The sequence below is a fragment of the Candidatus Nanopelagicales bacterium genome, assembly GCA_041393815.1.
Taxonomy (GTDB): Bacteria; Actinomycetota; Actinomycetes; order S36-B12; family JAWKJK01; genus JAWKJK01.
Genome location: JAWKJK010000003.1, coordinates 456,295 through 513,187, shown reverse-complemented (window position 1 = coordinate 513,187; position 56,893 = coordinate 456,295). Strand labels below are relative to the sequence as shown.

General features: G+C 73.8%; 56 protein-coding genes and 4 tRNA genes (1 of these 60 cut by a window edge). 46 read left to right on the top strand and 14 right to left on the bottom strand.

Annotated features, from left to right (window positions below; all coding sequences use genetic code 11):
• Nucleotides 1-3 precede the first annotated feature (3 nt).
• The 3 genes from R2737_12030 to R2737_12020 form a co-directional block, all read right to left on the bottom strand.
• The gene (locus R2737_12030; GenBank protein ID MEZ5116983.1) at nt 4-267 is read right to left on the bottom strand and encodes a hypothetical protein; all 264 of its coding nucleotides are present in this window, start codon (nt 265-267) and stop codon (nt 4-6) included.
• A 449-nt stretch (nt 268-716) separates the two neighbouring features.
• Nucleotides 717-2,390: an acyl-CoA dehydrogenase family protein gene (locus R2737_12025; protein ID MEZ5116982.1), complete on the bottom strand. Its 1,674-nt coding sequence runs from the start codon at nt 2,388-2,390 to the stop codon at nt 717-719.
• 26 nt (nt 2,391-2,416) lie between these two features.
• Nucleotides 2,417-4,102, bottom strand: coding sequence for a hypothetical protein (locus tag R2737_12020; GenBank protein ID MEZ5116981.1), 1,686 nt, complete (start codon nt 4,100-4,102; stop codon nt 2,417-2,419).
• Nucleotides 4,103-4,249: 147 nt separating this feature from the next.
• Here R2737_12020 and R2737_12015 point away from each other — a divergent pair, with 147 nt between their 5' ends.
• Complete coding sequence (locus R2737_12015) at nt 4,250-5,089, top strand: DUF6159 family protein (protein ID MEZ5116980.1); 840 nt, start codon at nt 4,250-4,252, stop codon at nt 5,087-5,089.
• Between the two features lie 57 nt (nt 5,090-5,146).
• Here the strand turns inward: R2737_12015 and R2737_12010 are convergent, their stop codons facing one another.
• Nucleotides 5,147-6,592, bottom strand: coding sequence for an amidase family protein (locus R2737_12010; protein MEZ5116979.1), 1,446 nt, complete (start codon nt 6,590-6,592; stop codon nt 5,147-5,149).
• An 81-nt stretch (nt 6,593-6,673) separates the two neighbouring features.
• Between R2737_12010 and R2737_12005 the strand changes: the two genes are divergently transcribed.
• The 4 genes from R2737_12005 (at nt 6,674) to R2737_11990 (ending at nt 10,705) form a co-directional block, all read left to right on the top strand.
• Nucleotides 6,674-7,750: a C45 family peptidase gene (locus tag R2737_12005; GenBank protein MEZ5116978.1), complete on the top strand. Its 1,077-nt coding sequence runs from the start codon at nt 6,674-6,676 to the stop codon at nt 7,748-7,750.
• A gap of 93 nt (nt 7,751-7,843) precedes the next feature.
• Nucleotides 7,844-9,373, top strand: coding sequence for a biotin carboxylase (locus tag R2737_12000; GenBank protein MEZ5116977.1), 1,530 nt, complete (start codon nt 7,844-7,846; stop codon nt 9,371-9,373).
• A gap of 49 nt (nt 9,374-9,422) precedes the next feature.
• Nucleotides 9,423-10,007, top strand: a complete 585-nt coding sequence (locus R2737_11995) for a hypothetical protein (protein ID MEZ5116976.1) — start codon at nt 9,423-9,425, stop codon at nt 10,005-10,007.
• 152 nt (nt 10,008-10,159) lie between these two features.
• Nucleotides 10,160-10,705: a hypothetical protein gene (locus R2737_11990; GenBank protein MEZ5116975.1), complete on the top strand. Its 546-nt coding sequence runs from the start codon at nt 10,160-10,162 to the stop codon at nt 10,703-10,705.
• 59 nt (nt 10,706-10,764) lie between these two features.
• Here R2737_11990 and R2737_11985 read toward each other — a convergent pair.
• The 3 genes from R2737_11985 to R2737_11975 form a co-directional block, all read right to left on the bottom strand.
• Nucleotides 10,765-10,840, bottom strand: a tRNA-Val gene (locus R2737_11985).
• A 44-nt stretch (nt 10,841-10,884) separates the two neighbouring features.
• A tRNA-Cys gene (locus R2737_11980) sits at nt 10,885-10,955 on the bottom strand.
• Nucleotides 10,956-10,982: 27 nt separating this feature from the next.
• Nucleotides 10,983-11,055, bottom strand: a tRNA-Gly gene (locus tag R2737_11975).
• Between the two features lie 106 nt (nt 11,056-11,161).
• Between R2737_11975 and R2737_11970 the strand changes: the two genes are divergently transcribed.
• From R2737_11970 to R2737_11955, 4 genes are read left to right on the top strand one after another with little or no spacing between them, the layout of a single operon-like run.
• Entirely contained in the window at nt 11,162-12,133 is a 972-nt protein-coding gene (locus tag R2737_11970; GenBank protein ID MEZ5116974.1) for an arginase family protein, read from the top strand.
• A gap of 2 nt (nt 12,134-12,135) precedes the next feature.
• Complete coding sequence (locus R2737_11965) at nt 12,136-13,185, top strand: chorismate-binding protein (protein ID MEZ5116973.1); 1,050 nt, start codon at nt 12,136-12,138, stop codon at nt 13,183-13,185.
• Nucleotides 13,182-14,018 carry an aminotransferase class IV gene (locus R2737_11960; protein ID MEZ5116972.1) on the top strand — a complete coding sequence of 279 codons (837 nt, stop codon included), beginning with the start codon at nt 13,182-13,184 and terminating at the stop codon, nt 14,016-14,018. Before R2737_11965 ends, R2737_11960 begins: the two co-directional genes overlap by 4 nt.
• Nucleotides 14,015-14,512 carry a GNAT family N-acetyltransferase gene (locus R2737_11955; protein ID MEZ5116971.1) on the top strand — a complete coding sequence of 166 codons (498 nt, stop codon included), beginning with the start codon at nt 14,015-14,017 and terminating at the stop codon, nt 14,510-14,512. Before R2737_11960 ends, R2737_11955 begins: the two co-directional genes overlap by 4 nt.
• A 366-nt stretch (nt 14,513-14,878) precedes the next feature.
• Here the strand turns inward: R2737_11955 and R2737_11950 are convergent, their stop codons facing one another.
• Nucleotides 14,879-16,030 (bottom strand): alpha-hydroxy acid oxidase, encoded by a 1,152-nt coding sequence (locus R2737_11950; GenBank protein MEZ5116970.1) that lies wholly within the window; start codon nt 16,028-16,030, stop codon nt 14,879-14,881.
• Between the two features lie 24 nt (nt 16,031-16,054).
• Here R2737_11950 and hutI point away from each other — a divergent pair, with 24 nt between their 5' ends.
• A complete protein-coding gene (gene hutI, locus R2737_11945; GenBank protein ID MEZ5116969.1) occupies nt 16,055-17,236 on the top strand; it encodes an imidazolonepropionase in 1,182 nt (393 codons plus the stop codon).
• A gap of 15 nt (nt 17,237-17,251) precedes the next feature.
• On the opposite strand, the gene R2737_11940 is transcribed toward hutI, so the two are convergent.
• A complete protein-coding gene (locus R2737_11940; GenBank protein ID MEZ5116968.1) occupies nt 17,252-17,689 on the bottom strand; it encodes an SsgA family sporulation/cell division regulator in 438 nt (145 codons plus the stop codon).
• A gap of 66 nt (nt 17,690-17,755) precedes the next feature.
• Between R2737_11940 and R2737_11935 the strand changes: the two genes are divergently transcribed.
• The 12 genes from R2737_11935 to R2737_11880 all read left to right on the top strand — a co-directional run bounded on the left by R2737_11935 (nt 17,756) and on the right by R2737_11880 (nt 25,492).
• The gene (locus tag R2737_11935; GenBank protein ID MEZ5116967.1) at nt 17,756-18,217 is read left to right on the top strand and encodes a PGPGW domain-containing protein; all 462 of its coding nucleotides are present in this window, start codon (nt 17,756-17,758) and stop codon (nt 18,215-18,217) included.
• Nucleotides 18,218-18,287: 70 nt separating this feature from the next.
• Nucleotides 18,288-18,360, top strand: a tRNA-Val gene (locus R2737_11930).
• Nucleotides 18,361-18,480: 120 nt separating this feature from the next.
• Nucleotides 18,481-18,882, top strand: a complete 402-nt coding sequence (locus R2737_11925; protein ID MEZ5116966.1) for a hypothetical protein — start codon at nt 18,481-18,483, stop codon at nt 18,880-18,882.
• Nucleotides 18,883-18,965: 83 nt separating this feature from the next.
• Entirely contained in the window at nt 18,966-19,157 is a 192-nt protein-coding gene (locus R2737_11920; GenBank protein MEZ5116965.1) for a helix-turn-helix domain-containing protein, read from the top strand.
• A complete protein-coding gene (locus R2737_11915) occupies nt 19,154-19,396 on the top strand; it encodes a hypothetical protein (protein ID MEZ5116964.1) in 243 nt (80 codons plus the stop codon). Before R2737_11920 ends, R2737_11915 begins: the two co-directional genes overlap by 4 nt.
• Nucleotides 19,393-19,719 carry a hypothetical protein gene (locus R2737_11910; GenBank protein ID MEZ5116963.1) on the top strand — a complete coding sequence of 109 codons (327 nt, stop codon included), beginning with the start codon at nt 19,393-19,395 and terminating at the stop codon, nt 19,717-19,719. Before R2737_11915 ends, R2737_11910 begins: the two co-directional genes overlap by 4 nt.
• Nucleotides 19,716-22,217: a bifunctional DNA primase/polymerase gene (locus R2737_11905; GenBank protein ID MEZ5116962.1), complete on the top strand. Its 2,502-nt coding sequence runs from the start codon at nt 19,716-19,718 to the stop codon at nt 22,215-22,217. The genes R2737_11910 and R2737_11905 overlap by 4 nt, the downstream gene beginning before the upstream one ends.
• Nucleotides 22,214-22,417: a hypothetical protein gene (locus R2737_11900; GenBank protein ID MEZ5116961.1), complete on the top strand. Its 204-nt coding sequence runs from the start codon at nt 22,214-22,216 to the stop codon at nt 22,415-22,417. The genes R2737_11905 and R2737_11900 overlap by 4 nt, the downstream gene beginning before the upstream one ends.
• Nucleotides 22,418-22,497: 80 nt before the next feature.
• Nucleotides 22,498-22,671 carry a hypothetical protein gene (locus R2737_11895; protein ID MEZ5116960.1) on the top strand — a complete coding sequence of 58 codons (174 nt, stop codon included), beginning with the start codon at nt 22,498-22,500 and terminating at the stop codon, nt 22,669-22,671.
• Between the two features lie 70 nt (nt 22,672-22,741).
• Nucleotides 22,742-23,005 carry a hypothetical protein gene (locus tag R2737_11890; protein ID MEZ5116959.1) on the top strand — a complete coding sequence of 88 codons (264 nt, stop codon included), beginning with the start codon at nt 22,742-22,744 and terminating at the stop codon, nt 23,003-23,005.
• Nucleotides 23,006-23,213: 208 nt separating this feature from the next.
• Nucleotides 23,214-24,347, top strand: coding sequence for a phage major capsid protein (locus R2737_11885; protein MEZ5116958.1), 1,134 nt, complete (start codon nt 23,214-23,216; stop codon nt 24,345-24,347).
• Nucleotides 24,348-25,048: 701 nt separating this feature from the next.
• Complete coding sequence (locus R2737_11880) at nt 25,049-25,492, top strand: DUF2510 domain-containing protein (protein ID MEZ5116957.1); 444 nt, start codon at nt 25,049-25,051, stop codon at nt 25,490-25,492.
• Nucleotides 25,493-25,527: 35 nt separating this feature from the next.
• Here the strand turns inward: R2737_11880 and R2737_11875 are convergent, their stop codons facing one another.
• Nucleotides 25,528-25,788 carry a hypothetical protein gene (locus R2737_11875; GenBank protein MEZ5116956.1) on the bottom strand — a complete coding sequence of 87 codons (261 nt, stop codon included), beginning with the start codon at nt 25,786-25,788 and terminating at the stop codon, nt 25,528-25,530.
• A 1-nt stretch (nt 25,789) separates the two neighbouring features.
• Nucleotides 25,790-26,953, bottom strand: a complete 1,164-nt coding sequence (locus R2737_11870) for a site-specific integrase (GenBank protein ID MEZ5116955.1) — start codon at nt 26,951-26,953, stop codon at nt 25,790-25,792.
• 248 nt (nt 26,954-27,201) lie between these two features.
• Here R2737_11870 and R2737_11865 point away from each other — a divergent pair, with 248 nt between their 5' ends.
• The 3 genes from R2737_11865 (at nt 27,202) to R2737_11855 (ending at nt 31,412) form a co-directional block, all read left to right on the top strand.
• The gene (locus tag R2737_11865; protein MEZ5116954.1) at nt 27,202-28,080 is read left to right on the top strand and encodes a neutral zinc metallopeptidase; all 879 of its coding nucleotides are present in this window, start codon (nt 27,202-27,204) and stop codon (nt 28,078-28,080) included.
• 179 nt (nt 28,081-28,259) lie between these two features.
• Nucleotides 28,260-30,533: an Ig-like domain-containing protein gene (locus R2737_11860; GenBank protein MEZ5116953.1), complete on the top strand. Its 2,274-nt coding sequence runs from the start codon at nt 28,260-28,262 to the stop codon at nt 30,531-30,533.
• A gap of 81 nt (nt 30,534-30,614) precedes the next feature.
• Complete coding sequence (locus R2737_11855; protein MEZ5116952.1) at nt 30,615-31,412, top strand: DUF2127 domain-containing protein; 798 nt, start codon at nt 30,615-30,617, stop codon at nt 31,410-31,412.
• A 73-nt stretch (nt 31,413-31,485) separates the two neighbouring features.
• Here R2737_11855 and R2737_11850 read toward each other — a convergent pair whose 3' ends face one another.
• Both R2737_11850 and R2737_11845 read right to left on the bottom strand, forming a co-directional pair.
• Complete coding sequence (locus tag R2737_11850; protein ID MEZ5116951.1) at nt 31,486-32,628, bottom strand: PQQ-dependent sugar dehydrogenase; 1,143 nt, start codon at nt 32,626-32,628, stop codon at nt 31,486-31,488.
• A gap of 199 nt (nt 32,629-32,827) precedes the next feature.
• Nucleotides 32,828-33,649, bottom strand: coding sequence for an META domain-containing protein (locus R2737_11845; GenBank protein MEZ5116950.1), 822 nt, complete (start codon nt 33,647-33,649; stop codon nt 32,828-32,830).
• Between the two features lie 93 nt (nt 33,650-33,742).
• Between R2737_11845 and thrS the strand changes: the two genes are divergently transcribed.
• The 5 genes from thrS (at nt 33,743) to R2737_11820 (ending at nt 39,864) form a co-directional block, all read left to right on the top strand.
• Entirely contained in the window at nt 33,743-35,743 is a 2,001-nt protein-coding gene (gene thrS, locus R2737_11840) for a threonine--tRNA ligase (GenBank protein MEZ5116949.1), read from the top strand.
• Nucleotides 35,744-35,754: 11 nt separating this feature from the next.
• Entirely contained in the window at nt 35,755-36,372 is a 618-nt protein-coding gene (locus R2737_11835) for an HIT domain-containing protein (GenBank protein MEZ5116948.1), read from the top strand.
• A gap of 98 nt (nt 36,373-36,470) precedes the next feature.
• On the top strand, nt 36,471-38,294 hold the full coding sequence (locus R2737_11830; protein MEZ5116947.1) for a substrate-binding and VWA domain-containing protein: 1,824 nt from the start codon (nt 36,471-36,473) through the stop codon (nt 38,292-38,294).
• Between the two features lie 143 nt (nt 38,295-38,437).
• Nucleotides 38,438-39,295, top strand: a complete 858-nt coding sequence (locus R2737_11825; protein MEZ5116946.1) for a hypothetical protein — start codon at nt 38,438-38,440, stop codon at nt 39,293-39,295.
• A 56-nt stretch (nt 39,296-39,351) separates the two neighbouring features.
• On the top strand, nt 39,352-39,864 hold the full coding sequence (locus tag R2737_11820; protein MEZ5116945.1) for a hypothetical protein: 513 nt from the start codon (nt 39,352-39,354) through the stop codon (nt 39,862-39,864).
• 107 nt (nt 39,865-39,971) lie between these two features.
• Here the strand turns inward: R2737_11820 and R2737_11815 are convergent, their stop codons facing one another.
• Nucleotides 39,972-42,128, bottom strand: a complete 2,157-nt coding sequence (locus tag R2737_11815) for an elongation factor G-like protein EF-G2 (protein MEZ5116944.1) — start codon at nt 42,126-42,128, stop codon at nt 39,972-39,974.
• A 313-nt stretch (nt 42,129-42,441) separates the two neighbouring features.
• Between R2737_11815 and R2737_11810 the strand changes: the two genes are divergently transcribed.
• The 16 genes from R2737_11810 to secF form a co-directional block, all read left to right on the top strand.
• Nucleotides 42,442-43,080: a CDP-alcohol phosphatidyltransferase family protein gene (locus tag R2737_11810; protein ID MEZ5116943.1), complete on the top strand. Its 639-nt coding sequence runs from the start codon at nt 42,442-42,444 to the stop codon at nt 43,078-43,080.
• Entirely contained in the window at nt 43,077-43,979 is a 903-nt protein-coding gene (locus tag R2737_11805) for a phosphatidylinositol mannoside acyltransferase (GenBank protein ID MEZ5116942.1), read from the top strand. The genes R2737_11810 and R2737_11805 overlap by 4 nt, the downstream gene beginning before the upstream one ends.
• Nucleotides 43,976-45,151, top strand: a complete 1,176-nt coding sequence (locus R2737_11800; protein MEZ5116941.1) for a glycosyltransferase family 4 protein — start codon at nt 43,976-43,978, stop codon at nt 45,149-45,151. Before R2737_11805 ends, R2737_11800 begins: the two co-directional genes overlap by 4 nt.
• The gene (locus R2737_11795; GenBank protein ID MEZ5116940.1) at nt 45,151-45,699 is read left to right on the top strand and encodes a hypothetical protein; all 549 of its coding nucleotides are present in this window, start codon (nt 45,151-45,153) and stop codon (nt 45,697-45,699) included. Before R2737_11800 ends, R2737_11795 begins: the two co-directional genes overlap by 1 nt.
• Nucleotides 45,700-45,724: 25 nt before the next feature.
• Nucleotides 45,725-46,813, top strand: a complete 1,089-nt coding sequence (locus R2737_11790) for a DUF3048 domain-containing protein (GenBank protein ID MEZ5116939.1) — start codon at nt 45,725-45,727, stop codon at nt 46,811-46,813.
• A gap of 172 nt (nt 46,814-46,985) precedes the next feature.
• Nucleotides 46,986-47,909 carry a pyridoxal 5'-phosphate synthase lyase subunit PdxS gene (gene pdxS, locus R2737_11785; protein ID MEZ5116938.1) on the top strand — a complete coding sequence of 308 codons (924 nt, stop codon included), beginning with the start codon at nt 46,986-46,988 and terminating at the stop codon, nt 47,907-47,909.
• Nucleotides 47,906-48,514: a pyridoxal 5'-phosphate synthase glutaminase subunit PdxT gene (gene pdxT, locus R2737_11780; protein MEZ5116937.1), complete on the top strand. Its 609-nt coding sequence runs from the start codon at nt 47,906-47,908 to the stop codon at nt 48,512-48,514. The genes pdxS and pdxT overlap by 4 nt, the downstream gene beginning before the upstream one ends.
• On the top strand, nt 48,511-49,263 hold the full coding sequence (locus R2737_11775; GenBank protein ID MEZ5116936.1) for a YebC/PmpR family DNA-binding transcriptional regulator: 753 nt from the start codon (nt 48,511-48,513) through the stop codon (nt 49,261-49,263). Before pdxT ends, R2737_11775 begins: the two co-directional genes overlap by 4 nt.
• Before the next feature lie 89 nt (nt 49,264-49,352).
• Nucleotides 49,353-50,861, top strand: a complete 1,509-nt coding sequence (locus R2737_11770; protein ID MEZ5116935.1) for a wax ester/triacylglycerol synthase family O-acyltransferase — start codon at nt 49,353-49,355, stop codon at nt 50,859-50,861.
• A gap of 223 nt (nt 50,862-51,084) precedes the next feature.
• A complete protein-coding gene (gene ruvC, locus R2737_11765) occupies nt 51,085-51,660 on the top strand; it encodes a crossover junction endodeoxyribonuclease RuvC (GenBank protein MEZ5116934.1) in 576 nt (191 codons plus the stop codon).
• Nucleotides 51,657-52,334, top strand: a complete 678-nt coding sequence (gene ruvA / locus R2737_11760; protein ID MEZ5116933.1) for a Holliday junction branch migration protein RuvA — start codon at nt 51,657-51,659, stop codon at nt 52,332-52,334. The genes ruvC and ruvA overlap by 4 nt, the downstream gene beginning before the upstream one ends.
• Nucleotides 52,331-53,482, top strand: a complete 1,152-nt coding sequence (gene ruvB / locus R2737_11755) for a Holliday junction branch migration DNA helicase RuvB (protein ID MEZ5116932.1) — start codon at nt 52,331-52,333, stop codon at nt 53,480-53,482. The genes ruvA and ruvB overlap by 4 nt, the downstream gene beginning before the upstream one ends.
• A gap of 117 nt (nt 53,483-53,599) precedes the next feature.
• On the top strand, nt 53,600-54,145 hold the full coding sequence (locus tag R2737_11750; GenBank protein ID MEZ5116931.1) for a hypothetical protein: 546 nt from the start codon (nt 53,600-53,602) through the stop codon (nt 54,143-54,145).
• Nucleotides 54,146-54,307: 162 nt separating this feature from the next.
• Nucleotides 54,308-54,670: a preprotein translocase subunit YajC gene (yajC, locus tag R2737_11745; protein ID MEZ5116930.1), complete on the top strand. Its 363-nt coding sequence runs from the start codon at nt 54,308-54,310 to the stop codon at nt 54,668-54,670.
• 144 nt (nt 54,671-54,814) lie between these two features.
• Nucleotides 54,815-56,557, top strand: coding sequence for a protein translocase subunit SecD (gene secD / locus R2737_11740; protein MEZ5116929.1), 1,743 nt, complete (start codon nt 54,815-54,817; stop codon nt 56,555-56,557).
• A protein-coding gene (gene secF / locus R2737_11735) for a protein translocase subunit SecF (GenBank protein ID MEZ5116928.1) crosses the window boundary here: on the top strand, nt 56,557-56,893 show its 5' end (the start). The gene runs 875 nt beyond the window's last position; 337 of the gene's 1,212 nt are visible here — the first part of the coding sequence; its start codon is at nt 56,557-56,559; its stop codon lies beyond the right edge, outside the window. The genes secD and secF overlap by 1 nt, the downstream gene beginning before the upstream one ends.

Genomic DNA, 56,893 nt, shown 5'->3' with positions numbered 1-56,893 from the left:
GCGTCAGACCTCGGTGCGTCTGCCGGTGGCCGCGATGAAGATGCCGATGATCACGGCCGACAGCACCACCTGGAGCAGGAACGTCAGCCAGAAGCTCTGCCAGCCGAACACGCCCTCCCCGAGCCACCAGCCCACGGCCGCGGCGATGATGCCGAGGATGATCGTCATGATGCAGCCGACGGGGGCGTAGCTGCGGACCAGCATGCGGCCGAGCAGCCCGACGATGACGCCGATGCCGATCGCGGTGAAGAAGCCGGTGATCTCCATGGGCGCAGCCTGCCAGACCCGCAGCGCCGGGACGGGCCTCGGCGCGGCGCCCGCCACGCGGATCACTCCCGCGGATCACACCCGCCCCGCCCGTCACCGCCATGGTGACGTCCTGCCGAGACACGCCGGCGTGTCCCTGCAGAACGTCACAGTCGTGGTTGACGCGCGCTGAGGCGCGCGTCGAGGTGAGTCCCAGGGTGCCCGCTGACACCAGGGATCCCCCATGCCCCTCACGTCACCACGAGGGGAACGCACGACCGGGTTCCTGGCGTCCGCGGGCGGCGGAACGTTCCACCAGTACGTGCGGGCCTCCACCCGCGCGTGCGTACGCGCCCCACGGACCCCGGACTCCCGGACGCCCCGTACGCCTCGTGCGTCACCACCTGGGGAACGTACGACCGGGCCCGAGGCGCCTGGGAGCGGCGGAAGGTTCCACCAGTGAGGGAGTCCTAGGGGTGGACGCCGGGGGACGACGCGAGCGCCGTGGCGGGGATGGCCGGGTCGGCGCGCGCGACCAGCAGGTCGAGGTCCACGCCCCGGGGCAGCGTGCCGAAGGTGGCCCCGCTGTCCCCGTCGACCCGGGTGGCCACGAACGCGTCGGCCACCGGGTCCGGGGCGTACCGCAGCAGCAGCGACGCCTGCAGCAGCACCGCCACCCGCTCGGCCAGCCGACGGGCCCGGCGCTCCACCTCGCTGGCGTCGGCCAGCGAGTCCAGCAGGTCGGTGACCGCGGCGTCGTACCGAGGATCGGCCCCCCGCGCCGTCCCGAGCTCAGCCAGCAGTGCGTCCAGCGTCCCCGGCTCCCGGGACAGCGCCCGCAGCAGGTCCAGCGCGTTGACGTTGCCCGAGCCCTCCCAGACCGAGTTGACCGGCGCCTCCCGGTAGATCCGCGGCAGCCCGGAGTCCTCCACGTACCCGTTGCCGCCCAGGCACTCCAGCGCCTCGCCGGTGAGCATCTCGGCGCGCTTCGTGACCCAGTACTTCGACGCAGGCAGCGCGATGCGCCGCAGCAGACGCTCCTGCTCGTCACCGGCCTCCGCGGCGTCCACCGCGGCAGCCAGCCGGATGCCCAGGGCCGTGGCCGCCTCGACCTCCAGGGCCAGGTCGGCCAGCACCCCGCGCATCAGCGGCTGGTCCACCAGCACGGCGCCGAACGCGGACCGGTGGGTGGCGTGCCACACCGCCTCCGAGGTGGCCACCCGCATCAGCGCCGTGCTGCCCAGCACGCAGTCCAGCCGGGTCGCCGACACCATCTCGACGATCGTCCGCACGCCGCGGCCCTCGTCGCCGAGCCGCCGGGCCAGGGTGCCCTCGAACTCGATCTCGGCTGAGGCATTGGACCGGTTGCCGAGCTTGTTCTTCAGCCGCTGCAGGCGGAACACGTTGCGGGTGCCGTCCGGCAGCACCCGCGGCACCACGAAGCAGGTGAGACCACCGGGTGCCTGGGCCAGCACGAGGAACACGTCGGACATCGGCGCGGAGCAGAACCACTTGTGCCCGGTGAGCAGGTACTCGTCCCCGGCCACCGGTGTCGCCACGGTGCTGTTCGTGCGTACGTCGGAGCCGCCCTGCTTCTCCGTCATCGCCATCCCGGCGACCAGGCCGGCCTTGCCGGCGGCGGGGCGCAGCCCGAAGTCGTACGACGTCGACGCCAGCCCCGACACCCAGTCGGCAGCCACGTCGGGCGACACCCGCAGCGCCGGGACCGAGGCGTACGTCATCGACATGGGGCAGCCGTGGCCCGCCTCCACCTGCGACCACACCATGAAGCCGGCGGCCCGGGCGACGTGCGGCGCGGGCTCGGTCGACGTCCACGGCGCCGCGTTCAGCCCCTGGGCCACGGCCACGGTCATCAGCTCGTGCCACGACGGGTGGAACGTCACCTCGTCGACCCGGTGGCCGAAGCGGTCGTGGGTGCGCAGCACGGGCACGTGCTCGTTGGCGTCCTCGCCCCACGCGCGCGCCTCCGGCGTCCCCGCCAGCACCCCGAGGCCCGAGAGCCGCCCGAGGTGGGCGTGGCCGCCGTGGCGCACCACCGCCTCGACCAGCGCATCGTCGGCGCCGAATACGTCGTGCCCCTCGCGGGGCGGGACCTGGTTGACGACGTCGTGCGTCACGGCCATGGCCCCACGCTAGCCACGTACCGGCCTCAGCGCGCCAGCGGCCCGAGCCAGCCCGCCACGTCACGCATCAGCGCTCCCGGCTGGCCCAGCGCGACCGCGTGTCCACTGGAGGCGTAGCGCGGGTAGCGCACGGTCCGCGTCGACCCGTCCCGATAGGTAAGCACCAGGCGCCCCGGGCGCCGGGCGGTCGACGGTGAGTGCCGGTCCAGCCTCAGTCCGGACAGCAGCTCGCGGTGCATCGCGATCGCGGCCCGCAGGCCGGGGGAGTAGACCACCAGGTCCAGCGCCGCGTCGGTGAGGAAGGTGCGCACGTGCCGGACGTTGCGCAGGAAGCGGTGTCCGACGTCGTTGGACGCGATGTCGACCGGGTAGCCCTGCTGGACCGCGTGGTTCGCCACGAACGCGACGTACACCGGCGGGTTCCACGACACCATCGCGCGGTCCCACGGACGCAGCGCGCCGAAGGTCGCCACCCAGTCCGCCCCGGGGGCCTGGTCGCCGGTGAACCGCGGGTCCGGCACCCGTACCGCGACGTCCCGCCGCGCGGACGCGTACAGCTCGCTCACCCGTGTCACGTCGGTGCCGGTGGCCTCGGACAGCACGCCGGGCGAGGACACCAACCGCTCCCCGGCCCGCGCGGACAGGTCGTCGGACCAGTCGCGCGGGTGCGGGTACGAGTACAGGTCGCGGTGCGCGATCCCGTCGACCCAGGACGTCGCGTTGTCGTACGGGTCGCACTCCTGCTGGCCCAGCAGTTGCTCCCGCTGGTCGCAGGTGAGGTACGGGTACCCGGTCTGCGCGGAGATGCGCTCCAGCGCCGGCGCGGGGCGGTCGAGCAGCTTCCCTGCGGCCACGTCGTAGTAGCCGTCGGACAACTGCGGCTGGATGAGGATCTGGTGGCCGAACTGCCGGGCCGCCACGGATGCCGGCACGGTGCGACCCCGGTACGCGGGGAACACCGCGTCGTAGTGCCGCTGGATCGTGAGCACCAGGGCGGGGTCCTGGTACGGCGCCGTTCCGTTGCCGTACGTCCGGTAGGCCAGTAGCTCGTGCAGTGCGTTGGTGACGCGCTCCCCGCCGTAGCTCTCGCCGACCAGCACGATCGGGTTGTCCCTCAGGGCCGGGTGCCGCTCCAGGAACCCGAGAAGCACCCGCACCAGGTCCGCCGCGTCCAGGAACGGGTTGAAGTCCGCGGCTCCGAACAACGTCGTGCGCGCCGCGCCCGAGGCGGCCTGCGGCGTCATCAGGTACGAGAACCCGGTGTCCCGGGCGTCGACGTACAGCAGGTTGCCCAGGGTGGTCCACGACCACGGGTTCGGAGCGGTGTCCGCGCCACCGGTCACCCGCGGGTCCAGCGTCCGGCGTGCCGTGTTGAGTGCGAACAGCCCGGTGGACGTGGCGGCCCCCGGGCCGCCGTTGACGAACACGAACAGCGGACGGTCGGCAGCCCGCTCGTCGGCCGGCTGGAACGAGTACCACAGCCGGGCCCGGTGCGAGGTGAGCTCCAGGCGGCCGGGCTCGCCGACCAGCGCGAACCGCACCGGGTCCACCGTGACGAAGCCCGCCTCTGCCCGCACGGCCGTCCGGACCCCAGTGCCGACGGACGTCGTCCCCGCGATGGCCGCGCAGGCCGGCGCGGCCGACAGGGCCACGGTGGCCACGACCAGCGCCGCCAGCAGGGAACGAGCGCGGTGTCTGGGTGTCGTGCGCACCCTCCCGATGCTGGCACCGGTGCCGGCGGGATTGCCCGGCGAGCGCCACCGTCCGGGGTAGCGTGGGCCGGCCGCAGCGCGCCGGGGACGCGCGCCGCGACGTCGCGTACGGCAGCTACCTGAGAGCAAGCGTCGAGGAGGCGTCCGGTGTCCGCATGGACCGACAGCAAGGTCGTCACGTCCAAGTCGTGGGCCGTGATCCGCGACAACAAGTACCTGCTGATGTTCCCGGTGCTCGGCTTCCTGTTCAGCCTGGTGCCGATGGCACTGTTCTGGATCCCGGCGGCCTGGTTCCTCGCGAACAACCAGAACGTGATCGGCGGGATCCTCGCGGTCATCGGCGTCTTCGGCACCACCGCCGCGATGACGTTCTCTACCGGTGCCCTCGTGGCCGCCGCGGACACCGAGCTCAGCGGTCAGGACTCCTCGATCGACCAGGGGTTCAAGCGGGCCCTCACCCGCAGCGGCGCCCTGCTGTGGTGGTCGGTCATCCTGACCGTGGTCACGCTGCTGCTGTCCGCGCTGCGCGGCAACAACACCGGGGGAGCGGCCGCCGGGATCATGCGCGGTGTCCTGGCGGCGATCGCCGACGTGGCCTGGCAGCTGGTGACCTTCTTCGTCCTGCCGATCATCATCATCGAGGGCTCGTCGCCGATCGAGGCGATCAAGGCGTCGGCGACCCTGTTCCGCCGCAAGTGGGGCACCCAGCTGGCCGGCGGCGTGCGGATCGGCGGGCTGATCCTGCTGGTGGCGATCCTGCCCGCCATCGTCGGCATCGTCGCCGGCTTCTTCCTCACCGTGGCCGGGACCTGGGCCGTCGGCGTGCCGCTGATGGTCCTCGGCGTCCTGGTCTACGCGGCGGCGGGCCTCGTGGCGGCGGCGATGCGGGCGATCTTCTCGGTCGCGCTGTACCGCTACGCGCACGACGGTCGGGTCGAGGGACCCTTCACCGAGCAGGAGCTGCAGTACGCGGTCCGCACCCGCTGACCGGGCACGCCTGAGTGGTCCGTCGGGCCGCGGTGGCCGATCCGGCCTCTGTGCGGGTCAGCCCTCGGCGGCGACGTGGATCGGCGGGCGGCGTCCGGCCCACGGCTGGGCCTCCTCCAGCTGGGCCGCGAGGCGCAGCAGCAGTGACTCCGCCCCGAAGCGGCTCACCAGCTGCATGCCGATCGGCAGGCCGCCCACGCTCAGGTGCAGCGGCAGGCTGATCGCCGGCAGCCCGGTGGCGTTGAACACCGGCAGGAACGACTCCAGCCGGGACCACGAGTCGAAGATCTCGCGCAGCTCCACCGGCGCCGTCGGGTCGTACTCGCCCAGCCGCGCCGGCAGGGTGCCCAGCGTGGGTGTCAGCAGCACGTCGTAGCGCCCGAAGAACCAGCCCATGCTGCGGGCGGCGTGGTTGGCCGTGTCGAAGGCGTCGATCAGGCGCTGGGACGTGACGGTGCGGCCGTACTGCACGGTCGCCCAGGTCGTCCCTTCCAGGTTGTCCGGGCCGGGCTCGCGGCCGATCGCGCGCGCCAGGCTGTCGACCGTGTGCGCGTTGTCGGCGGCCCAGACGTCCGTCATCGCCTGCAGGAACGGCTCCCACTCCAGCGCCGGCCGGGCCTCCTCGACGTGGTGGCCGAGGCGCTCCAGCAGTTGTGCGGTCGACTCGGTGGCCGCGACGATCTCCGGGTCCGGCTCCTTGCCGGACCACGGCGTCGCCCACCAGGCGACCCGCAGCCGCTCGACGGGGGCGCCGACCTCCTCGGTGTAGGCCCGCCGGGGTGCGGCGATCGTGAACGGATCGCCGGCCAGCGGTCCGTGCAGGGCGTCCAGCAGCCCCGCGGTGTCGCGCACGCTGCGGGTCACCATGAAGTGGGTCGCCCAGCCCAGCAGCGCCTCGGAGATGTGCGGTCCCCAGGTGACGCGGCCACGACTGGGCTTGAGCCCCACCACGCCGCAGGCGGATGCGGGGATCCGGATCGACCCGCCGCCGTCGCTGGCGGCCGCGACCGGGACGATGCCGGCCCCCACCACCGCGGCCGCGCCGCCGGACGACCCGCCGGCCATGTGCTCGGGGCTCCACGGGCTGCAGGTGCGCCCGCACGCCAAGGTCTCGGTGGTGCCCATGATCCCGAACTCGCTGGTCGTCGTCCGGCCCAGGTTGACCAGTCCGGCCTGCTCGATCCGGCGGGTGAACTCGCCGTCGCTGGGCACCACCCACCCATCGGACAGCCGCGAGCCGTTGCCGCAGGGCACGCCCGCCTCGCCGTGGAACAGGTCCTTGAGCATCGTGGGGACGCCGCCGAACGGGCCGGTGGCGGCGTACTCGAAGCCCAGCGCCTCTGCCCGCTCCGCGTAGGCCTGGACGACGGCGTTGAGGGTCTTGTCGACCTTCTCCACGCCGGCGATCGCGCAACGGGCCAGGTCCCCGGGGGTCACCTCGCCGCGGCGGACCAGGCCGGCCAGACCGGTGGCGTCGTACGACGCGTACTCCTCCAGTTCCACGCCGGTGACCCTAGTCGGGGGGCCAGCGGGGCCATACTGGGCCATCCGCCCGACCCCCCCGGGCGGGAGGGAGTGACGCGAGTGACCGCCGCGGCCGAGTCCACGGCGCCGCGCGAGGTGGACCTCCGGTTCTGGGCCATCGACGGCGGCGCCTCCGTCGTCGACCGCGCGCCGGCGCTGTTCCGGGCCGGCTGGGACGCCTACCGGATGTGGTATCTGCGCGACGGGGAGGAGGCGCGACCCACCTACCTCGAGGGCCGCACCGCCTTGCGCACCCACATGCCGGAGCTGGTGGAGCCGTACGACGCGCTCGTGGAGGCCGTCGGCGGCGGCGACCTGGAGGCGCGCTTCCTCAGCCTGTGGTGCCCGCCGCCGCTGTTCGCCGCGTGCTCGTTGGCGAACTGGTCGAACGGCGCGCACGTGCTGCTGCGCAGCTACGACTTCCCGCCGATGCTGTGCGACCGGGTGGCCCTGCGCAGCCGGTGGCTCGACACCGGCGTGCTGGCGATGGCCGACTGTGTGTGGGGCGCGCTGGACGGTGTCAACGAGCACGGCCTTGCGGTGGCGCTGGCGTTCGGGGGGCGTCCCGTCGTGGGGCGCGGCTTCGGCGTCGCGCTGATCGTGCGCTACGTCCTGCAGATGGCGCGCGACGTCGCGTCGGCGATCGAGATCCTGCGCCGTGTCCCGGTCCAGCTGGCCTACAACGTCTCCCTGCTGGACCGCACCGGGGCCTCGGCCATCGTGGAGATCTCGCCGGACCGGCCCCTGCGGGTCGCGGCGACCGCCACGGCCGGCAACCGGCAGGGCGCCACCGAGTGGCCCGAGCACGCGGCGTTCTGCGGGACGGTGGAGCGCGAGGAGTGCCTCGCGGTGTCGATGGACGACCCGGCCCTCACCCTGCCCGGCCTGGTCGACGCATTCCTGCGTCCGCCCCTGCAGCGTCCGGTGGCGGACCACCCGTGGGGCACCGTGTACGTGGCGGCGTACGACGCGGACGCGCTCACCCTCGACCTGCTGTGGCCCGAGCAGTCCTGGCGGCTCGCGCTGGACCACTTCGTGGAGGGCGAGCGGGTGCGGCGCACGGCCGTCGCCGCACCGCCCGCACGGCACCTGCCCGCGCCCCTCGTGGCCACCGGCCGGCCGCTGCTCATCGCCTGACACCTGCGCAGTCGCCTGAGGCCTGCATCGTCGCGATCGGAACGCGTCCTGCGGCGCCGTCACTACACTGCACGCACCCCAGCAGGAGGTCCGGTGTCGAAGAAGTCGGCGAAGGCGAAGAAGCCCCCGAAGTCGGGCGAACCGTCGAAGGCGAAGTCCGCCTCGGCAGCCACGCCGTCGGGCGACCGCAAGGTGCTGCGCGGGCTGTCGGACATCTACCACTACTTCCGGGAGTACCCCGAGCCGGTCTACTTCGTGTCACCCACGGCCTACAACGTCCTGGGCATCGAGGAGTGGATCGCCTCCTTCCGCTACATCACCTACTTCGACTCGTTCGACCGCAAGCACCCCCGCTGCTTCACGCCCACGCACACCGGTCCGCGCGACTTCGAGTCGTTCGAGTCGGTCAACAGCTACCTGCTCGGCAACAAGGAGGTCGTCGACTACATCGGGCAGAAGGGCCCCGGAAAGGTCCTGTTCGTGATGTTCGACGAGGAGACCGAGGAGCGGGCACGCGAGCTGGGCCTCGACATCGCGCTGCCGTCCCGCGAGCTGCGCGAGCACATCGACTCCAAGGTCGTCACGACCCGGCTCGGCAACGAGGCAGGTGTCCCGAGCGCGCCGAACGTCATGGGTCGTGCCTCCAGCTGGAAGGAGCTGCGCAAGCTCGCCCGCGAGGCGGGCCTGGGCCAGGACCTGGTCGTCCAGACGCCGTACGGCGACTCCGGTCGCACCACGTTCTTCATCCGCGGCGCTGACGACTTCGAGAAGGCGGCGGACAAGCTCGCCGACGAGGACCTCAAGGTCATGCGCCGGATCCCGCACCTGCCCGGCACCGTCGAGGGCTGCGCGACCCGGCACGGCACCCTGGTCGGGCCGGTCCAGACCGACCTGACCGGCTTCCCGGAGCTGACCCCCTACAAGGGCGGCTGGGCCGGAAACGACATCTACCCCAACGTCTTCGGGCCCAAGACGCGTCGCCGGATCCGGCGGATGGCGCGCCGGCTGGGCGACCGGCTGTACCAGGCCGGCTACCGCGGCGTGTTCTGCATGGACTTCCTGTACGACACCGACGACGGCAAGGTCTACCTCGGCGAGATCAACCCGCGCATCTCCGGCGCGTCGCCGCTGACCAACCTGATCACGTCCACCTACGGCGGCGTGCCGCTGTTCCTGTTCCACCTGCTGGAGTTCAGCGACGTGGACTGGTTCGTCGACCTGGACGAGGTGCAGTCCCGGTGGAACCACTTCGACCAGTGGAGCCAGCTGGTGCTCAAGCAGGTGACCGACGACGTCGAGCTCATCACCGAGGCCCCGCCATCGGGCCTGTGGCGGATGGCCGACGACGGCAGCATCTCGTTCGTGCGCACCGAGCACGACTGGCACTCGGTGCGCTCGGAGGAGGAGGCGTTCTACCTGCGCGTCTACGGGACGGGCGAGTACCGCTACCCCGGGGCCGACATCGGAGTCCTCGTCACCCGGGACCGCATGCAGTCCGACCGGCGCGAGCTGTACGAGCGCGGCCGGATGTGGGCCGCCGCGATCGAGCAGCAGTTCCACGGCATTCCCGCCGACCAGGTGGTGGTGCCGCACGAGGCGCTGCTGTACACGAAGTGGTTCTGACGCGCGTCCCAGCCGACCGCACCGGCACCCGCCGGGTTACCGTCGGGGCATGACGCCTCGACCGCGCCGTACCCCCGTCGTCGCCACGGCGGCGGCCGCCGGGCTGCTGCTGGTACTCGCCGGCTGCGCCGACCCCAACGCACCGGCGGGGGCCTCGAGCGCCGCGGCACCCACCGTGACCGTCACGGAGACGGCGACCGAGACGGCCCCCACGGACAGGACGGAGACGGGCGAGCCGTCCCCGAGCGACACGACGTCCGGTACGGACACGACCGAGACCCCCTCGCAGGCACCCAGCGGGTCGGGCGTGGACTCCCCGAACCTCGAGGCTGCGGTCGAGTCGGCCATGGAGGCCTACCTGGAGTTCCACATCGACCAGGTGCTCGCCGACAACGGCATCACGCTCAGCAAGGGACCCACCTGCAAGGCCGACCTGTCCCGCAAGGCCGGCAGCCTCACGGCATCGGGCACGGTCTCCTGCACCGGGACGACCAGCCAGGGCGTCAAGGTCAAGGCCACCTTCACCGGGTCCGCGACGGCGGGTGCCGGGTGCGACGGCAAGCTCGTCGTCAAGGTGGGCGGCCGCACGGTCGTCAACGAGCCGCTCGACGAGTGCATCGTCGAGGTCGCCTGACGGCGGTCCCTCCTGGGCAGAGGGCCCGGGAGACATCCGGCGTGACCCACGTCACAGCTCCTGGGCCGCTCTCGGCGGACCTGTGGCCCTCACCCCCTCCGACGCCGGGGGTCGACCCTGGAAGTGGTGGGGGAAGAAGGGGGTGTTCGTCCATGAGGAACTCAACGGCACGGCACGGCTTGGTGTTCGCACTACTCGCCGCGCTGATGCTCCTGCTCGTCCCGGCCACCGCGCACGCGGCGGCCTACACCGCGCCGCCGGCATCGTTCTCGTCGAGCGGTGATCAGATCTCCGGGTGGTACTGGCTGCGCAGCACCGGCCAGTCGGCGACGTGGACCTTCAGCAAGGCGGCGATCGCGGGCCACAAGCGCTCGTCGGTGCACCTGAACGTCTCGGCGCTGGTGACCAACAAGGCCAGCGGGGGATCGGGCTACTCGGCCACGGCCAAGTTCTACGTCAGTTCGGGACGCCAGACGCAGACGGTCGTGGTCTACCTGCGCAACCCGTTCCGCCCGATCGACCCGGACTTCTCCAACGGGGTGGGGTACGCGGCGTACGGGGCCGCCTCCAGCCCGCTGAAAACGGCCCTGATCGCCGACCCGGAGTCGACGATCACGGTGACGGTGGCCTACCCGTTCCCGAGCAAGCGGCACGTCGCGTTCCAGGAGTCGTCGCTCTTCCTGGGCTACCGCAAGTAGTGCCCCTGTCGACGGCCGAACGACACGAAACCCCCTGCGTAGCAGGGGGTTTCGTCATGTGGTGGGCGATACAGGATTTGAACCTGTGACCTCTTCCGTGTCAAGGAAGCGCGCTAGCCCCTGCGCCAATCGCCCGTGCGTGCTGAAGGCCGACCCCGGGCCGTGCCGGGGAGCGGTCGAGGTGGAGACGGGATTCGAACCCGTGTACACGGCTTTGCAGGCCGTTGCCTCGCCTCTCGGCCACTCCACCCAGAGCCTTCTGGGAAGGCCTCCTGCGAGCGGACGACGGGATTCGAACCCGCGACCCTCACCTTGGCAAGGTGATGCTCTACCAACTGAGCCACGTCCGCATGCCGCGCCGGGGTGCACCCCGGCGTGCGGGTGGAACCATAGCCGACCACCGGCGCCGGGACCAAAGCGGCCCATACCGGACCCGGGCCGCGCCAGGATGCCGATGTGACCGCCGCGACACCCGCCCCGGGACCGTCCCCGGCCGCCCCCGGAGCCCTGTCCCACGACGACCGCTGGCCGCGCGCGGGCGACTGGCCGACGCCGGACGCGCTCGCGGCTGACGAGCACGCCCGGGTCGCCGTCGTGGGCATCCCGACGTGGCGCACCTCGCTGTCGGCCACCGGCGCCGGGACCACGCCCGCCGCGGTACGTGCCGCCGTCCGCCGCTACTCCACGTACGCGGGTCCGGTGCTGGGCGCCGACGGGGGCGTGGACCTCAGCGACGTACGGATCGTCGACGCCGGAGACATCGAGGAGCCCGACGGGCCCGAGGGGGAGGGACGCGCGACCGCCGCGGTCGCGGCGCTGGCGGCCCGGGCCGGACTCGTCGTGGCTCTCGGCGGGGACAACGCCGCGACCGTCCCGGCGGCGCTCGGCGCGTGGGGCGACCGGGTGGACCGCGCCGGGCTGGTCACCTTCGACGCCCACCACGACCTGCGGGACGGCGTGAGCAACGGCTCGCCGGTACGTCGTCTGGTCGAGCTCGGTCTGGCCGGCACCCGGGTCGTGCAGATCGGCATCAGTGACTTCGCGAACTCGCGGGAGTACGCGGCTCGCGCCCGCGACCTCGGCATCACCGTGATCTCCCGCGGGACCCTGCACCGTCGGCCGGTGGAGGACCTCACCGCCGAGGCGCTGGAGATCGCGGCGTCCGCGGGCGGCCCGGTTCACGTCGACGTGGACGTGGACGTCTGCGACCGGGCAGTCGCACCCGCGTGCCCGGCGTCCGTGCCCGGCGGCCTGTCCGCCGACGAGCTGCGGCGCGCCGTCCGGACGGCGGCGACCGACGCGCGGGTCACCTCGCTGGACCTGGTCGAGGTCGACGCCGGCGCCGACACCCCCGACGGCCGTACTGTCCGGCTCACGGCTCTGTGCCTGCTGGAGGCCGCGGTCGGGGCGGCGCTGCGGCACGGGTGAGCGTGGCCGGCACCACCGCACCCGACCTGCCCCCGGCGGCCGCCCTGGGCGGCCTGGTCGCGACCGGGCTGCGCGACGTCACCGACGACCTCGGCGCGCTGGACGGCAGCGGTCGGTGGGCGGTGGTCCTGCCGTACGCCGGGGTCCCCGTGCTCGCCCGCTTCGACCGCTGGGCCGCGAGCGGCGCGGGACAGGCGCCGACCGGGTCCTGGCGCGGGCCGTCCGCCGACGCGTGGTCGTCGTCGCTGGACCGGGCGGCGTATGAGGCGGCCGTGGCCGAGGTCCGGGAGCGCATCGCCGCCGGGGACGTCTACCAGGCCAACGTGTGCCGGGTGCTGTCCGCGGACCTGCCGGACCCGCACCGGTGCGACGTCGCCGCACTGCACCGGCTGCTCGCCGACGGCAACCCGGCGCCGTACGGCGGGTTCGTCCGCCTGCCCTCGGCCGGTGTGCACGTGGCCACCGCGTCCCCCGAGCTGTTCCTGCGCCGCGAGGGCCGGCTGCTGTCCTCCGGTCCCATCAAGGGCACTGCGACCACCGCCGACGGCCTGCTGCCGAAGGATGCCGCCGAGAACGTGATGATCGTCGACCTGGTCCGCAACGACCTGTCCCGGGTGTGCCGGACCGGGTCCGTCGAGGTCCCCGCACTGCTGCGGGTGGAGCAGCACCCCGGGCTGGTCCACCTGGTGTCCGTGGTATCCGGCCTGCTGCGTGACGACGTCGGCTGGGCGGAGGTCGTCGAGGCGGCGTTCCCGCCGGGTTCGGTGACGGGTGCACCGAAGTCCAGCGCCCTGCGGGTCATCGACGACGTGGAGACCGCGTCGCGCGAGGTCTACTGCGGAGCCGTCGGCTGGGTGGACGCCGACACCGGGCAGGCCGAGCTCGCCGTGGCCATCCGTACCTTCTGGCTCGCCGACGGACAGGTCCGCTTCGGCACCGGGGCCGGGATCACCTGGGGCAGCGACCCGGCCGCGGAGTGGGAGGAGACCCGGCTGAAGGCCCACCGCCTGGTCACGGTCGCGGCGGGGGCGTGGGAGGGTGGTGCACCGTGAGGTTCTGGGTGCGTGACCGGCTGGTTCCGCCGGACCAGGCGACGGTGTCGGTCCTGGACCACGGGTTCACCGTCGCGGACGGCGTCTTCGAGACCCTCAAGGTCGTGGACGGCGTCCCGTTCGCGCTCACGCGGCACCTGGAACGGCTCGCGGTCTCCGCCCGCGGGCTGGCGTTGCCGGAGCCGGACCCGGACCTGGTGCGCAAGGCGGTGGCCGATACCGTGGCCGCCTGCGCGGACGAGTGGGGTCCGCTGGCGCGGCTGCGGATCACGTACACCGGGGGGACCGCCCCGCTGGGCAGCGACCGGGGCGACGCCGAGCCGACCCTGGTCGTCGCCGGTGCCGCGACAGCCGCGTGGCCCGCGACGACGTCGGTGGTCACCGTGCCGTGGCCGCGCAACGAGCGCAGCGCCGTCGCCGGGCTGAAGACGACGTCGTACGCCGAGAACGTGGTGGCACTCGCGCGCGCCCGCGAGCGTGGTGCCAGCGAGGCGCTGGTGCCCAACACGCGGGGCGAGCTGTGCGAGGGCACCGGGTCGAACGTGTTCGTGGTGGTGGACGGCCGGGTGCTCACCCCGCCGCTGACGTCCGGCTGCCTCGCGGGGGTCACCCGCGCCCTGGTGCTGGAGTGGATCGACGCCGAGGAGGTGGACCTGCCCATGGACGTGCTCCGGACGGCGGACGAGGTGTTCCTGACCTCGTCCACGCGTGACGTGCACCCGGTGCACGCGGTCGACGAGCGGAACCTGACCGGGCCGGGGACCGCCGGTCCGGTCACGGCCGAGGCAGCGCGCCAGTTCGCCGCCCGCTCGGCGCAGGACGTGGACCCGTGAGCGCGCCCACGGTCACGCTGCGGCCGATGACCGAGGAGGAGCGGCAGACCTGGGTCCGCCGGCAGGGCATCCCCGGCTTCGCGTTCGAGGTGCGCCGGTCCGGTGCGCTCGGCGACGTCGCCGCGCGCCGCAAGGCCGAGCACGACTACGCCGCGCTGGAGGGGGCGGCCGACGTCGAGTGGCGGATCGCGGAGGGCGAGCCGGACGGCGGGCCGCGGTGCGTCGTCGGTGGTGTCGTGTGGCGGATCGAGGCGGAGCACGGCGAGCCGTCGCTGTTTGTGCTGGACATGGAGGTCCATGCCGCCTATCGCGGCCGCGGGTTCGGCCGCGCGGTGATGTCCGCGGTCGTCGACGAGGCCCGGGCTGCGGGGGCGCACCGAGTGGGGCTGACCGTGTGGACCGGCAACGAGATCGCCCGGGGGCTCTACGACGACCTCGGGTTCCGCCCGGCCTCCACGTTCATGGTCCTCACCCTCGACCGCCCCCGCCGCTGACCCGCCCGCCCTCCTCGTTGAGAGGCACACGATCCGCTTTGCGGATCGTGTGGCCTTCTCGTACGGCGTGTCGCGCCCGACGGCGGGAACACGATCCGGGTCTTGGTACGGGAGTGGCGGGGGTTACGACGCGCGGGTGACCGTCGGTCGAGGGTTCCCGGCCGGCGGCCTTCACGTAACACCCGCCTCAGGCGTCACCACGCCCGGATCGTGTGACCCCATCCTGCCCGGACACGCCGCACGACCTGGCCACACGATCCGCATAGCGGATCGTGTGGCCGTGGGGCGTGTGCCAGTGGGGCGTGTGCGAGCGGGGCGTGGGCCAGTGGGACGTGGGCCACGGGGATGCGCGGGGGGCGGGAGCGGTCAGTCCTGCCAGAGACGGTCGGGGATGAGGTCGGCGGTGGTCGGCGAGCCGAGCAGGGCCATCGCCATCTCCAGCTCGGCCACCAGGATCTCGACCGCGTGCCGCACCCCGGCGGCCCCGTACGCGGCCAGGCCCCACACGTACGGCCGGCCGATCATGACCGCGGACGCACCCAGGCACAGCGCCTTGGCGACGTCCGTGCCACGGCGGATCCCGCCGTCCACCAGCACCGGCACCCGGCCCTCGACGGCCTCCACGACCCACGGCAGCGCGTCCACGGTCGCCGGAACCGTGTCCAGGTTGCGCGCGCCGTGGTTGGACACCAGCACACCCGCCGCGCCGTGCTCGACCGCTCGCCGCGCGTCGTCGGCGCGCAGCACCCCCTTCACGAGCACCGGCGCCGGAGCCGCGACCTCCGCCAGCAACGTCACGTCGTCCCAGGTCAGGTCGTTGGCCAGGTGCGGGTTCCAGATCCTCCGGTGCGGCGGGAGCGGGTCCGGGTCGGGGGCGAGGTCGGCGAGGTTCGGATAGGTCACCCCGCGGGCCGCACCGAGGTTGTCCCGCCGGTCCCGGTCCCGCGCCCCCAGGCACGGTGTGTCCACCGTGAGCACCACGGCCTCCGCTCCGTCAGCGACCGCCCGGCGGACCAGGTCCGCGCTGTACGACCGGTCCCTCTGCACGTACGCCTGCAGCCACCAGTGCGCCCCGGCCTCGGCCGCGGCCGTGGCGACCTGCGCGACCGGCAGCGACCCGAGAGTGCTCTGCACGTACGTCGCGCCTGCCCCCGCGGCCCCGCGCACGGTGGCCACCTCAGCCTCGGGGTGGTAGCGCACGTGCGTGGCCGTGGGCGCGAGCGCGACCGGGTGCGGCCAGCGCCGGCCCAGGACCTCGACCGAGGTGTCCAGCTCGGCCACTCCGACCAGGCAGCGCGGGGCCAGCCGTAGAGCCGACCAGCGTTCCTCGTTCCAGCGCAACGTGTTCTCGTCGCCCGCACCACCGGACAGGTAGTCGTCGACAAGTCCGTCGACCCGTTCGGGGAACAGGGCGCCCAGCTGGTGCAGCGCGACGACGCCGTCCGCCACCGGGTCGAGACCGACCCGTGCCTTCCGATCGGCCTTTCCCGACTTGTGCTTCTGCGCCTTCTTCGCCACGTGCGCCAGCGTAGATTCCGGACCGTGTCCAGCCTGCTGGTGACCGGGATCGGCCGGCTCCTGCCGATGGTGGGGGAGCCGATCACCGAGGCCGCGCTGCTCGCGGTGGACGGCACGGTCACCTGGGTGGGCTCGGAGGCCGAGCTGCCGGCCGATATCCCCGACGTCCCCGAGCTGGACGTCGACGGAGCCTGCGTCGTCCCCGGCTTCGTCGACGCGCACACGCACCTGGTCTACGCCGGCAGCCGGCGCGACGAGTTCGTCGCCCGGCTGGCGGGGCAGCGCTACGACGGCGGCGGCATCCGCGTCACCGTCGAGGCGACCCGCGCCGCATCGGACGAGGAGCTGCTGGACCTGGCCGTCGCCCGAGCGCACGAGGCGCTGCGGCACGGCACCACGACGATGGAGATCAAGACCGGGTACGGCCTGACGCCGGAGCAGGAGCTGCGGCTGCTGCGCATCGCCGGCCAGGTGGGTGCCCGGACGCCGCTGCGGATCGAGCGGACCTACCTCGGCGCGCACGTCGTCCCGGAGGGCGTCAGCCGCTATGCCTACGTCGACGAGGTCATCGCGACCATCCCGGCGGCCGCGGTCGAGGGCGCGCAGTGGGTCGACGTGTTCTGCGACCAGGGCGTGTTCACCGTCGACGAGGCCCGGCGGATCCTGCACGCCGGCCGCGACGCCGGGCTCGGCCTGCGGCTGCACGCGGAGGAGATCGCACACACCGGGGCCGCCCGACTGGCGGCCGAGATGCGCTGCGCCAGTGCGGACCACCTCGAGCACGTGTCGCCGTACGACGCCGCCGCGATGGCGGCCGCCCACGTGGTCGCCGTCCTGCTGCCCACGGTGACCCTCAGCCTGCGCAGCCAGGCGTGGGGGCATGCCGCGGTCCTCAAGGGAGCCGGCGTCGAGCTGGCGCTGGCCACCGACACCAACCCGGGCACCTCCTGGTGCGAGTCGATGCCGTACGCCATCCAGCTGGCCTGCCTGGCGATGGGGCTGTCCGTGGACGAGGCGTTCCGCGCGGCCACCCTGGGTGCCGCGCACAGCCTGCGGCGCGACGACGTCGGTCACCTGCGCCCGGGGGCCAAGGCGGATCTGGCCGTGCTGGATGCGGCCCACGAGGCAGATGTCGTCGCCCACCTCGGCGGCCGGCCGGTGTCGACGACCGTCGTGGGCGGAGAGGTCTACACCGGCGCGCCCTGACGGCCAGGGCACGTCTCAGACGTACGGCGCCTCTCCGGCGTCCAGCAGCCGGCTCACCACGGCGTCGAGGTCCAGGAACTCCGACTCCGACCCGGGAGGAACGGCCTCGTCGGTCCGGCGCAGGAACTCCTCCACCTCACCGCGCTCGGCCTCGAGCAGTGCCCGCCCGCTGGGGGAGGACAGCGTCAGGCACACCTGGGGGCCGTCCGGGCCGCGTGACGGCCACACGACGACGTCGCCCTCGCCGACCGGCGCATCGAGCCCGGCGCGCAGCAGGTCGCGGGCGAGGACCCACGCCACGTCGCCCTCGGTGGTCGCGAAGGTCGCGGACACCTCGTACGGGGCGGCCGGGTCGTAGCCGACCCGGCAGGGGACCTGCATTACCCGGTCCTCGGGCAGCAGAAGGCGCAGGACCAGGTCGGACGTGACGGGCCCCGGGGACGGTGCGGACATGGCGCCTCCTTCACCGCACCGTGTGCCCGGTGGTCGCAACTCCCACCCCTGGTTAGCGTGTGAGGTGTGACACCCGAGGAGGACGGTCCCGTCGAGCGCGCGGCGGAGGAGGTCGTCGAGACGTTCGACGAGGCCGTCGATCGCGTTCTGCCGCCGCACCTCCGGCTGCGCCACTGGGCCCGGCAGAGACGCACCACGCACGTCGTCTGGCAGGCCGCCGTGCTGCTCCTCGGTGTCGGGCTGATCCTCGCCGGTGTGGTCATGCTGGTTCTCCCCGGGCCCGGCTGGGGCGCGATCATCCTCGGCCTGGTGGTGCTGGCCTCGGAGTACGCCTGGGCCCACCGGCTGCTGCAGCCGGTCCGCCGCTGGGCGTCGGCCGCGGCCCGCAAGGCCCTCGACCCGGCGGTCCGGCGACGCAACCTGGTGCTGCTCGGCGTCGTCGTCGTCGCCGTGCTCGCGGCCGGCGGGTGGTACGTGGCGACGTACGGCCTGTCGCTGCACGGGGTGACGTCCTGGCTGCCCGGGTGAGCGGGGCCCGAGGCCGCGCCGCGTTTTCGTTCGCCCTTCTCCGATGGGGTATGGTCTGTCGCCGCAGCACGGGCGATTAGCTCAGTGGTTAGAGCACTCGCTTCACACGCGAGGGGTCACAGGTTCAAGTCCTGTATCGCCCACCCTGAAACCCCTTGCAGCGCAAGGGGTTTCGTCGTTGAAGGGGGCCGCGTGCCCCTCGTCGTGCCCCTCGTCGGGCCACCCCTTGTCCACCGAATGACAGCCGTGTAACTTTGGCTGGCATGGAGGTCCAGGCGACGGCGCGTGAGCGGCTGCGTGCTGACCTCGCACGTCGCCGCAAGCAAGCCCGCCGGCAGCGCGCGGCCGAGGCCCGCACCCCGGTGTGGAGCCGCCGCCGCGGCCAGGCCCAGCAGCGCCGGATCGCCGAGGCAGTCGAGTCCGCCACCGGGTCGCCCGCGCCCCGACTGCGTCTGACCCGGCCGGTCGTCGTGCCGCCGGCCATCCTCGCCCGGCTGGCCGCCGAGCCCGCTCCGGCGTGGGCCGTGTTCACAGAGCCCCTGGCGGTCGACCCGCCGCCGCTGGAGTCCGCCGAGCAGCAGGGTCCTGTCTCTTGGCGTGGCCCCACCTCGACGCCCGCGAAGGCGTGCCAGACCGGCGCGACCTCGCGGGCGCTCGCGGCGTAGCCCCGACCCGACTCACGCCCGGCAGTAGCCGCCGCATCCTCGACGCCCGACCGTAGGCCGCGCTCCCCACCCCGGGAGCGAACGTGAACGTCCCCAACGACTACCTGACGATCCGTCAGGCCGCCGAGATCCTCGGCGTACACCAGCGCACCGTGCGCCGGCGGATCAGCGACGGGTCCCTGCCGGCGTACCGGCTCGGGCCGCAGCTGATCCGCATCAGGCCCGATGACCTGGCGCGGCTCGGCCGGCGCATCCCGGCCGGGGGTGCGGCGTGAGCACCGACAACGACCGCGGCCCCGCCGCGAACGACGGGGCCGGACAGGTCGGGGGACCTGGCAGCAAGGGTAGCCCGCCGTCCGACCTCGCCGCCGCCGTCCGGGGCGTCGGTGCCGCCCTCGACGAGCTGAAGGCCGCGGCCGAGGCCGCCGGCCAGGAGGACCGCGGCCGGGTTGCCGCCGCGCTGCTGGCCGCCGGCGACCGGCTGTACGAGTCGGCCGAGGCGGTGGCCGGGTGAGCCGCGTCGACCTGACCGACATGCTCGGCACCGCCCTGGACGACATCACCGAGGCCGACGCGCGGTGGTTCGACGACCACCCGTACGCCCCGCACTACCGGCGGGCCGCCTACCCGGCCGAGATCGACCTGCTCGCCGAGTACGTCGACACCTGCGGCGACTACTCGCACTACCGGGTCACCGTGTCCCCGACCAGCACCCGCTACACGTTCGGCAAGACCGTCGAGCACCGCGACGGCCCCGGCCGGCCGTGGCGCGTCGTCGCGCTCGGCGCGGCGGTGTACCCCGCCGGCACCGACCTGTCGGGGCGGTGGTCGTCGTGACCGGCCTGCACATCCCCGAGCTGCCCGACGACGTCGACGTCCTCACCGCCGCGTTCGCGTACGCGAAGGCCGGCTGGTACGTCGGGCCGCTGGACATGACGACCAAGCACCCCGGCTCGGTGCTCGGCACCGGCTGGCCGGCGAAGACGTCCCGCGAGCCGGACATGATCGCCGCCTGGTTCGCCGGGTCGCCGCACGGGCTGTTCCTGCACGTCGGCCGGTCCGGTGCGGTCGCCTTCGACGTCGACACCGACGACGTCGCGGTGGTGCCCGAGCCGCTGCGGGCGGCGCTGGCCGACGCCCCGTGGCAGCGGTCGCGGGAGTCCGCGCAGGTGCGCGGTCACTACCTGTTCGCCCGGCCGGCGGGCCGCGTCATCGGCAACGGCAAGGGCAAGCTGCGCGGCCCGTGGGGCGAGGTTCGCGGCACCAACGGCGTGATCGTCGCAGCCCCGACCGAGCACTCCGCGGGCGGTGCGTACACCTGGGTCCGCGGCGGGGTGCTGCCGGACCTGCCGGCCGACCTCGACGACGCCCTCCCGCAGCGGGACAGCGGTCCGGCCGACGCCGCGACCGACGCCGAGGTCGAGTCGTTCCTGGCCGCCCACGACCGCGAGCTGGGTCGCCGGGGCCGTGCCCTGCTCGACGTCGCGCTCGGCAAGGCGAAGAACGCCACCGACGCCGGGGAGTCCATCCACGACACCGCCGCCACCGTGCTGCCGTGGGTGCTCGACGATGCACGCGCCGGCCTGTACCCGGCCCGTACCGCCGTGGAGGAGCTGCACGCCTGGTTCGCCGCCGCGTTCACCGGACCCGGCCGCGGGGCAGGTGCCCGTACCGAGCCCGACAGCGGCGAGTGGGACGGCCTGGTCGCGTGGGCCGTCGGGCAGTCTGCGGCGCACACCGACGAGGAGGTCGCCGCCCGACGTGACCGGCTCGGACCCGGCTACGACGACCCCGTCGTCCTGCTGGACGACGACGACCCGCTGACCGCCCTGCTCGCCCTCCAGGCGGGGTGGCTCGACGAGCCCGACACCGGCCCCACCCTGTTCGCCCTCGGGGTCGCGGTGGCGTCGCAGGACCGGGCCGGGGAGCCGCTGTGGGGGATGCTCGTGGGACCCCCGTCCGGCGGCAAGACCGAGCGGGTCCGCATGCTCGACGACGTCACCGACGACCGGGTCGACGAGCTGACCGCCGCCGCGCTGCTGTCGTGGTCCAAGCACAAGACGCCCAAGCCCGTCGGGGTGCTGACCCGCATCGGCGACCGCGGCCTGCTCACCGTCGGCGACTTCTCGACCGTGCTCGCCACCTCCGACCGCGGCGGTCGGGACCAGCTGTTCGCCTCCCTGCGCCGCATCTACGACGGGTCCCTGACCCGCGACCTCGGCAACGCGCCCGGGCCGCTGCGCTGGTCGGGGCGGCTGTCGGTGCTCGCGGCGGTCACCCCGTCCATCGACGACTACGCCGCACACTCCGACGCCCTCGGGCCGCGGTGGCTGTACTTCCGCATGCCGGAGGCCGACGCCGGCACCCGCAAGCGGCGGGCACGCCGGCGCACCGACGACCTCGCCGCCCTGCGAGCCCGAGCCCGGGCGCTGGCCGCGGAGGTGGTCCGGCGCGGCCGGGAGCGGGTCGCCGACATCGACCTCGACGACGACGCCCTCGACGTCCTCGGCACCGCCGCCGTGGTTGCCGCCGCGGCACGCGGGTCGGTGCCCCGCGACGGGTACGGCCGGCGGGAGATCATCGGCGTCCCCGTCGTCGAGGAGCCGCACCGGCTCGTCGCCCAGTTGCACGCGCTGACCCGAGCCCTGCTCGCCGTCGGGGTCGACCGCGACCACGCCGTCGCGCTCGCCGCCCGGTGCGCCCTGGACACCGTCCCGACCGCCCGGACCGCGGTGCTGCGGGTGCTGGCCGACGGCGAACCGCTCGGGGTCCGCGAGGTCGCCGACCGGGCCGGGCTGGACAAGGGGGTCACCGGACGCGCCCTGAGCGACCTGCGCGCGGTGCGTCTGGCGGCCTGCCCGGTGGAGGACACCTACCTCGACGACGACGACGCCGCCCTGGTCGGGGTGAAGCGGGACTGGCAGCTCTCGCCGCCGCTCGACACCGACGTGGCCGCCGTCATCGCCCTCGCTGACATCTCAGCCCGGGGGGTGTCTCCGAAACGTAGGGACCACCCCCCCAACCCCCCCAGTAATGCGGGTCCTGAGACGTCAGACGACGAGGGATACGGGGAGGCAACCCACACTTCGGAGACACCCCCCGAGGCGTCGGCAGAGCCGCCGCCGGCCGACCCCGTCGACCTCGTCGTCCGCCCGGTCGCCGGCACCCCCGCCCCCTCCGACCCGGCCCTGCGAGCGATGGCCGACCTCGCGGCCGAGGTGGCCGGCGCCGACGGCCCGCGGTCGGCGTACGCCCACGACCCCGACGTCCTCGACGTCGAGGTGGTCGACGAGGAGCTGTTCAACGTGCCGAGCGAGTGCGGGGGGCGACCGTGAGCCGCCCCGCGCCCCGCGACTCCGGGCTGGCACCCGGCCCCGTCTGGTGCGCCTGCTCCACCCCGGTCGACTCCGGCCACGGCCTGGTCGCCTACCTCGTCCCGGTCGCCGACCGGCACACCTTCTGGTGCTCGGAAGCCCAGCTGTGGGAGCAGCAACAGGCCGAGCGACTCGCCCACGTCCTCGACAAGGAGCCCTGATGCCCCGACGCACCCGCCAGCAGCCGAACCGCCCGCCACGTCGCCGGCGCACCGCCGCGACCCGACCCAGGAGGACCACCGTGACCGACTCGCCCAACCTGCGGGGCCTGTCCGACCCGCGCCGGCACCGCCCCGGCTGCGGCCGGCCGCCGCTGGACGCCAGCGCCGAGGGGCGGTGGCGCATCACGATCTGCCCGCCCGAGTCCGGCGGCTGCGGCGCGGTCGACGTCGCGCTCGCGGAGCCGGCGTCGTGACCGCCGCCGTCCTCACCGGCGTGGCCGCCGGGACGTCGGTCGCCGTTGTCACCGCCGCGCTGGTCCGGCGGTGGTTGCGGTGACCGGCGGCCAGCTCGACGACCTCGACCGCGCCCTGCTGCGGCTGACGCCGGGCCAGCGGGCCGCATTCGCCGAGCACATCCACCGGCTCGGCGCCCTGATGGTCGACTCCGCGCCAGGTGTGTCCGACGTCGCCAGCGCCATCCTCGACCAGGTCGCCGCCGTCGAGCGCCGGCTGGCCGACGCCCAGGCGGCGCTCGTCCAGGGCCTGGTCGCCGGTGGCGGGTTCGTCGACGACACGCCGGCCGACTGACCGCGGACCCGGCGTGTCGCCCGACCGCTACTGACCGCCGGGTCAGGAGTCGGTATCCTGCTCGGCGACAACAGAACATGTCGCCTCCCGCGCCGCACAACCTGCACCCGGGTCCGCGATGCCCAGGACGACCACCACCCGGCCCCCGTGGCCGCGCCGGTGCCCCTGCGGAACGCAACCACCGTCCACACCTGGCCGGGAGGCCACCATGCCCTACCTCGACACCCTCGTCGCCGAACGTCGCGCCCTGTGGCGCGACATCAAGCGCATGCTCGACCGCGCCGAGCAGGAGCACCGCAACCTGACCGCGCCCGAGGAGTCCCGCTACGCGCGCGCCACCGACGAGCTCGCCCTGCTCGACGAGCGGATCGAACAGGTCCGCAGCCAGCAGACGCGCACCGAGGAGGCCGTCGCCGCCCTGGCCGGCATCACCGGGAGGAGTCCCGACATGCCCGTCCCCACCACCTTCACCTTCCCCAGCGGCGGCGACATCCGCACCTGGGCCACCGAGCAGCGCGCCGTCGACACCTCCGGCATCACGATGCCCTCGCCGGTGTCGTCGCAGTTCTGGGACCGGCTGCGCGCCGAGTCCGTCGTCCTGTCCTCCGGCGTGCGCGTCCTGCCCGTCGGCGAGGGCGGCAAGCTCACCGTGCCCGGCATCCTCACCTCGGCCACCGTCGCCGGCGTCGCGGAGTCCGCGCTCATCGGCGACACCGCGCCGGTGTTCGCCGACGTCGAGCTGGAGCCGCGGAAGTTCGCCGCCACCGTCACCGCGTCCAGCGAGGTGCTCGCCGACTCCGCCGGCGACCTGCGCGCCATCCTCGGCTCCGACCTCACCAAGCAGATGGCCGAGACGCTGGACAAGCAGATGCTCGACGGCGACGGCACCGGCCAGAACCTCACCGGGTTCCTCCGCGCCGGCACCGCCGGGCCGAGCATCACCACCGCCCCCACCGCCGACGACCTGCTCGACATCGTCACCGCCTACGAGGGCAACGACGGACCCGCCGGCACCGGCCGCTGGTTCATGCACCCCACCGTGTGGGCCGCCGTGCGGGCGCTGACCGCCACCGGCTCGGGGGAGTACCTGCTCGGCAGCCTGGGCGCCGGCCCCGGCCGCTCCCTGGTCGGCTACCCGGTCAGCGTGTCCACCAACGTGCCGGCCACCAAGCTCGCCCTGGTCGACACCGAGCAGGTCGTCGTCGGGCAGTCGATGGGCGCGGTCGTCGACGTGTCCACCGACGTCCGGTTCAGCTACGACGAGGTCGTGCTGCGGATCCGGGCACGCGTCGACATCGGGGTGCGCGACACCACCGGCGTCATTGTGTCCGCGATCAGCTAGCCAAGACTCCCGGCCCTGACCCGACGCCGACGGCCAGGGCCGGGGCAAGCCTCCCCACCGGGTCCTACTCGTTCCCCGGAGGGGAGGAGCCCCTCATGGGTTGGGGGGGGCGGGGCGGTGGCTGGGGGCTACCAGCCGAGAGGCTGACCGGCGGCCGCCCCGCCCGAGGGGGAAGTTGATCTTTGATTCGCGGTCTTGGGGGCGAGCCCGGGGCAAGCAGAGGCGCAACTCGCACACCTCTCCTGACTCGCGGGTCAGGAACGATTCCGGCGGCATTCCGGCCCCAACCGCCGAAAGTTGCCCCAGAAGCCCCCAGAACGGCCCCAGGAGCCGTATCCGGCCGCGTCGCGTGTCGTCAGTCGCGGGAGCGACTCAGGCCGCCCTGGCGGCCCTGAGGGCCTCGACCTGCTACTTGCGCCCGCAGAAGCTGCACGCCCACCGCGCCCGCACCGGCTGGCCGTCGGGGCCACGCTCGACGCCGAGGACGTCGAGGACGACCTGGTCGTGGGGGCAGCGGCGCTCGCGCACGGGACGAGGGTAGGCGACTGCTGACCCGGGAGTCAGGAAGGTGTCCCGCCCGGCTCCGACGGGGGGCGGCTCCGGGCGGGACGAGGACGTCGTGCCCGGGTTCCGGGACTCGAAACGGTCCGTTCGGGCACGATGGCCTCGGTCGGCTGGTGGAGATGTGGGGGGCGGGCGCGGTGGACAGGGCGGTCCTGTACTGCAAGATCGGGACGAACAACGTCGGCGTGGTGCCGCCGGGAGCGTCCGGCGTCCTGATCGCCGACGACGCAGGCGTCACCCCCCACCGAGGTCACCTCGCCAAGACACCGCTGATGCAACTGCCGTGGTCGTCTCCCGGTCTGATCGTGCAGGCGGCTTCGGAGGCCCGGCGTGTGACGGTGAGCGTGACCGCCCTCCGAGTCGGCACCGTCGGCGATGCTCGGGCGACGCTACAGATGCGCGACGGCGAGAAGTACGCGGTGGTCGAGCTGACCGGGGAGCAGGGCGAGTGGCTCGACTACTACATCTCAGCCGCCCGACCCGCCCAGCAGTCCCCGCCTGCAGGGTGGTGGCCGGACCCCGACGGCTCGGGACGCCAGCGGTTCTGGGACGGCCACAACTGGACTGAGCACTTCGCCTGAACGGCCAGGATTGAGTCCGCAATCCGGCTGTGCAATCAGTCGGCGCCGGCGTCCTCGTCGGGCTTCCGGCGCCATCCACCGCGCGGGAACAGCGCGTCGATCAGTTCGTCGGAGTAGTCCGGGATGTCGCTGTCGATGGCGATGACCGCGCCCTTCTCCCGCATCAGCGCGACCTCGGCGCTGATCCGCTCCCAGGCGGCCCGGTTCTCGGGCGTGTCCTCGACTCCGGCCGACTCAAAGGGCAGTCCGGCGATGGCGGCCCGTTCCAGCTCGACCGCGTCGTCGTGCAGGCTCACTTCAGGCTCCCTTGCGCTGCTTCCGCGGCCGCAGCGGCACCACGGTGGCGCCGGCGAAGCCCGACAGGGACTCCGCAATCGCCTTGTCGCGGTCCGCGGCGGCGTGCTGGTAGATCATGGCGGCCTGCGGGGTGGAGTGGCCCAGCCGGGCCATCAGCTCGGCCAAGGTGGCCCCGGTCGCCGCGGCCAAGGTCGCGCCGGTGTGGCGCAGGTCGTGGAACCTGAGGTCCGGGCGGCCGGCCTTCTCCCGGGCCGGGTAGTAGACCTTGAACAGGGCCGAGGGGGCCATGTGGCCGCCGCGGCGTGCCGCGCCGAACAGCAGCGCGTCCGGCTCCGGGCCGGTGTGCGCGTCGAGGTGGTGTCCGACCGCGGGCAGCAGGTGCGGCGGGATCGCCACGTCGCGGACCCCGGCCCTGGTCTTCGGGGTCCCGACGACGTACTCGCCGCCGGCGCGGGACACCCCGCGGCGGATCCGCAGGACACCGGCCTTGGTGTCAACGTCGCCGCGGCGCAGCTCGGTCAGCTCGCCGAACCGCAGGCCGCACCAGGCCGCGAGCAGCACCATCGCCCGGTAGCGGTCGGGCACGTTGGCAACGATGACCTCCAGCTCGGGCAGGGTGGCCGGCCGGGGGTCGATCTTGCGCCGGGCGGTGCCCGCGCCGCGGACCTTGCACGGGTTCGCCGCGACGAGGTCGTCCTCGACCGCGGTGGACATGATCGACCGCAGCAGCGAGTAGGCGTGCGCCCGCGCGGTGGGCGCGTCGGCGGGCAGCCGGGCGTGCCACGTCCGCACGGTCGCCGAGGTCAGCCGGTCCAGGGCCACGTCGCCGAGGTCGGGCAGGATCCGCTCGTCGAGCAGGTCGCGGTACAGGGCACGGGTCGAGGGCTTCAGCTCGCGGGCGGCCAGCCAGGACGCGGAGTAGTCGCGCAGGGTCTGGCCGCGGTCGGCGGTCGGCTCCGGCGGTGCCCACACCCCGCGGTCGACGTCGCGGGCCTGGTTCTCCAGCCACGCCTGCGCGTCCATCTTGGTGTCGTACGTCTCGCGGGCCGGGCGCATGACGCCGTCGGGTCCGGTGAACCGGGCCTGCCAGCGACCGCTGGGCAGCTGCCGCAGCCGCCCCGCGCCAGGGGCACGACGTGCCCTCCGCTTCGCCTTCGTCGCCATGACACAGTCCCCATTCCTGTATCGCCCCGGGGGGCACGGCCGTGCCCTTCAGCCCTCATAGCGTGTCATTTCGTGTCCATCGGTGTCCACTCCGAGAGGGGTGAAACCGACTGTCCCACAAGCGTTCCCGCAGGTCACAAGTGTACAGGCGACAGAGTTTCAAGTCCTGTATCGCCCACCCAGGACACGACAATCAGGCCACCGTCGCATGAGGCCCTCCGACGCCGCGGAGGCCCTACGGTTCGGCAATGAACCCGAAGGTGCCGCTCCTGTCGCTGTGCGCGCTCCTGCTGGCCGCCTGCGGGTCCCCGGCAGCGTCGTCGACGACCGGCCCCGACACCGGCGGGGTCACGGCGTCGTCCCCCGCGCCAGCGGACGTTGCCGCCGCCAACGAGCCGGCGGACGACTCCGCCGCGGGCGAGCAGGGAGCCTTCGACCCGGCCGGCTGCCCGGTGGACGAGGGGTACGAGGCCGCGCTCGGCTGCTACCTGGACCTCGCGGTCGGCTCGCTGGACCTGACCTGGGGTGACGCGCTGCCGATCGACGACGTCCCCTACGAGTCCCCGGACCTCCAGGTGTTTGACGCCAAGGTGAACACCGCGTGTGGCAAGGCCACCGCGGACGACGGGCCCTTCTACTGCCCCGACGACGCGACCATCTACCTGCAGCGGGACTTCATGGTCTCCGTCGGGGAGCAGGCGGGCGCCCAGGGCCCGTACTCGGGGGTGATCGTCCTCGCGCACGAGTGGGGCCACCACGTGCAGAGCCTGCTCGGCATCGACGACGTCTTCCTCGCCGACCAGGCACAGGTGTTCGGCAGTGACAACGCCGCCTCCGTCCGCAACGAGCTCATGGCGGACTGCTTCGCCGGGTGGTGGTCCGCCCAGGCCTTCATCTCCGAGCAGTTCCCCATCGAGGAGAGCGACGTCGAGGACGCACTGCTCACCCTGGCCGAGGTCGGCGACGACTTCGACGCGCAGATGGAGGGATCGGCGGTCGACCCGGACACCTTCGACCACGGAACGGTGGACCAGCGCACCAGCTGGCTGGCTGCGGGGTTCGACGCCGGCACAGTCGGGGACGACCCGTTGCTGGCCTGCGACACCTTCACGATCACCGCTCCCTGACTCACCGGGCCGCGGGGCCCACCGGCTGCAGGGCCCACCGGCCCACATGGGCCATCGGTGACGGCGGGGCCTCGACGGGTGTGATGCGCTCGTTCTCCCTCCGGGACCATTGGCCCGGACGGTCACGTGCGAGCCGCCGTAGCGTCGGAGCCGCAGAGTTGCCCTCGGGGGGTGCCGTCATGCGTCGTTTCGTCGGATCCCTGGCCCTGACCTCCGCCCTCGGGCTGACCGTGGCAGTGGCGGTCGTTCCAGCCTCGTCTGCCGCGGGGGAGTCGGACGGCCCGCCCGGTGGCGCGCCGGCAAAGGCTGCCGCGGTATCGGATGCCGGCCGGGGTCTCCCGCCGCCACCCGCGGACATCCTCGACCCGGACCCCGCCCTGATGGGCGGCGCCAGCTGGTCGGTCTCCCCCACGGTCATCCATCCGGGTGAGACCTTCAGCGTGCGGGTCCGGGCGACCAGCCACAGCTACTTCGCCGTCGCGCCGGTGTCGGGCGGTTGGCTGCCGTCGACGCAGTGCCGTGAGTCGGGGACCGGGCCCGTCCTCTCGGTGTGCCAGCATCGTGCGATCGCGTCCGAGTACTTCCGCGACCCGTACTGGATCCCCGTCACGATCTCGTTCCTGGCCGTGCCGCGCCCCTGCGACCCCACGGAGTCGTGCGGGACCGTCGCCCGTCGGTTCGTGGCAGTGGTGCCCTCGGGTCGGTCCGTGCTGTGGGGAACGGTCGTCGACCGCGAGGGCCACGGCGTCGGCGGGGTCACGGTGGTGCTGCGCGGTGCAGGCTCGACGTGGTCGGTCCGAACCGACCAGCACGGCGCCTACTCGGCGCTCGTTCCGATCGGCACGTACACCGTGACGCCGTCGGGGTCGTGGGACCCGGCGTCCCGGGTCGTCCGGCTGCCGTCGGGAGGTGCCCGGGCCGACTTCCGGGCAGCGGTCGCGGAGCTCGACTTCGACATCGAGGGCAGCCACCTGGTCGCCGGGCTGGACTGGACCACGGCCGCCGCCACCGGACTGGTCTGGCGCGCCGGTGCGGTGCGGGCACACACCGCCCGCGGGTCCCCCCTGGCCGGGAGTGTCGTACAGCTGGACGCCCCCTACTGGGACGGCGCGGCGCCGGGCAGCCAGCCGGCGCCGCGGATCGCCGTCTGCGACGCCGGCACGGCCAGGCCGTTGTTCGCGGCCGGCGACCGGGCCGAGCGGGTCACGGACGGCCGGGGCGAGGTGGACTTCACCGTGATGTTCGGCAGCGAGCCGGGCACCGCCCTGTTCCATGCGCGACTGAAGGACGACGTGACCGCGCTGGACGTCGAACGGCTCGGGCAGACCGGCGCAACGACCGGCCCCTCCGCGCCCGACATCACCACGCCGATGCAGAACGCCGCGCGGCTGGGCCTACCGGCGCCGCCGTTGTTCGCGATCTCGGCGGCGTCCCTGCAGGCGACGCTGACGGAGTGGTGGCTGGGGTATCGCGCCGGTGACGACGTCGGGCCGCAGCGGATGCTGCCGGCCGGCGACTTCGTCCCGATCCGCACCCGCGACAACCGGTCCGGCGCGCTGGCGTTCTACCCCGCGGGCAATCCCGGGCCGCTGCGCAGCCACCTCGCCGGCGGGGCTGCGCTGCCGTCGGACTACCCCACCCTGGTCCTCGCCTTCCGGCAGGTGCCGATCGATCCGCAGGGCCGGCTGTTGCAGTGGCAGGTCCGTCTCGACCGGCTCCCGACCCTGACCGAGTGGGAGGCGGAGAACGGTCCCGCGACGGACGGGTTCCTGCTCTCCGGCGCCGGACTGGGGAACACCGGGTGGCTCGGCGGACCCCTCCCGCCGAGCGTCGTCGACCGGGCCGCCCGGGTGGCCTACGGACGCTGCGTGCCCGGCGCCGCACCGCCGACCACGGTCGTCGAGATCCACTCCCCGGTCCGCCTCACCACCGGGGAGGGCAGCGGCGCGTTCACCGTGGCCGGAGGAGGGTCGGGCCCTGTGACGTACGTGGTCCCAGGCACCCGCCAGACGCTGTCGCTGTCCGGCACCGGCGCGGGCATGGCCTCGGTGGTCGTGCGCACCGACACCGCGGTGGCCGTGTACACGTTCGCCTCCCGGCCCGGGGCGACGGGGCAACTGCGTCTCGGCACGGGCGGCGATGCGTCGGGGCTGACCTTCGCCGGCCGACCCGTGACCGCGGCCCCGGGCGTGCGACTGCGGCTCTCGGGCCTGCCGAAGACCCTGCGCGCAGGTCGAGCCGTCACGGTACGGGTGCTCGTCCGGGACGAGTTCGGGCTGCCGGCCGCAGGGGCCGTGATCGCCGCGCGCGGCCCCGGCGTCGCGACCACGGTGCTCGCCGACGGCTCCGGTCGGGCCCGGCTCGGCCTTCGCCCGCGCGCGCGTGGTGCGGTGACGGTCACCGCGACCGCACTGTCCGCACGGCCCTCCCGGGCGCGGATACCGGTGCGGTGACCGCGGGGGAACGGCAACGGCGCGACTCCCCACGCGCCGCCGCCGGGACGGGGCGAGCGGGTCGGTAGCGTGGCCTCGGTCATGGACGAGGCACCCACCGGCACCCGCGGAGTCGACTGGTCCCTGCGCGGCTGCGCCCGGCACGGGCACGTCACCTACGAGCCGACGGACGACGATGCCGCCGTCGCGTCGCTACGAGCCCGCACCGATTCCGGCGACCTGTGGCGGTGCCTGCGCTGCGGCGCCTACGTCCCCGGACCACCGACCACGAGCGGTCCGCTCGCGGACGCCCCGCGGGTGCCGCGCGGGGTCGAGATCCGCGACGCGGTCGTCATCAAGGTGCTGGCCGCCGAGCGGGCGCTGCGCGCCCTGGTCTTCGTCGCCGCGGCGTTCGCGGTGTGGCGATACCAGGACCACATCATGGGGTTCGCCGACTTCGTCCGCGACGAGCTGCCCGCACTGCAGCCCGGCGCCGAGCAGATCGGGTGGAACCTGGACCACTCCTGGGTGTCCACCCTGGCCGAGCGGGTCGCCGACCTAGGCCCGTCGGCGTACGTGACCGCCTCGGGGCTGCTGGTGGCGTACGCGGTGCTACTGGGGACCGAGTCCTTCGGGCTGCTGTCCGGCCGGCGCTGGGGCGAGTACTTCTCGGTGGTCTCGACCAGCGTGTTCCTGCCCACCGAGGTGCTGGACATCGCGCACCACGTCACCTGGTTCAACGTCGGCCTGTTCCTGTTCAACCTGGCCGCGGTTGCCTGGCTGGTGTGGACGAAGTACCTGTTCGGGGTCCGCGGCGGCGAGGCGGCCTACCGGCAGGCCCACCACGCCGAGGCGATCCTCCCCGCGCCTGCTGAGGTCACCGAGGCGAGCGCGGGCTGAACGGGGGTAACGACAACGACCGTCGCAGCCGCCACACGTGAGCACGACCGCGTCACGGGCGCGGCCAAGGGGGCTACGTGGGACCCGCGCTCGCGGACATCCGGTGCAGGCCGCCGGCGAGGGTGACCGCCCATAGCTCCCTGCTCCGGTCCTCGCCGAACGAGGTGACACCCGGGAGTGATCCGACGAGGGAGACCGCCGTGCCTCGGACCGTCCAGACGTTGCCGGTCACGAAGTCCCCGGCGACGTAGGCGCCGCCGAGCAGGTCCCGGAACGCACGACCCCGGTAGACGTAGCCCCCGGTGACCGACTCGCCGGCCCGATCGGCGGCGCACCCCTCCACGCCGTCCGGATGGCAGAAGACCGCCGTCGGGCGCAGCAGGGACGGTCCGAACCGTGACGGGCAGCGTGCGGCGTCGAACTGCTCCTCGCCCCCCAGGCACGGCCAGGCCAGCTGGCGGCCGCGGCTGCCACCGGGGACCCGGTTGACCTCCTCCCATCGGCCCTGCCCCACGTCACCCACCCACAGGTCCCCCGTGGCGGGGTCGACCGACATCCGCCAGGGGTTGCGCAGCCCCCACAGGTACACCTCGGGGGCGCCCTTGGCACCGCCTCGGAACGGGTTCGACGGCGGCACGCAGTAGGGCTTCGGCGGGCACCGACGGGCGACGTCGAGACGCAGCACCTTGCCGCTCAGGGAACGGGGATTGCGCGCGTTGTCCCCCGGGTCCCCGGCACCGCCGCCGTCACCGGTGCCGAGCAGGAGGTAGCCCTTGCGGGTGAAGGCGATGCTCCCGCCGTTGTGGTTGGTGAACGTGGGGTGCGGGACGACGAGGAGCGTGCGTAGCGTGCGCGGGTCGGCGGTCGGGTTGCGCAGCCGGTCCCGCACCGTCAGCCGCCCCAGGACGAGGCCGCCGTCGGCACGGGTGAACGCCACGTACACCCACCCGTTCGTGGGGAAGCGGGGGTCGAACGCCAGCCCCAGCAGGCCTTGCTCGCCCCCCTCGGAGTGCACGCGCGCCGTGAGGTCGAGGTAGGGCTGAGACTGGATGCCGGTGCCGGGTCGGAAGACCCGCACCCTGCCGGCGCGCTCGACCACCAAGAGCCGGGCGAGGCGCCCGGGCGCGGCCAGCACCTGGACCGGCTGCTCGAACCCGGCGCCGACCTGGGTGAACGACAGCGCGACCGGTGGGGGAGTGGCGACCGGCAGCGCCATGGGTCGTGCCTGCGGCGGCGATCCGGCGAGCGCTGCGGGCGCGGCGGACCCGGCCACGACCGCGGCCGCGGCGAGCGCGAGGGCTGCCCGGATACGGCCGCGGGGGGCATCCTGGGTCTGTCGGGCCCGGCCCGGGGGTCGGGTTCGAGGGACCACCCGTCGCGACACAGCGCCTCCTCGCGTCCCGACGCGGATCCTCTCAGGCGCTGCGAAGCACGACCTGGGCGGCGCCGTCCTCGCCACGCAGGGTCAGCGTGCTTCCGTCCACCTCGTACAGCACGACCTTCGCGAGGGCAGCGAAGTACTGCGCCTCGGTCTCCATCACGCTCTCGGGCTGACAGGCCTTCATGGTCGATGCGACGGGACCGACGGTCAGCTCGTCCGGGCCGCCGAGCGTGTAGGGGCCGGTGAAGCTGTTGCAGCCGCCGGAGCCGGACACCGTCCCGTCGGAACCGAAGGCCAGCGTCACCTTGCCGGTGTCCGCCGTCCCCACCACCGCGCCCGCCCCGTTGTTGATCCCGGTCGCCACCCAGGAGGTGCCGACCAGGTCGGTGGTGCCGGGTGCGTACGTCAACAGGACGGCGCCGTCCGCGTCGACCAGGTCCAGTCGACCGCCGCTGGCCAAGGCCGTCCGCACGTTCGGCAGCGCGGCGAGGACGGCCCGCTCCTGGGCGTCGAGCTCCTCGGAGGTGCAGCCGGCCAGCGTCATCGGCCCGAGATCGATGCGGACGTCAGCTCCCTGCTGCGTGTAGGTGCCGGCGAACCGGTTGCATCCGGTCGACCCACTGAGCGCGCCCTCCGCGGCGAACCGCAGGGTGGCGGCCGGTTCCGCCACCGCGTCGACCGTCCCGGAGTCCCCGGCGCGCCCGACCAGGACCCACGAGGTCCCCTCGAGCTCCAGCGGGGCGTTCGCGGTGTCCCGCGAGCCGGCACCGGACCCGTCTGCACAGGCGGCCAGGGCGAGCGCGCCCAGGCCCAGCACGGCGAGCAGGACTGTCACGGACCGGCGTCGGGTACTCACGGCGCGGACGCTACCCGGCCACAAGCCGTTGGGGGAGTGCCCGGGTGCGTCGATACCATCGGCGTCGCCGTCCACCAGCCGAGGAGCATCCCCGTGTCCGACCTGTCCATCACCGTGCTCGACGCCGGGGAGTCCCGGTCGCAGGCCGTGGCGGAGGGGGTCACGGCCGCCGACGTGGTCGGGGCCGACCGGGCCGTCGTCGTCGCACGGATCAACGGCGACCTGCGCGACCTGGCCACCCCGCTGGCCGAGGGCGACGTGGTCGAGGCGGTCCGGGTGGACTCCCCGGAGGGGCTGGCGGTCCTGCGGCACTCCACGGCGCACGTCCTGGCCCAGGCCGTGCAGGACCTCTTCCCCGAGGCCAAGCTGGGCATCGGCCCGCCGGTGAAGGACGGCTTCTACTACGACTTCGACGTCGAGACCCCGTTCACCCCCGACGACCTGGCCCGCCTGGAGAAGCGGATGCAGGAGATCCTCAAGTCGGGCCAGCGGTTCTCCCGGCGCGTCGTCAGCGACGCGGAGGCCCGCGAGGAGCTCGCCGGCGAGCCGTACAAGCTGCGCCTGATCGGCTCCGAGGGCGGTGCCGACGTCATGGAGGTCGGCGGGGCCGAGCTCACCATCTACGACAATCTCGACGGGAAGTCGGGGGAGCGCTGCTGGGGAGACCTGTGCCGCGGCCCGCACGTCCCGACCACCCGCTACATCGCCCCCAACGCGGTCAAGCTCATGCGCACCGCCGCCGCGTACTGGCTCGGCGACCAGCGCAACGAGCAGCTGCAGCGGGTCTACGGGACCGCGTGGCCGAGCAAGGACGAGCTGCGCGCGTACCTCACGTTCCTGGAGGAGGCCGAGAAGCGGGACCACCGCCGCCTCGGCGCCGAGCTCGACCTGTTCTCGTTCCCCGAGCAGATCGGCTCCGGGCTGGCCGTCTTCCATCCGAAGGGTGGCGTGGTCCGCCGGGTGATGGAGGACTACTCGCGCCGCCGGCACGAGGAGGCCGGGTACGAGTTCGTCAACAGCCCGCACATCACCAAGGGCGCGCTGTTCGAGCAGTCCGGCCACCTCGACTGGTACGCCGAGGGCATGTACCCCCCCATGCACCTCGACGCCGACGTGGACGGCGACGGCAACGTGCGCCGGCAGGGCGCGGACTACTACCTCAAGCCGATGAACTGCCCCATGCACAACCTGATCTTCGGCGCGCGCGGCCGGTCCTACCGGGAGCTGCCGCTGCGGCTGTTCGAGTTCGGGACCGTCTACCGGTACGAGAAGTCCGGGGTGGTGCAGGGCCTGACCCGGGCCCGCGGCTTCACCCAGGACGACGCGCACATCTACTGCACCAAGGAGCAGATGGCCGACGAGCTGGACCGGCTGCTCACGTTCGTGCTGGACCTGCTGCGCGATTACGGCCTGGACGACTTCTACCTGGAGCTGTCGACCCGCGACCCCGAGAAGAGCATCGGCACGGACTCGGCGTGGGAGGAGGCGACCGAAACCCTGCGGCTGGCCGCGGAGAAGCAGCAGCTGGACCTGGTGCTGGACGAGGGCGGGGCCGCGTTCTACGGGCCGAAGATCTCGGTGCAGGCCAAGGACGCCATCGGCCGCACCTGGCAGATGTCGACGATCCAGGTGGACTTCAACCTGCCGGAGCGGTTCGACCTGGAGTACCAGGCCGCCGACGGCACCCGGCAGCGGCCGGTCATGATCCACCGGGCCCTGTTCGGGTCGATCGAGCGGTTCTTCGGCGTGCTGCTGGAGCACTACGCGGGCGCGTTCCCGCCCTGGCTGGCTCCGGTGCAGGTGGTCGGCATCCCCATCACCGACGCGCACGTGGACTACCTGCGCGACGTCGCCGACCGGCTGCGCGCCGCCGGGGTCCGCGTCGAGGTGGACTCCTCCGACGACCGGATGCAGAAGAAGATCCGCAACGCGCAGCGGCAGAAGGTGCCGTACATGCTCATCGCCGGCGACGACGACGTCGCCAAGGGCGCGGTGTCGTTCCGCTACCGCAACGGCGAGCAGCGCAACGGCGTGCCGATCGACGAGGCGGTGGCCGAGGTCGTCGGCGCGGTCGAGCGCCGGATCCAGGTCTGACGCGGGCGACCGTGGCCGACGCTGTCCCCCCGCCGGGCGACCAGCCGTCGCCCGGCCCCGTCGCGTCGACTGACCCCGTCGCGTCGCCAGGCACCCACGACGCCGACGAGCTGGTCGGGCTGCGCGACTGCTGGGACCGGCTGTGGACCCCGCACCGGATGGCGTACATCCTCGGGGAGAGCAAGCCGTCGACGGGGGAGGCGGCCGACTGCCCGTTCTGCCGGGTCCCGTCCCTCCCGGACGACGAGGGCCTCGTCGTGGCCCGCGGGGAGCGGGTGTTCGCCGTGCTCAACCTGTACCCGTACAACTCCGGCCACCTGATGGTGTGCCCGTACCGGCACGTCGCCGACTACACCGAGCTCGACGACGCCGAGGTGGCCGAGCTCGGGGCGTTCACCCAGCGCGCGATGCGCGCGCTGCGGCTGTGCTCGGGCCCGCACGGGTTCAACATCGGCATGAACCAGGGCTCGGTCGCCGGTGCCGGCATCGCCGCCCACCTGCACCAGCACGTCGTTCCCCGATGGGGCGGGGACACCAACTTCATGCCGGTGGTCGGGCGCACCCGGACGCTGCCGCAGCTGCTGTCGGAGACGCGGCAGATCCTGGCTCGGGCCTGGTCCGAGGTCTGACCCGGCACCCGGAACGACCGGACCGGCCCGGCCGTCGGACCCGAGTGCCAGACTGCACGTGACGGTCGCGTGGGGTACGGGCCGCGGGAGGCGGAGCGATGGCGAACGGTCGGCGGAATGTGCTGCCGCTCATCGTGGCGGGGCTGATCGGGGTCCTGCTCATCGTGGGCGCCCGGCTGATCTTCTCGGGCTCCGGTGACGAGCCGTCCTCGGGCGACCCGACCGCGACCCAGGAGACGTTCGACCCCAACTGCACCCAGGTCACCGTCGCCGCCTCCAGCGAGAAGGCCGCCCTTCTGCGTGACCTGGCCGCCGAGTACAACGCCACCCGCCCCGAGGTCAACGGCACCTGCGTGCAGTTCCGGGTCGTCAGCAAGGCCAGCGGCGGCGCGGCGGAGGCGCTGGCGCGGGGCTGGGACGAGCGCGTCGACGGGCCACGGCCGGACGTGTGGAGCCCTGCTTCGTCGTCATGGGCGGTGCTGGTCGAGCAGCGGCTGGCGGCCCAGGACAAGCCGAACATCATTCCCAAGGACTACAGCTCCCTGGTCCAGACCCCCCTCGTGGTGGCGATGCCGCGGCCGATGGCGGAGGCGCTGGGCTGGCCCGACCAGCCGATCGGCTGGTCGGACCTGCTGGACCTGGCCACCAACCCCAAGGGCTGGGGTGCCGTCGGGCACCCGGAGTGGGGCAAGTTCAAGCTGGGCAAGACCAACCCGCACTTCTCCACCAGCGGGCTCAACGCGACCATCGCGTCGTACTTCGCGGCCACCGGGCTGTCCAGCGACCTCACCGTGGCCGACGTGCAGGACCCCGACACCCGGGAGTACGTGAAGACCCTGGAGTCCAGCGTCGTCCACTACGGGGACACCACGCTGACGTTCCTGGACAACATGTACCGGGCCGCCGAGCAGGGCAAGGGGCTCACCTACGTCTCCGCGGTGACCGTGGAGGAGAAGTCGGTCTGGGACTACAACGAGGGCAACCCGACCGGCGACCCCGCGAAGGCGGGGCAGCAGCCGCCGCCGAGCGTGCCGCTGGCGGCGGTCTACCCGTCCGAGGGCACGCTGCTGTCGGACAACCCGTGGGTGATCCTGGACGCCGACTGGGCGGACGACACGAAGCAGACTGCCGCGGCGGGCTTCCTCACCTGGCTACAGCGGCCCGAGGCCCAGGAGCAGTTCCAGGCGTTCGCGTTCCGGTCGTACGAGGGCGTACCCGGCGAGGTCATCAACGAGGCCAACGGGATGATCCCGACCGAGCCCACCGTGATCCTCGCCCCGCCGGCGCCGTCGGTGCTCAAGGCCGTGGAGGACTCCTGGGACGAGCTGCGCAAGCGGGCCCGGGTGCTCATGGTCCTCGACGTGTCAGGGTCGATGGGGGAGCCGGTGCCCGACGCCGGCGCCAGCAAGATCGACCTGGCGAAGCAGGCCACCATCGACGCGGTCGAGGGCTTCGCCCCGGACGACGAGGTCGGCCTGTGGATCTTCTCCACCGAGCTCGACGGCCCGGACAAGCCCTATCTGGAGCTGGTCCCGATCGGGCCGGCGAAGGACACCGTGCCGCTGATCGTCGGCGACGTCGAGAACCTCGTCGCCGACGGGGGGACCGGGCTGTACGCGACGCTGAAGGCCGGGCAGAAGCAGATGGTCGCCGATCTCGACACCGGCCGCATCAACGCGATCGTGCTGCTGTCCGACGGCCGCAACGAGTACCCACCGGACACCGACCTCGACGGCCTGCTCCGCCAGCTGGACGCGGAGAGCGTGGACACCTCGGTGCGCGTGTTCGCGATCGGGTACGGCGACTCCGCCGACCGGGCCGCGCTGGAGGCGATCGCCGAGGCCTCCCGCGGCGCGTACTACGACGCCTCCGACCCAGCCTCCATCGGCAAGGTGCTCACCAGCGTGCTGTCCAACTTCTGATCCTGCCCCTGGGCCCGACCGGCTGGTCGCCGCCCGGGCCCGCGCGCGGCGGTCACCTGAGCGGGCGGCCCGCCGAGCATGTGCGCGGGCGCGCCGGGCGGGCCTGGCGCCGCGCGGCGGCGCGACCGGGCAGACTGGCGCCCGTGACCGTCCGGGACGAGCTGCGCGACCCCTGGGGCTGGCTGGTGGCCGCCGTCAGCGGCGGGCTCGGCTGGGCGGCGCTGGCCGCACCGCTCGGCCCGGCGGCCATCCCGGTCGGACTGGGCATCGGGGCGGCGGTCCTGGGCACGAAGGTGGCGCTGGGGTCGACCCGGGCTCCCGACCGGCCGCGGCCGCAGGAGCCGGCAGACCGTCCCGACGCACTTCCCGCTCCGCACCCGGCCAGCCCGGCGGGACAGCTGCTCGGGCGCGCCGACACCGCCGTGGCGAGGCTGCACGCGCTGTCCGAGGCCCCAGGCGACGCCTGGCTGGCCTCCCAGGTGGGCAGCGTGGACGACGACGCCGCCGAGGCCGCCGGTGCCCTGCGCGAGCTGGGTGGCCGGGTCACCCTGGTCGAGCAGTCCATCACCGCCACCGACCCTCGGCGACTCGCGGTGGAGCGGGACCGGCTGCGCGCCGCGGCCGCGTCGACCCCCGATCCTCGGCTGCGCGCGGAGCAGGGCCGGGCCCTGCAGGCGGTCGAGCAGCAGCTCGAGGTGGCCGGGCGGCTGGAGACGCTGCGCCAGACCCTGCTGGCCCGGATGGAGACCGCGGTCCTCGGACTGGAGGGCCTCGCGGCCCGGATGAGCGAGGTGGTCGCCATGGGGACCACCGGGATCGACCACGACCGGGCGGCGGAGATGGTCTCCGGGCTGACCACCGAGCTGGACACGCTGCGCGGCGGCATCGCCGAGGCCGAGGCGCTGTCCGCAAGGGCCGGCATGGCGCCCCCGCCCGCCCCGGCGCCCCCCGCGGCGCCTCCGGCCGCACCTCCGCCGCCCGCCGCCCCGCCGGCCCCCTGACCTACGTTCGAGCAGCCGGTATCCGCGGCGGCTCGTCGTCCGGTAGAACGTCCGGCATGGCCCAGGTCCTCGACGCTTCCGGCGCACCCCTGACCGATCCCGATGCCGTGCTGGCCCGCCTCGGCGTGGTCCTGGCGACCGTTCCACTGCCTGAGGGGACGGCCGCGCAGGCTCTTGCCGGCGCGGCGGCCGCCGGCGACGTGGACGCGGTCACCGCCCTGGTGGACGTACCCGACGAGGTGCTCGCGCAGGTGCCCGCCGTGGTGGCGACGCCGCGCGGGGTCCTGGTCGTCGACCCGGGCGACCCGGCCGGGGCGGGGGACCGGGAGGTGTTCGGGGCCTGGCACGTCAACGACGCCCACGAGTTGCACCTGATCCTGTCCGGCGAGGGCTCCTTCTGGTTCGCCGACGCCGACGGGGTAGCGGCGCAGGTGGTCCTCGGCCCGGGCGACGTCATCGGCATCACCGGCACCGAGCACCGCTACGTGGCCGGTACCGCGCAGGCGTTCCTGGTCCGGCACTCGGCCCCCGCCGACATGACCCCGACGCCCACGGGCCGCCCCGCCTGACCCACGGCCCCGGGGCCCGAAAGTAGTGGTGCCGGTTGCGCGAGCTACAGCTCGCGCAACCGGCACCACAAGCCCGGAGGGCCGCGCCGGGAGACCCGCGCGGACGGTCAGCCGCGGGCCTCCTCGGCCTCTTTCTTCACCTTCTCGGCCAGCTGGTGCGGCATCGGCTCGTGCCCCGTGTAGCGCCGGGTGAACGTCGCCGTGCCATGGGACATCGAGCGCAGCTCCACCGCGTAGCGGGTGAGCTCCAGCTCCGGCACGTCCGCCTTCACCAGGGTCCGGCCGTTGCCGACCGGCTCCGTGCCGGTCACCCGACCCCGGCGACCGGATAGGTCGGACATGATCGCGCCGACGTACTCGTCGGACACCAGCACCGAGATCTCGTCGACCGGCTCCAGCAGCGACGTCTGCGCCGCCGCGGCCGCCTCCTTCAGCGCCAGCGCGCCCGCGTGCTGGAACGCCATGTCGGAGGAGTCGACCGAGTGCGCCTTGCCGTCGAACAGCGTCACCCGGATGTCGATCAGGGGGTAGCCGGCGATGACGCCCTTCTCCATCTGGGCCCGCACGCCCTTCTCCACCGACGGGATGAACTGCCGGGGCACCGACCCGCCGACCACCTTGTCGACGAACTCGAAGCCGGATCCGGACGGCAGCGGCTCCACCTCGATGTCGCACACGGCGTACTGCCCGTGGCCGCCGGACTGCTTGACCAGCCGCCCGTGACCCTTGGCCGAGGACTGGAACGTCTCGCGTAGCGACACCCGCAGCGGTACGGAGTCCACGGCGACGCCATAGCGGTTGCGCAGGCGGTCCAGCAGCACGTCGACGTGCGCCTCACCCATGCACCACAGCACCAGCTGGCCGGTCTCGGCGTTCTTCTCCAGGCGCATGGTCGGGTCCTCGGCGACCAGCCGGCCCAGGCCCTGCGACAGCTTGTCCTCGTCGGCCTTGGAGTGCGCGACGACGGCGACCGGCAGCAGCGGGTCGGGCATGACCCACGGCTCGATCAGCAACGGGTTGTCCTTGTCCGACAACGTGTCCCCGGTCTCGGCGCGGGTCAGCTTGGCGACCGCGATGAGGTCACCCGCGTGACCGGCGGAGATCGTGCGCTGGGTCTTGCCCAGCGGGTCGGACAGCGCGCCCACGCGCTCGTCGACGTCGTGGTCCTCGTGCCCGCGGTCGGCGGGGAAGTGTCCCGACACGTGGACGACCGAGTCCGGCGTCAGCGTGCCCGAGAAGACGCGGACCAGCGAGATGCGCCCCACGTACGGGTCGGTCGTGGTCTTGACCACCTCGGCGCACAGGGGGCCGTCGGGGTCGCAGGTCAGCGGGCCACGCGGGTCGCCGTCCGGCGTGGTCACCGCGGGCAGCGGGTGCTCCAGCGGCGAGGGGAACCCGCGGCTGACCAGCTCCAGCAGCTCGGCCGTGCCGAAGCCCTGCGGCACCAGCGCCGCGGGGAGCACCGGGTAGAAGTGCCCGCGGGCGACCGCGGTCTCCAGGTCGGCGATCAGCGTGTCGAGGTCGATCTTCTCCCCGCCGAGGAAGCGGTCCATCAGGGTCTCGTCCTCGGACTCGGTGATGATGCCCTCGATCAGCGCGTTGCGCGCCTCCTCGATCAGCGGCAGGTGCTCGGCGTCGGGGTCGCGGGTGACGCGCTCACCGGAGGAGTAGTCGTAGACCTGCTCCGACAGCAGCCCGATCAGCCCCGCCACGGAGCCGTCGTCGGCGGCCATCGGCAGGTACAGCGGCAGCACGCCCTCGCCGAACACCCGCTGGCAGATGGCGACCAGCTCGTCGAAGTCGGCCCGCTCCTTGTCCAGCTTGCTGATGACGACCGCGCGCGGCATGCCGACCGCGGCGCACTCCTCCCACAGCATCTGGGTCGCCCCGTCCACGCCGTCCACGGCGGAGACGACGAACAGCGCCGCGTCGGCCGCGCGCAGCCCGGCCCGCAGGTCACCGACGAAGTCCGCGTAGCCGGGGGTGTCGAGGAAGTTCAGCTTGATGCCCTCGTGCATCACCGGGGCCAGGGACAGCGACACCGACCGCTGCTGGCGGATCTCGGCCTCGTCGAAGTCGCTCACGGTCGTCCCGTCCTCGACCCGGCCGGCGCGCGGGATCGCGTCGGTCGCGACCAGGAGGGACTCCAGCAGCGTGGTCTTGCCCGACCCCGAGGGGCCGACCAGCACGACGTTGCGGATGTGGTCGGGCCGGTCGGCCTCCGGTGCTCTGCCGGCGGCTCCCGCGGGGGTCTTCTCGGCCATGCTCGTCGCCTCTCTGTACGGCGGATGCGCCGCGCGGTCCGCGCGGACGGGGCGTGCACCGGCGCCGCACCCGGACCGGAGGGGACCGGTCCGGCCGGCGCCGAACCGCCCCCCACCCTTCACCCGAGGTCCGCCGCGGGGCAACTCCTTCGGCCCGGAACGGGACGAGTCGGGACCGAGGTCCCGACCTGAGGGGTCCCGCGGCCGCCCGTCGCTACGATCGTCGCGCCGGGACGGGCGGTCCCGGCGGTCCCGGCCGCTGCGGTCACGGGGTCCCCCCGCGGTCCCGGGGTCCCCGCGGACGAGGACGGCGATGCTCAACAACCCGGCGGCGCGCAAGGTCGCCTCGGTGGCGATCGACCCGCTCGCCAAGGGGCTGCTGCGGCTGCACGTCCCGCCGGACGCCGTGACCGTGGTCGGCACGGTGGGCGCCTGCGCCGGGGCGCTGGTCTTCTTCCCCCGGGGCGAGTTCCTCTGGGGCCTGGTCGTCATCCTCGTCTTCGTCTTCAGCGACCTGCTCGACGGGACGATGGCGCGGATGGCCGGGACCAGCGGGCCCTGGGGCAACTTCCTGGACTCCACCCTCGACCGGATCGCCGACGGGTGCATCTTCGGCGCCCTGCTGATCTGGGCCGTCCTCGACGGCAACCCGTGGGTCATCGCGGCCGCCCTGACCTGCCTGGTCGCGGGGCAGGTGACCTCGTACGCCAAGGCCCGGGCCGAGTCCGTCGGAGCCACGGCCAACGTCGGCATCGCCGAGCGGGCCGAACGGCTGATCATCGCCGGGATCGGCGTGCTGCTCGCCGGGCTGGGCGTCCCGTACGTGCTGCCCGCGGCCCTGATCGTGCTGGCCGTCCTCAGCGTGATCACGGTGCTGCAGCGCATGGTCGTGGTCCGCCGCCAGCTGGTGGTGCGCGGCTCGGAGGATCCGACTCCGGAGGCGCAGGCGTGATCCGGGACGCCGTCACCGACGCTGGGTTCGCCGCCGGCTGGTCGGCGATCCGGCGCATGCCCGAGGGGGCGGCGTACGCACTCTTCCGGCAGGTCGCGGACCGCACCTACCGCCGCAACGGCACCGGCGTGCAGCGGCTGCGGGCCAACCTGGCCCGGGTCCGGCCCGACGCCACACCAGGCGAGCTCGACGAGCTCACCCTCGAGGGGATGCGGTCCTACCTGCGCTACTGGTGCGACGCGTTCCGGCTGCCGTCCTGGAGCCGCGAGCGGGTCGTCGACCGGTTCCACGTCGAGGACGAGCAGCGGATGGCCGACGCGCTGGCCACCGGGCGCGGCGTGATCCTGGTGCTGCCGCACATGGGCAACTGGGACCACGCCGGCGCCTGGGCCTGCCTGGACCACGCTCCGCTGACCACCGTCGCCGAGCGGCTGAAGCCGGAGAGCCTGTACGACCGGTTCGTCGCCTACCGCGAGTCCCTCGGCATGGAGGTCCTGCCCCTCGGCGGGACCGACGTGGTCCGCACGCTGGCGGAGCGGCTCAAGGCCGGCGGCCTGGTGTGCCTGCTCGGCGACCGCGACCTGACCAAGGGCGGCGTCGAGGTGGAGTTCTTCGGCGAGACGACCAAGATGCCCGCCGGCCCCGCGCTGCTGGCCGACATGACCGGCGCCGTCCTGCTTCCGGTCACCCTCTGGTACGACGGGCCGGACTCCTGGGGCCGCATCCACCCTGAGGTCGAGATCATGCGCGACGGCCGGGACCGCCCGACCCGGATCGCCGACGCGACCCAGCAGGTGGCCCGCGCGTTCGAGGAGGGCATCGCCGCCCACCCGCGCGACTGGCACATGCTGCAGCGGCTGTGGCTGTCCGACCTGGACCCCGCGAAGGCACCGGAATGAGGGTCGGCCTGGTCTGCCCGTACGCCTGGGACGTCCCGGGCGGGGTGCAGGCGCACGTGAAGGACCTCGCCGAGGCCCTGATCCGGCTCGGCCACGACGTCAGCGTGCTGGCGCCGGTGGAGGGCGAGGGCGAGGTGCCCGACTACGTCGTCGATGGCGGCCGGCCGGTGGCGGTGCCCTACAACGGCTCGGTCGCGCGGCTGAACTTCGGGCTCAAGCCGACCCGCCGGGTGCGCCGCTGGATCCGGACCGGGGACTTCGACGTCGTGCACGTGCACGAGCCGGTCTCGCCCAGCCTGTCCGTCCTGGCCTGCTGGGCGGCCGAGGGCCCGCTGGTGGCCACCTGGCACTCGTCCATGGGCCGCTCCCGCGTGCTCACGGCCGGCTACTACCTCGCGCAGACGGCGATGGAGAAGATCCGCGCCCGGATCGCGGTGAGCGAGTACGCCCGCCGCACCCTGGTCGACCACCTCGGGGGCGACGCGGTGCTGATCCCCAACGGCGTCGACTGCGCGTCGTTCGAGCGCGCCGAGCCGCTGCCGGGCTGGCCCGGCGACGGGCCCGCGCTGATGTTCCTGGGCCGGCTGGACGAGCCACGCAAGGGGCTCGACGTCCTGCTGGGGGCGCTGCCGGCGATGTCCGAAGCGCTGCCCGGACTGCGGCTGCTGGTGGTCGGCCCGGGCGACCAGGAGGACGCCGTGAAGGGCCTGCCCGACCGGCTGCGCGACCGCGTGGTGTTCCTGGGGCGGGTGTCCGACGAGGACAAGGCCCGCGCGTTCCACTCCGTCGACCTGTACGTCGCGCCCAACACCGGCGGGGAGTCCTTCGGCATCGTGCTGCTGGAGTCGATGGCGGCCGGCACCCCCGTCCTCGCCAGCGACCTCGACGCGTTCCGGCGGGTGCTCGAGGACGGCCGGTCCGGCGTGGTGTTCCGCAACGGCGACAGCGCCGACCTCGCGGCCAAGGCGGTGGCGCTGCTGCACGACGCCGACGAGCGGGGTCGGCTGGTGGAGGCCGGCCGGGCCCGCGCCTGGCAGTTCGACTGGAGCCGGGTGGCATTGGAGGTGCTCGCCGTCTACGAGAGCGTCACGGTGACGGGGGAGAAGGTCCGCGAGGACCTGCGCGGCCAGCTCGTCGGCCGGCTCAGCGGCCGCGGCAACGGGGACGCCTGATGAGCCCCTGGCCGTTCGTGTGGGCCGGGCTCGCCGTGGCGCTGGTCGGTCTCTACCTCGGGATGACCGCCGGCCGGCTGGACCGGCTGCACAAGCGGATCGATACCGCCTGGCTGTCGCTGGACGCGCACCTGCTCCGTCGCTCCGGGGCCGCGCTGGAGCTGGCCGCCTCCGGCCTGCTGGACCCGGCCTCCGCGCTGCTGGTCGCCGACGCCGCCCACAGCGCGCGCACCGCCCCCGACGAGGACCCGGTGGCCCGCGGCCTGGCCGAGAGCGACCTGACCCGCGCCCTCGACGCCGTGCTGGCCGACCACGAGGACGTCGAGGAGCTCCGCGAGGTCCCCGAGGGCCGGGAGATGGTGGACGACCTTGCCGCATCCTGCCGGCGGGTCGAGCTGTCCCGCCGGTTCCTCAACGACGGGGTGCGGGCCTGCCGCATGGTCCGCCGCCAGCGCCTGGTCCGGCTGTTCGGCCTGGCCGGGCACACCCGGTGGCCGGAGACGTTCGAGATGGACGACACACCGCCGGCGGGCCTCACGCAGCGCTGACCGGCTGCGGCGTAGCGTGATTCCTGTGTCTGCGTCCCTGACCCGGGCGCCGGGCCTCCTCGCCGTGGGCGGCCTGGCCGCCGCGCTGGTCCTCACCGGGTGCGGCGGCTCGCCGCCGGCCGACGGCCCGTCCTCCTCCGCCGTGGCGGCCACCAGCAGCGCGCCGCCCACCGTGGCCACGCCCGAGCCCGAGCCGACGACCCCTACCCCCACGACCTCCCCGCCGGGCATCCCGGACGGCGCCTCGCCGTTGTCCGGTCGGCCGAAGGGCGCGGGCCAGCCGGTCCTCGTCGTCAAGTACGACAACACCCGCTCCGCCCAGCCGCACGCCGGTCTCGTCGACGCCGACGTCGTCTACGTCGAGGAGGTCGAGTACGGACTGACCCGGCTCGCGGCGGTGTTCTCCTCCCGGCTGCCGGACCAGGTCGGCCCGATCCGGTCCGCCCGGATCACCGACGTGGACCTGCTGGCGCAGTACGGCCGGCCCGCGTTCGCCTACAGCGGCGCCCAGTCCAAGCTGCGCCCGGTGCTCGCGGACGCGTCGTTCTACGACGTGTCCGGCGACCTGGGCCCCACCGGCTACTGGCGGCAGAGCGGGCGCAGCGCCCCCTACGACTTCTTCGGCGACCCCGAGCGGCTGCTCGCGCGGGCCCCGAAGGCCGCCGACGCCGCGCCGATCGGCTTCGTCTTCGCCGACGAGGCCCCCGAGGGCGGCAAGCCCGGCACCGAGGCCGTGGTCACCTGGCCGGCCGCGACGACCACGTTCACGTGGGACAAGGCGGAGGGCGCGTACGAGGTGTCCTTCGACGGCTCGCCCGCGCGCGAGGCGTCCGGCGGCACCCAGCACGCGACCACGGTGGTGATCCAGTACGTCAAGCAGACCGACTCCGGCTACGGCGACAAGTTCGGTGGCCGGACCCCGCTGGCGCACACCGTGGGGGAGGGCAAGGCCACCGTGCTGCGCGACGGCAAGGCGTACGGCACCACCTGGTCGCGGCCCTCCGAGGAGGACGGCACCACGTTCACCCGGGTCGACGGCACCCCGATGGCCTTCGCCCCCGGCCAGATCTGGGTCCTGCTGGTCGCCCAGGAGCGCACCGCCGCCCTCTCCTGATCCCCGCCCCACTCCCTGTGGTGCCCCTTTCGTCAGCCACAGCGCACGCAACCGGCACCACAGGGGCCTGGGCCGGGCGGAACGGGCGGGCGGCGGGAACGCCCGCGGGCCCTACCATGGGGGCACCGCCGCGCGAGGACGGCGGCCCGACCCCGCGAAGAGGTACCCCGTGCTGCCCGCCACCGACCCCGCCACCCCGCAGAACCCGGAGTCCCCGGTCACCGGCACCGCCCGCGTCAAGCGCGGCATGGCCGAGATGCTCAAGGGCGGCGTGATCATGGACGTCGTCACCCCCGAGCAGGCGAAGATCGCCGAGGACGCGGGCGCGGTCGCCGTCATGGCGCTGGAGCGGGTGCCCGCCGACATCCGGGCCCAGGGCGGCGTCTCCCGGATGTCCGACCCGGACATGATCGAGGGCATCATCGAGGCCGTCTCGATCCCGGTGATGGCCAAGGCCCGGATCGGCCACTTCGTGGAGGCCCAGGTCCTGCAGGCCCTCGGCGTGGACTACGTCGACGAGTCCGAGGTCCTCACCCCCGCCGACTACGAGAACCACATCGACAAGTGGCAGTTCACGGTGCCGTTCGTGTGCGGCGCCACCAACCTCGGCGAGGCGCTGCGGCGCATCAACGAGGGCGCGGCGATGATCCGCTCCAAGGGCGAGGCCGGCACCGGCGACGTCTCCAACGCCACCACCCACATGCGCCGTATAGGCGGGGAGATCCGCCGGCTCACCTCGATGTCGCCGGACGAGCTGTACGTCGCGGCGAAGGAGCTGCAGGCCCCGTACGACCTCGTCGCCGAGGTCGCGAAGGCAGGCAAGCTGCCCGTGGTGGTGTTCACCGCCGGGGGCATCGCCACCCCGGCGGACGCGGCGATGATGATGCAGCTCGGAGCCGAGGGCGTGTTCGTCGGCTCCGGGATCTTCAAGTCCGGTGACCCGGCCAAGCGCGCGAACGCGATCGTCCAGGCCACGCTGCACTACGACAACCCCGACGTCCTGGCCAAGGTGTCCCGCGGCCTCGGCGAGGCCATGGTCGGCATCAACGTCGCCGACATCCCTGTGCACCACCGCCTCGAGGACCGCGGCTGGTGACCGGGACCCCGCTGGTCGGGGTCCTCGCGCTGCAGGGCGACGTCCGCGAGCACCAGCAGATGCTCGCGCGGCTGGGTGTCGCGACGTCCCGGGTCCGTTCGGTCGAGGAGCTCGACGCCGTCGACGCCCTCGTCATCCCCGGCGGCGAGTCCACGACCATGAGCAACCTGGCGCTGCGCTGGGGCCTGCTGGAGCCGCTGCGCCAGCGGGTCAAGGCCGGGATGCCGGCCTACGGCTCCTGCGCCGGGATGATCATGCTGGCCGACCGGATCGAGGGCGGCCGGCCAGACCAGCAGACCATCGGCGGCCTGGACGTGGTGGTCCGCCGCAACGCGTTCGGCCGCCAGGTCGACTCCTTCGAGGCCGACCTGCACATGCCGGTGCTGCCGGGCCCGCCGCTGCACGCGGTCTTCATCCGCGCGCCCTGGGTCGAGTCCGCCGGACCGGCCGTCGAGATCCTCGGCACGGTCGAGGGCGGTCCGGCCGCCGGTAGGATCGTGGCGGTCCGGCAGGACGCGGTGCTGGCCACCTCCTTCCACCCGGAGCTGACCGGTGACCTCCGCGTCCACGCGTACTTCGTCGAGATGGTGAGAGATCTGACATGAGTGGCCACTCCAAGTGGGCGACCACGAAGCACAAGAAGGCCGCGATCGACGCCAAGCGGGGCAAGCTCTTCGCGAAGCTGATCAAGAACATCGAGGTCGCGGCCCGCACCGGCGGCGGCGACCCGGCGGCGAACCCGACGCTGTACGACGCCATCCAGAAGGCGAAGAAGAGCTCGGTCCCCAACGACAACATCGACCGAGCCGTCAAGCGCGGCTCCGGGGCCGAGGCCGGCGGGGCCGACTACCAGACGATCATGTATGAGGGCTACGGCCCCAACGGCGTCGCGGTGCTCATCGAGTGCCTGACCGACAACCGCAACCGGGCCGCGTCTGAGGTACGGACCGCGATGACCCGCAACGGCGGCTCGATGGCGGATCCCGGGTCGGTGTCGTACCTGTTCTCCCGCAAGGGCGTCGTCATCGTGCCCAAGGGGGACGGGCTGTCCGAGGACGACGTGCTGATGGCGGTGCTCGAGGCCGGCGCGGAGGAGGTCAACGACCTCGGCGAGGCGTTCGAGGTCGTGTCCGAGGCCGGTGACGTCGTGGCCGTGCGGACCGCCCTGCAGGACGGTGACCTGGACTACGAGTCGGCAGAGGCGACCTTCCTGCCCTCGGTGACCGTCCCGCTGGATGAGGACGGCGCGCGCAAGGTGTTCCGCCTGATCGAGGCGCTGGAGGACAGCGACGACGTGCAGAACGTCTACGCCAACTTCGACGTCTCCGACGAGGTCATGGAGGCCGTGGGCTGAGGCCCGGACCGCTGCCCCGGCGCACGCCGCGGCGCGGCGGTACGGTGCCTGCGGGCAGCCGTCGCGGCCGCCCCGACGCAGGAGGTCACGTGAACGAGCGGGTCGGCGAGCAGCTGCGCGGCTGGGACGCGGCCACCTGGCGCACCGCCAGCGGTGATCCGGGGATGCGGTCCACCGTGGTGGCCCTGGTGCTGCTGGAGCAGGAGCCGGACTGGACCCGGCTGCACGAGCGGTTCGACCGGCTCACCCGGATGGTCCCCGCGCTGCGCAAGCGGCCGCTGTACGGGATCACCGGCGTCTCCTCGCCACGGCTGGCGCTGGACCCCGACTTCGACCTCGACGTGCACCTGCGCCGCTACCGGCTGCCCAAGGGGGCAGGGTGGCCGGCCCTGATGGACGAGGCGCGTCGGATGAGCCTCACCGACTTCGACCACGACCGCCCGCTGTGGGAGGCGGCGCTGATCGAGGGCCTGCCCGGCGGCCGGGCTGCGCTGCTGATGAAGCTGCACCACTCCATCGCCGACGGTCAGGCCACCGTCCTCATCGGCCTGTCCCTGTTCGAGTTCGGGCCCCAGCCCAACCCGGAGGAGCCCGCGGCCCCGCCGGCGCCCACCGCGGAGGACGTACGCCACCGCGAGATCTCCCGGGCCAACCTCAGCGACAACGTGCGGTTCGGCCTGGAAGCCGCGCAGGCGGTGGTGAAGACGGCGACCGACCTGGCGATCGGGACCTTCACCGACCCGGCCACCACCTGGCAGCGGGCGCTGGAGCTCATCGCCTCGGTGGGCCGGTTCGCGGCCGTGCCAGACGGCCCGCTGTCGCCGCTGATGACCGGGCGGGGCACCACGTACCACTTCGGCGCCTTCTCGCTGCCGTTCCCCGATCTGCGCGCCGCGGCGAAGGACCACGACCTGACCGTCAACGACGCCTTCATGGCCGCGGTCGGCGCCGGGATGGACCGCTACCACCGCCGCCACGGCCAGCCGGCCGAGCAGCTGCGCTTCAACGTGCCGATCAGCCTGCGCGGCGACCCGGGGGACCGTAGCGGCCAGGCGTCGAACGCGGTCACCATCGCCCGGTTCGAGCTGCCGGTCGCCGACCGCGACGTGCCCACCCGGATGGCCGAGGCGCACGCGCAGGTGGCCCGGTGGCGGGACGAGCCGGCGCTGCGTCTTGCGGACCCGCTGGCGGAGGTGTCCTGGGTCGTGCCGGTGCCGCTGCTGGCGTCCGCGGCGCGGGCCAGCGACGTGACCACGTCCAACGTGCCCGGCCCGCCGATCCCGCTCTTCATCGCCGGTGCGAAGGTCGAAGCGACCTGGCCGCTGGTGGCGACCATCGGCGCTGCCGTCAACGTCTCGATGGTCACGTACGACGGGACCGCCTACGTCGGGGTGTCCGCCGACGACCGGGCGGTGCCGGACACCGCGGAGCTGCTGGAGGACCTGCGGGCCGGGTTCCACGAGGTCACCGGCAAGCGGATCGGGAGCGCGGACCCGCTCGCCCCGCAGCGCTCGACGTCCGCCGGCAGCCGGTCCCTGGCCGGCTCGGCCCGCCCGGCGAAGAAGCGAGCCGCCCGCAAGCCCGCCGCCTCTGCCTGACCCGTCGCCGAGTGGAGTCTTGTGGTGGAAGTCGATCGATCGACTTCCACCACAAGACTCCACTCGCGAACACGCCACTCGCGCCTCCCACCGTCGAAGCCGGTCAGCCTCCGGCGTGCCGCTGCCGCTGTGAGCGGCCGCCCCGCGCTAGCCTGACCGAACACCTGTTCGGGGCGCGCGTTCGACGTCGTCGCGGGCCCGGACGCGACGGGAGGTCGTACGCGTGCGCGTGCTGGGGGTCGACCCGGGGCTGACCCGGTGCGGTGTCGGCGTCGTCGAGGGGGCGCCGGGCCGTCGGCTGGCCCTAGTGGACGTGCGCGTCGTACGTACGCCCGCCGACGCCGACGTGGCCAGCCGGCTGCTGGCGCTCGACGACGTCCTGGCCGAGGTGATGGAGGAGTTCCGGCCCGACGTCGTCGCCGTCGAGCGGGTCTTCAGCCAGCACAACGTACGCACCGTCATGGGCACCGCCCAGGCCGCCGCGGTCGCGATGCTCGGCGGCTCGCGCCGCGGGCTCCCCGTGGCCGTGCACACGCCCAGCGAGGTGAAGGCCGCGGTGACGGGCAACGGCCGCGCCGACAAGGCCCAGGTCACGGCGATGGTCACCCGGCTGCTGCGGCTGCCCGAGGCGCCGAGGCCCGCGGACGCCGCCGACGCGCTCGCCCTGGCGATCTGCCACCTGTGGCGGGGCGACGGGGCCGTCCGGATCGCGTCCGCCGCAGCGGCGGCCCCGCCGTCGCGCATCCCGCGCACGGCCGCCCAGCTCCGAGCGCTGCAGGCCGCCGGCGGTGCGCGGTGATCGCCTTCGTCCGCGGCCGGGTGGCCGAGGTCGGCCCGGACCGCGCGGTCGTGGACGTGGGCGGCGTGGGGCTGGCGCTGCAGTGCACCCCGGGCACGCTCGCGGCGCTGCGGGTGGGGGAGACCACCCAGCTGCCCACGGCGATGGTCGTGCGGGAGGACTCGCTGACCCTGTTCGGGTTCGCCGACGACGACGAGCGGCTGGTCTTCGAGCTGGCCCAGACGGTGACCGGCGTCGGTCCCCGGCTGGCGCAGTCGCTGCTGGCGACGTTCTCGCCGGAGGACCTGCGGCGTGCCGTGTTCGCCGAGGACGTCACCGCGCTGACCCGGGTCCCCGGCGTGGGCCGCAAGGGCGCGCAGCGGCTGGTGCTGGAGCTCAAGGACCGGCTCGGCCCCCCGCTGGGCGGTTCGGAGACCGCCGACGAGCCGAGCGGGGCCGTCGGTGGAGCGGTCGCCGGCGCTGCGGCCTGGCGGGTCCAGGTGCACGCCGGACTGGTGTCCCTGGGCTGGTCGGCCCGGGAGGCCGAGGCGGCGTGCGACGCGGTCGCGGTCCGGTTGGACGCCGCGGCCGCCGGCACAGAGCCCGAGGACGGCGCCGGCACCGGGCCGCTGCCCGACCCGACCGACGTCGGCGGGCTGCTCAAGCTCGCGCTGCGCTCGCTGGACCGCGCGTGAGCGGCAGCCCGCGCGGCCGGCGCGACGCCGGGCCCGAGGCGACGTACGAGGACGCGTACCCGCCGTCGTACGACCCGGCCGCGGACGAGCGGGCCGACGCCGACCGCCTCGTCGACGCGGGGCCCGACCCGGACGATCTCGCGGTCGAGGGGGCGCTGCGGCCCCGCACGCTGACCGAGTTCGTCGGGCAGGACCGGGTCAAGGCCCAGCTCGGGCTGGTCCTCGAGGCGGCCCGCCGGCGCGGCCGGGCCGCCGACCACGTGCTGCTCTCCGGGCCACCCGGGCTGGGCAAGACCACGCTGGCCGCGATCATCGCCGCCGACCTCGGTGCCCCCCTGCGCGTGACCTCCGGGCCCGCGCTCCAGCACGCCGGCGACCTTGCGGCGGTGCTGTCCAGCCTGCAGCCGGGCGAGGTGCTGTTCCTGGACGAGATCCACCGCACCGCCCGGGCGGCGGAGGAGATGCTCTACATGGCGATGGAGGACTTCCGGGTCGACGTCGTCGTCGGCAAGGGGCCCGGGGCCACCGCCATCCCGCTCGACCTCGCCCCCTTCACCCTGGTCGGCGCCACCACGCGGGCCGGACTGCTCCCAGGCCCGCTGCGGGACCGCTTCGGCTTCACCGCGCACCTGGACTTCTACGACCCGGCGGACCTGCAGGTCATCGTCGAGCGCTCCGCCGGCCTGCTCGCCGTGGACCTGCGCGCCGACGGCGCGGAGGAGATCGCCGGCCGCTCCCGCGGCACCCCCCGCATCGCCAACCGCCTGCTGCGGCGGGTCCGTGACTACGCCCAGGTCCACGGCGACGGGGTCGTCGACCGGGACACCGCCCACGCGGCGCTGGACCTGTACGAGGTGGACGCGCTGGGGCTGGACCGCCTCGACCGGGCGGTTCTCGACGCCCTGCTGCGCCGGTTCGGGGGCGGCCCGGTCGGGCTGTCCACCCTCGCGGTGGCCGTGGGGGAGGAGCCGGAGACGGTGGAGACGGTCGCCGAGCCGTTCCTGGTCCGGGCCGGCCTGCTGGCGCGGACCCCCCGCGGCCGGGTCGCCACCCCCGCCGGGTGGGCGCACCTGGGCCTGGCCCCGCCGCCGGGGACCGCGCCCCTCGGCGCGCAACCGGTGCTGCCCCTCGACGAGGGGTCCGGCTGAGCCCTCCGCGGGGAACGTGAGGGGCGTCACGGCCCCGGCGGGACCTCCGCCGCGCCTCGGTGCGGCCCGTTGGACACGATGGTGTCGTCGCCGGTTCCCGCGCCCGGGAGGCTCGCCATGACCATGCGTCCGACGCGCCCCGCTCGTCAGTCCCCGTCCCTGAGCGCTCGCCGGTGGCCCGTCCGGGCCGCCGCCGTCGCGGCGCTCTCCCTGGCGGTGGCGGTGAGCCTGGGCGGGTGCTCCTCGTCGACCGTCGAGGCGGACGCGACCCCGGCGTCCCCCACGGCAGCGTCCCCCACACCTGAGGCGTCCTCGTCGTCCGCCGCCCCCACCTCCTCGGCCCCCGCCGGCGACAGCGACTGCACCCGCGTCGTCACCGCCGACAGCAGCAATACCGAGCTGCAGGAGGCCGCGACCGCGGTGCTCGACGCGCTGGACTGCGCCAGCCCCACGGACCTGCACGACCAGCTCACGGCCCTCTACGAGGACCCGGAGTTCCAGTCGCAGGCGACGGCGGCCGGCTGGCAGCTCGGGATCAACACCGTGGACGTCGGCGGCAAGACCACGGCGATCTCGATGGTCGACCTGTCCACCTCGTCCTCCTGCCAGGTGCAGGTGATCACCTCGCCCCGGACGATCGGCCTGATCTGCGGGGACGCGTAGCCCGGACACCGGGTGAGGGCGGCGGGCGAGACCGCGCCGGGCCCTCGCGCGGGCGCGGGTTCGGGCCCGGGGCCCGATCCGGGTTACCCTCGTCGGCAGCCCGTACGCCGGCGCCGCCGCGTCGACGTGCCCCATACGCCCGCAACCCTCCGGAGTCCCCGCGTGGAAGCGCTCGTCACGTTCGGCCCCCTCATCCTCATCGTCGGCGTCTTCTGGCTGCTGGTGCTCCGCCCCGCGAAGCAGCGCCAGGCCCAGCAGGCCCAGCTGCTGTCCCAGGTCCACCCGGGCGCGCGGGTCATGACGACCGCCGGCCTCTTCGGCACCGTCACCGACGTCACCGAGGACGAGCTCGGCCTGGAGATCGCCCCCGGCGTCACCGTGCGCTACGTCAAGCAGGCGATCGCCAAGATCGTCGACGACCCGGCCGACGCGCTCGACGTGGAGGACGTGGCCGACCTGACTGACCACGAGGCCGAGCCGGTGGAGTCCGACGCCCCGGCCTCCGGCGACGCGCGCAACGCCTGACCGGGGCCTGACACAGACTCCCGGGCGCGAGGGGGGATACTTCTCCCTCGTGTCGCGCCCTGCGTCGGGCGGGCACGCCTGACGACCTCGAGAGCCGCCGCGACCGGCGGGGGCTCCTGACGACCAAGAGACGGACTTCCGACAGTGGCAGCACCCACGCGCAGCCGACCCGGCCGCGCCCTCCTCGTGCTGGCCCTGGTCACGGTGGCGCTGTCGGTGTGGGCCTTCTGGCCCGGCACCGACCACACCCCGCGGCTGGGCCTGGACCTGCGTGGCGGCACCCAGGTGATCCTGGTGCCCAAGCCGGTCAAGGAGGGCGAGACGATCAGCGACCAGCAGCTCACCCAGACGGTGGAGATCATCCGCCAGCGGGTGAACGGCATCGGCGTCGCCGAGGCCGAGGTCGCGGTCCAGGGCTCGGGCAACAACGCCGCGATCGTGGTGTCCGTCCCGGGCGTCAACCAGGAGCGCATCGTCGAACTGGTCGGCCGCACCGCGCTGCTGGACTTCCGTCCCGTGGAGGCGATCTCCGCGCCCGGGCCGGTGACGGACACGCCGACCGACGCGGCCACCCCGTCGGCCGAGCCGACCGGCTCGCCGTCCCCGTCCCCGTCGGCATCCGCCGCTCCCGAGGCGTCCGCCTCCGCCGAGGCGTCGCCCGCGGCCTCGCCGAGCCCGTCGGCCACCAACGACGCCGCGCAGCAGGCCGGCAACCAGCTGGTGCAGGCGCAGGAGAACACCCCGGAGTTCCAGGCGGAGGTCGCCGCGCTGGACTGCCTGGACCCGCAGAACCGCGCCGGCGGCACCCCCGACGACCCGGACCTGTGGCTGGGCACCTGTGACCGCGACGGCGCCGGCAAGTACACCCTGCAGCCCGCGTTCATCCGCGGCACCCAGGTCACCGACGCCTCCGCGCAGCTCGCCCAGGGTGGCGTGGGCTGGGTCGTCACCCTGAACTTCGACTCCGAGGGCGCCTCCGCCCTCGCCGAGGCGTCCACGCAGCTCTACCAGCTGCCGCCCCCGCAGAACCAGTTCGCGATCGTCCTCGACGGCGTCGTCTACTCCGCCCCGTCGTTCCGCGAGCCGATCATCGGCGGCTCGGCCCAGATCGAAGGCAGCTTCACCTCGCAGGAGGCGCAGGACCTCGCCAACGTGCTGAAGTTCGGCGCGCTGCCGGTGACCCTGGACGTCGCCGAGGTCACCTCCGTGTCGCCGACCCTGGGTACGGACCAGCTGCGCGCCGGGCTGCTCGCCGGCGCCCTCGGCCTCGCCCTCGTCGTGCTGTACCTGCTCTTCTACTACCGCGCGCTGGGCATCGTGGCGGCGCTCAGCCTGGCCGTGGCCGGCTACCTGACGTACGTGTCGATCGTGGTCCTCGGCAAGGCCATCGGCTTCACCCTCACCCTGGCCGGTGTGGCCGGTGTGATCGTCGCCATCGGTATCACCGCGGACTCGTTCGTCGTCTACTTCGAACGACTGCGGGACGAGATCCGCGAGGGCAAGTCGCTGCGCCAGGCCACCGAGGCCGGCTGGATCCGGGCCCGCCGCACCCTGCTGGCGGCCGACTTCGTGTCGCTGCTCGCCGCGGTCGTCCTGTACTGGCTGTCCGTCGGCAGCGTCCGCGGCTTCGCCTTCGCCCTGGGTCTGACCACGATCATCGACGTCGCGGTGGCCTTCTGGTTCACCCACCCGGTGGTGGTCCTGCTCGGCAACACCAGGTGGATGCAGAAGGGCGGCCGCTGGTCCGGGGTCGACCCGCACCGCCTCGGCGCCACCACGCTGGCCGGCACGTCCGCCACGACCCGACGTCGCCGTACGCCGGCGGGGGTCGGTGCGCGTGACGGCGACGGCGGCGATACCGACACCCCAGGCAAGGAGGTCGAGTGATGTCGCGCCTCGGAGGCCTGGGCGCCAGGCTCTACAACGGCGAGGTGTCCTACGACTTCGTCGGGCACCGCCGCCGCTGGTACATGATCTCGGCCGGAATCCTGCTGGTCGCGTTGGCCGGGCTGCTCTTCCGCGGGCTCAACTACGGCATCGAGTTCCGCGGCGGCTCGGAGTTCCAGGTCCCGGCGTCCTCCTGCACGGTGGAGAGCGCGCGCGGGGCCGCGCAGGACGTCGCCGGCGGCCAGCCGATCGTCACCGAGCTGGGCACCGGCGCGCTGCGGATCCAGACCGAGGCGCTCAGCGTCGCGGAGAGCAACACCATGGTCTCGACGCTGA

Coding starts and splice junctions, on each gene's coding strand:
- R2737_11820 (MEZ5116945.1), top strand. CDS start 39,352: ATGGCCCAGGTCCTCGACGCTTCCGGCGCACCCCTGACCGATCCCGAT.
- R2737_11800 (MEZ5116941.1), top strand. CDS start 43,976: ATGAGGGTCGGCCTGGTCTGCCCGTACGCCTGGGACGTCCCGGGCGGG.
- R2737_11940 (MEZ5116968.1), bottom strand. CDS start 17,689: ATGTCCGCACCGTCCCCGGGGCCCGTCACGTCCGACCTGGTCCTGCGC.
- R2737_11860 (MEZ5116953.1), top strand. CDS start 28,260: ATGCGTCGTTTCGTCGGATCCCTGGCCCTGACCTCCGCCCTCGGGCTG.
- R2737_12025 (MEZ5116982.1), bottom strand. CDS start 2,390: ATGGCCGTGACGCACGACGTCGTCAACCAGGTCCCGCCCCGCGAGGGG.
- R2737_11850 (MEZ5116951.1), bottom strand. CDS start 32,628: ATGGCGCTGCCGGTCGCCACTCCCCCACCGGTCGCGCTGTCGTTCACC.
- R2737_11830 (MEZ5116947.1), top strand. CDS start 36,471: ATGGCGAACGGTCGGCGGAATGTGCTGCCGCTCATCGTGGCGGGGCTG.
- R2737_12030 (MEZ5116983.1), bottom strand. CDS start 267: ATGGAGATCACCGGCTTCTTCACCGCGATCGGCATCGGCGTCATCGTC.
- R2737_11885 (MEZ5116958.1), top strand. CDS start 23,214: ATGCCCTACCTCGACACCCTCGTCGCCGAACGTCGCGCCCTGTGGCGC.
- R2737_11810 (MEZ5116943.1), top strand. CDS start 42,442: ATGCTCAACAACCCGGCGGCGCGCAAGGTCGCCTCGGTGGCGATCGAC.
- R2737_11870 (MEZ5116955.1), bottom strand. CDS start 26,953: ATGGCGACGAAGGCGAAGCGGAGGGCACGTCGTGCCCCTGGCGCGGGG.
- R2737_11990 (MEZ5116975.1), top strand. CDS start 10,160: ATGAGGAACTCAACGGCACGGCACGGCTTGGTGTTCGCACTACTCGCC.
- R2737_11750 (MEZ5116931.1), top strand. CDS start 53,600: ATGACCATGCGTCCGACGCGCCCCGCTCGTCAGTCCCCGTCCCTGAGC.
- R2737_11865 (MEZ5116954.1), top strand. CDS start 27,202: ATGAACCCGAAGGTGCCGCTCCTGTCGCTGTGCGCGCTCCTGCTGGCC.
- R2737_11815 (MEZ5116944.1), bottom strand. CDS start 42,128: ATGGCCGAGAAGACCCCCGCGGGAGCCGCCGGCAGAGCACCGGAGGCC.
- R2737_11995 (MEZ5116976.1), top strand. CDS start 9,423: ATGACGCCTCGACCGCGCCGTACCCCCGTCGTCGCCACGGCGGCGGCC.
- R2737_11775 (MEZ5116936.1), top strand. CDS start 48,511: ATGAGTGGCCACTCCAAGTGGGCGACCACGAAGCACAAGAAGGCCGCG.
- R2737_11925 (MEZ5116966.1), top strand. CDS start 18,481: ATGGAGGTCCAGGCGACGGCGCGTGAGCGGCTGCGTGCTGACCTCGCA.
- R2737_11795 (MEZ5116940.1), top strand. CDS start 45,151: ATGAGCCCCTGGCCGTTCGTGTGGGCCGGGCTCGCCGTGGCGCTGGTC.
- R2737_11855 (MEZ5116952.1), top strand. CDS start 30,615: ATGGACGAGGCACCCACCGGCACCCGCGGAGTCGACTGGTCCCTGCGC.